Origin of the sequence: Streptococcus sp. 9.1, assembly GCF_016648815.1 — a bacterium.
GTDB lineage: Bacteria > Bacillota > Bacilli > Lactobacillales > Streptococcaceae > Streptococcus > Streptococcus salivarius_E.
The window spans coordinates 327,252-384,922 of the sequence record NZ_JACLQS010000001.1 but is presented as its reverse complement, the minus strand read 5'-3'; the positions used below and the strand labels follow the sequence as shown (position 1 = coordinate 384,922).

Here is a 57,671-nt window from a genome sequence, read left to right as displayed (position 1 = left end):
ACAGGGGGAGAAGACTTTGCGGCTTATCAAAAGGAAATACCAGGAGTCTTTGCCTTTATTGGCTCAAATGGTGAAGATAATGCACCAGACTGGCACCATGATGATTTCCTTGTGAAAGACGAGGCCTTGCCAGTAGCTGTGAATTACTATGTGGAAAACGCCCTCTTTCTACTTGACTATTTTAAGGAGCAAGAAAAATAACCATTCCCTTAATCGGTATTACCAGTAATGAAAAACCTGTCGAAGAAGGAAGTCCCATTTATAGGTGTTCAGTGGCATCCTGAGTTTCTCTTGGGCCATAAGCAATTAGCAGACCAAGGACTCTTTTATTATTTTGTTAAGAGTTTTAAATAAGGTTTTAGGACTTTAAATTGGTACCACTTTTGAAATCGAAAAGGAGGACGTGCCTAAGAAGAAATATTCTTTTGATCATTTAGTTTACACTTAAGAACCCAGCCGATTGGTTGGGTTCTTTTGTCGTATTTTCGAAGTAAGATTTCAGGACCTAAAAAGGGGTGAGAATTTTTTACTTGCTATTTTTGAGCTTTTTAGATAAAATGAAAGCGTTATCATTTCAAAAAATAGATAGGAAGTGGTTAAGTCATCTTTATGATGTTTTACCTTATAACTTCCGAATAAGGAGAAACGTATGTTAATTGGTATTCCAAAAGAAATCAAAAATAACGAGAACCGTGTGGCTCTAACGCCTGCTGGGGTGCAAAGTCTTGTAGCTAAAGGTCATGAAGTCCTTATTGAAACCAATGCGGGTCTTGGATCTGGCTTTACGGATGCAGACTACGAAAAACAAGGTGCTAAAATTGTTGCAACTGCTGCAGAAGCATGGGCAGCTGAGCTCGTGGTTAAGGTTAAGGAACCTCTTGCTGCAGAATATGGCTTCCTTCGTGAAGACCTTTTACTCTTTACCTACTTGCACATGGCAGCAGCTCCAGAATTGGCAGATGCTATGGTCAATGCTAAGACAACAGGTGTGGCCTATGAAACCGTACGTAGCCAAGAAGGTCACCTACCACTTTTGGTTCCAATGAGTGAAGTAGCAGGACGTATGGCCGTTCAAATCGGTGCACATTTCTTGACCAAACAAGAAGGTGGTTCAGGTGTTCTCCTAGGTGGTGTGCCTGGTGTTCCTAAAGGTAAAGTAACTATTATTGGGGGTGGTGTCGTAGGGACACATGCAGCTCGTATTGCCCTTGGACTTGGAGCTCAAGTGACTATCCTTGATATCAGTGCCAAACGTTTGTCTGTCCTTGAAGAGGTCTTTGGTAGCCAAATTCAAACACTGATGTCAAATCCGCTCAACATTGAAGCGAGTGTTCGTGAGGCTGACGTGGTTATCGGTGCAGTTCTTATCCCAGGGGCAAAAGCACCAAAACTCGTTACTGACCATATGGTTAAGCAAATGCGTCCAGGTTCAGTTATTGTTGACGTTGCCGTTGACCAAGGTGGGGTTGTTGAAACTGCAGATCGCGTGACTACTCATGATGAGCCTGTTTATGAAACACATGGTGTTCTTCACTATGCCGTTGCCAATATCCCAGGAGCTGTGGCACGTACATCAACCATTGCCCTTACTAATGTCACTTTGCCTTATATCGAAGCCCTTGCAGGAAAAGGATTCAGAAAGGCAATTAACGACGACGAAGGTCTTCGTCAAGGGGTTACAACCTACCAAGGTCATATCACTAGCAAACCAGTTGCAAAGGGGCTAGACAGAGAATATACATCAATTGACGAATTGGCTTAAACAGAGTAACTTATCAAACACAAAAAGGAGTCGCACCATGATAGAGGGTGACTCCTTTTTTGAGGTCTGAGCAAGAAGTGAACCATTTTTTGCGAGTTGATAGGTGACTGCTCGCAAAGCCTGAAACTGTTGGATTTTTCTAATTTCGGTCTTATTTTATGATATAATGAGTAGACATATTAAGGGTAGTAATGAGCACCTATAATGCTTTTTATTCATGCTTATCTTTAGGAGGTTTTATCGTGGCCAACCATATTCGTGTAATTACAGCAATTGTTTTTTCTCAGCTTGTCGTTCTTTATTTTGGTTTTCGTATGGATGTCTCTTTGACCGGACTGCTAACTACAGTAGCTGTGGCATCCCTGGTTGAGATTATTTATCATGTGAAGCTTGTTCGTAAGATAGGAGCCAATATTTCTTTTGAGACTTTTTGGAAAAACTGTGACCAACTTTTTAGAAAAAATGCTGTGCTGCTGGCTATTTTACTTTGTGACCTGCTTATTTTTAAAGGTGGGGATTTCATGGCCTTCATTCTTTGGCAAGTTACCTTTGTTGTCTTGGTAAGTATCATCATCATGGCATCAAATAATGCACCGGACGCATGATAATACTTAAATCTTGCAATGAAAGAGTTTAGATAATGTTTAGCATTCACAGAAATCATTTGTCAGACCAGGGCGTTGACTATGTCACATTTGGTCAAGGAGATAAGGTTCTCGTTATCATTACGGGATTAAGTTTGCAAGGCTTAAGTGATATATCTGACCTTGCCATTTACTCGCTATTTTATCGATTTGCTAAGGAGTATAAGGTCTATATTTTTGATAGAAAGGACCATATCGAAGAAGGTATTTCAATTGAGAATATGGCTGATGACCTCTACCATTCTTTACAAGAATTACATATTGCTAAGGCCTCTATCATAGGCATGTCACAAGGTGGTATGATTGCCCAGCTGTTTGCTATCAAGTATCCTCAAAAGGTGACTAGTCTGGTGTTAGCTCTGACATTCTCTCGAAATAATGATATCAGTAGAGACACCATCGAAGGTTGGATTGAGATGGCTAAAAATGGTGAGGTGGCTAAGCTCAATAAGGATTCAATGTGTAAAACATTTTCGTCTCCTATGTTAAAGAAATTATATGTGATTAATAAACTATTCATGAGGACTGTAAGTGTTGAAAAACAAGAACGATTTATCCGATTAGCTAAGTCTATTCTTGAGTTTGATTGCCATAAGTCCCTTGATAAAATCACCTGCCCGACTCTTGTCTTGGGAGCTAAAAAAGATTTGGTTCTGGGAGTGGATGGTGCAAGGGAACTTGCAAATAGCATTCCAAATGCTTCCTATTATGAATTTAGCAAACAGGGTCACGCAGCCTTTATTGAAAGTAAGCAATTTAATAAAATTATATTAGAATTTCTGCGAGAAAACACTTAGGTAGTGGACTTAGGGATATCTATTAAAAACAAATGAGAAAGGGGTTACAATAAAAGCTGTAGCCTCTTTTTATTTCCGGTTCAATTGTGTGCAGTCTGAAAAATTAAATGATAGAATAGCGGTAGATAGGAGGATACAGAAATGTTAAACTATGATTTGATTGTTATCGGTTTCGGTAAAGCCGGTAAAACTCTGGCTGCTAAGATGAATGCAGCTGGTAAGAAAGTTGCTGTCATCGAGCGCAGTAAAGCGATGTATGGTGGTACTTGCATTAATATTGCTTGTATCCCAACTAAGACTATGATTGTAGCGGCTGAGAAGGGCTGGTCATTTGACGATACCATGAAGGAACGTGGTGCAGTGACTGGTCGTCTTAATGCTAAGAATTATAAAATGTTGGCAGACAATGGCGTTGATGTCATTGATGCAGAGGCACATTTTGTGTCAAATAAGGTTATTGAAGTAGTGGCTGGTGATGACCGCCAAGAGCTAACAGCTGAGACTATTGTCATCAATACAGGTGCCGTGTCTAATGTCTTGCCTATTCCTGGCTTGACAACAACTAAGCATGTTTACGATTCAACTGGTATTCAAACCCTTGAAGCCTTGCCAAAACGTTTAGGTGTCTTAGGTGGTGGTAATATCGGCCTTGAATTTGCTGGCCTTTATAACCGTTTGGGAAGTCAAGTGACTGTCTTGGATGCAGCGACTAGCTTCTTGCCACGTGTGGAGCCATCTATTGCTAAGTTGGCCAAGGAATACATGGAAGAGGACGGCATTGTCTTTGAGCAAGGTGTTAAAACTTCCGAAGTGAAAAATGACGGTGATGAAGTTGTCGTTGTTACTGACAAAGGCGAGTTCCGTTTTGATGCACTCCTCTATGCGACAGGACGCAAGCCTAATATCGAACCTCTTCACTTGGAAAATACTGATATTGCCTTGACTGAACGTGGTGGTATCCAGGTCAATAAACATTTGGAAACAAGTGTTCCTGGTGTCTTTGCAGTGGGTGATGTTAATGGTGGCCTTCAATTTACCTACATCTCACTAGATGATTTCCGTATTGTCTTTAATTACCTAACTGGTGATGGCAGCTATAACCTTGAAACACGTGGAGCTGTTCCAACTGCTATGTTCCTCAACCCACCTTTAGCTCAAGTTGGTCTTACTGAAGACCAAGCCAGAGCAGCAGGTGGACCGGTTGCTGTCAAGGAACTTCCAGTTGCTGGCATGCCTCGTGGCCATGTTAACGGTGATTTGCGTGGTGCCTTCAAAGCTGTGGTAAATCCTGAAACTAAGGAAATCTTGGGTGTGACCCTCTTTGGTCAAGAATCTCATGAAATTATCAATATAATTACCCTAGCTATGAATCATCACATTCCATACACAGATTTAGCTAAACAAATCTTTACTCACCCAACTATGGCTGAGAACCTAAACGATTTGTTTGCGATTTAAAATGACAAGAGCCGATAGGCTCTTTTTTTGGAAACATATCTCTAATGCAAAGCGACACTCTAGGTTAGATGTCGCTTTTTTTACGCTTTGATGATAAGATAGAAGTGACATAGGAAAATACCTTAGATTGGTGTTCTCTGTCTTCTTCAGATGCTGGATAGACCTTGAGTCACCACTAGAAACTGTATGAAAAACATAGAAAGATACTCGTATGCCAACTGGTCTGTGAGTGTGTATAGCTTATGACTAAGAAAGTAGGAGTGGGCAAGGCCCACAGTAAGATTATTTTGATGGGGGAGCACTCGGTTGTCTATGGTCATCCTGCCCTTGCTCTTCCTCTTAAGGATATTGAGGTTGTCTGTCAGATTCAGGCGGCTGAGATTCCTTTAACTCTTAAGGCTCAAGATCCCTTGACGACGGCTGTTTTTTCAGCTCTTAACTATCTGAAAATCAAGAATCAGCCTATCAGTTATGATATTTCGTCTAGTGTCCCTGAAAAGCGTGGTATGGGGTCATCTGCTGCAGTGGCCATTGCGGCCATTCGTGCGGTTTTTGATTATTTCGACCAGGAACTCAGCCAGGAGACCTTGGAAATGCTGGTCCATCAGGCAGAGACTATTGCCCATAGTAAACCTAGCGGATTAGATGCCAAGACCTGCTTGAGTGACCAAGCCATTAGCTTTACGCGAAACATTGGTTTCAAGGAAATCGAGGTCAATCTAGGTGCCTATCTGGTCATTGCTGATACGGGCATCCATGGAAATACCCGTGAGGCCGTGGAAAAGGTTGAGGCTATAGGACTAGATGCCTTATCAGACCTGAACCGACTGGGCGAACTAAGTCAGCAGGCAGAAGAAGCCCTCAAAGCCAAGAATCAAAAGCTTCTCGGGCAACTCATGTCTCGAGCCCATAATCACCTTAAATCCTTAGGGGTGTCTTGTGATTTGTCGGACCTTCTAGTAGCAACTGCTCTGGAGCATGGTGCACTAGGTGCCAAGATGTCAGGCGGAGGACTGGGTGGCTGCATTATTGCCCTAACAAGTACCAAGGATCAAGCCCAAACGATTGCTAAAAAACTTCAAGAAAAAGGAGCCGTAAACACGTGGATAGAAAGCCTGTAAGCGTCAAATCGTACGCAAATATTGCTATTGTCAAATACTGGGGTAAGGCGGATGCGGAGCGTATGATTCCTTCAACCAGCAGTATCTCACTGACTTTGGAAAATATGTATACAGAAACCAAGTTATCTTTTCTGCCAGAGGATGCGACTGGTGATGTCATGTATATCGATGACGAGCTCCAAGGGGAAAAAGAAACAACCAAGGCCAGCAAGGTTTTAGATCTCTTCCGTACCAATCCCAACCACCATGTCAAGATTGAAACTTGGAACAACATGCCAACAGCTGCAGGCTTATCATCAAGTTCCTCTGGCCTTTCTGCCCTAGTTAAGGCAGCTAACGAGCTCTTCCAAGTCGGAAAAACGCAGTCTGAATTGGCTCAAATTGCCAAGTTTGCCTCAGGCTCCTCATCACGGTCTTTCTTTGGTCCATTGGCAGCTTGGGACAAGGATAGCGGTGAGGTTTACCAAGTTGAAACAGACCTCAAATTGGCCATGATTATGCTGGTTTTGACAGATCAAAAGAAACCCGTATCAAGCCGTGATGGTATGAAGTTGTGTACCGAAACATCGACATCCTTCCCAGAGTGGATTAAACAGTCCGAGCAGGATTACAAGGATATGTTAGGCTACCTCAAGGCTAATGATTTCCAAGCGGTCGGTGAGCTCACGGAAGCTAATGCCCTTCGTATGCACCAAACCACAAGTACGGCAAACCCTCCATTTTCATATCTGACGGATGCTTCCTATCAGGCTATGGACAAGGTTAAGTCCCTTCGTGCTTCTGGTGAGCAATGTTATTTCACAATGGATGCAGGACCAAATGTTAAGGTGCTTTGCCTGGAAGAAGACCTGGACCGCCTAGCTGACCACTTCCGTAAGGACTATCAGGTCATTGTTTCACGCACAAAGGAGTTGCCAGATGCCTAAGCAGTCGGTTAGTCGAGCCAGGGTAAAAACTGGCGGAAAACTCTACATTGCTGGAGAATATTCAGTTCTAACACCTGGTCAGACAGCCCTAATCCGGTTTATCCCTATCTTTATGTCAGCAGAGGTCAAGGAAGCACCAAGCACACAGCTATTTTCTGATATGTTTGACTATAGTGTTAGCCGTGAGCCAGACGCAAATTATGCCCTCATTCAAGAGGCCTTGAATACTTTTGAAGCCTATTGTGGTGAGAACTTGCCCGCTCTGGACCTTTCAATTACTGGAAAGTTGGAGCGAGATGGGGTTAAATTTGGTATTGGCTCATCTGGTTCAGTTGTGGTATTGACCCTCAAGGCCTTGGCAGCGGCTCTGCAGAAAGACTTATCCGAAGACATTCTCTTTAAATTAGCTAGTTACACCCTCCTCAAACAAGGAGACAACGGTTCTATGGGGGACCTAGCTTGTATCGTATACGAGGATCTGGTTTCCTATCGCTCTTTTGACCGTGCAAAAATAACAGAGCTTATAGACCAAATGACTCTATCAGAGCTTTTGGAGAAAGACTGGGGATATTGTATCAGACCTGTAGTGCCAGCTCTCAAAGCTCATTTTTTAGTGGGGTGGACCAAGCAAGCTGCTATCTCAAAAGACATGGTTAAGATGGCTAAATCTCGTATATCAAGCAAGTATCTAAGTGAAACTGAAGTAGCTGTTCAAGCTGCCATCAAGGCTCTGGAAACAGGAGATAAGACCTTGCTTAAGAGCAGCCTTCAAACTGTCAGTGACCGGTTGGAATCACTGAGTCCAGATATTTATGTGGACAAGCTGAAAAAACTCAAAGAAGCAGAGCAAGGACTCGATGCCATTGCTAAGTCCTCTGGAGCTGGAGGTGGCGACTGTGGTATCGCCTTTGCCTTTGACCAATCAAGCCGAGATGCTCTAGTTGAGCGTTGGCAAGAGGCAGGGATAGAGCTCTTGTATGAGGTATAGGAATCAGCTTAGTAGATAATAATCACGCAAGAAAGTAAAGAAATAACCTATGACAAATCGTAAAGACGATCACATCCGTTATGCCCTTAAGTACCAGTCGCCCTACAATAGTTTTGACGATATGGAACTTATCCACAAGTCTCTACCAACTTATGATTTAGATCAGATTGACTTGTCCACACATTTTGCAGGACGAGATTGGAACTTTCCCTTTTATATCAATGCCATGACAGGTGGTTCTGCCAAAGGTGGTGCAGTTAATCGAAAATTGGCTGAGGTGGCCAGTCGAACAGGTATTCTCATGGTGACGGGTTCCTACAGTGCTGCTCTAAAAGGAGAAGCACCAGAGTCCTTTGACTTTCGTCAAGAGTTTCCAGACTTAGATCTAGCGACTAATATCGGTGTGGATAAGTCTGTAGACCTGGGGATTAAGACGGTGGAAGCCATGAATCCAGTCTTTTTACAGCTCCATGTTAACCTTATGCAGGAGCTTCTCATGCCTGAGGGAGAGCGTATTTTCCACACTTGGAAGGAAAATGTGGCGGCTTATGCACAGAACATAGAGATTCCTCTTGTGCTTAAGGAGGTCGGCTTTGGTATGGATGTGGAAACCATTCGTTATGCCATGTCTCAAGGCGTCAAGACTGTGGATATCTCAGGTCGTGGTGGGACTAGCTTCGCCTATATTGAAAATAGTCGAGGCGGCAACCGTGATTACCTCAATGACTGGGGACAAAGCACCGTTCAGACCCTCTTGCAAGCCCAAGACCTTCGTGAGGATGTGGAAATCCTAGCCTCTGGTGGCGTGCGAAACCCACTCGATATGGTCAAATGTCTGGTCCTAGGAGCAAAAGGCGTTGGCCTCTCACGAACTGTCCTTGAATTGGTGGAACGTTACCCTGTGGATAAGGTTGTAGCTATCGTTAATGGCTGGAAGGACGACCTTCGTCTCATCATGTGTGCCCTTGATTGTCGGACTATTGATGAGCTCAAATCTGTTGATTATATTCTACATGGTAAGCTGCAAGGGACTTATATCAAGCAAGGAAAGTAGGAAAGAGCTAAGTGCTCTTTTTTTCTTGTCTTACGAAAACCACTAGCTGTGCTAGTGGTTCCGAAAAGCTTTTAGCGATGTATCAAAAAAGTCCCCCTAAAGTGTTATATTAGATAAGGTTTCCCGACCACTAACTAATATACAAAAGGAGGACCCCTGATGAGACAGTATAATAATAGTTTAGCACATACTACATGGAATTGTAAGTATCATATTGTTTTCGCTCCAAAATATAGACGTCAGATAATCTATGGGAAATACAAAGCAAGTATTGGTCAAATCTTACGGTTATTATGTGAAAGAAAAGGCGTTGAAATTCATGAAGCAGAAGCTTGCCCAGATCATATTCACATGTTAGTGAGTATACCACCGAAACTAAGTATTTCTTCATTTATGGGATATTTAAAAGGTAAAAGTAGCTTAATGATCTTCGACCGACACGCAAATTTAAAGTATAAATATGGGAATCGCAAATTTTGGTGTCGAGGCTTTTATGTTGATACGGTTGGGCGAAATCAGAAGCGAATTGAAGAATATATTCGTAATCAATTACAAGAAGACGTGATAGCAGATCAGCTCAGTCTTTTTGAGGAGTATGATCCGTTTACAGGTGAGAAGAATAAAAGAAAGTAATCTTAAAGAGACCCGCTAGACGGGTCAGCTAGCAAAGGTGGTGCTGAAGGGAAACCATTCGGTAGGCCTTTAGGCCTCGGCCGGAAGCAGAGGCTTTCAGCCGAAGAGCAAGCCACCCGTTCTCACGGGTGGTTTTGACTTTTCTTATTATGTTAAAATATTGTAATGTAAAACATTGTGTTTTTCAGTCAACACATGCCTGTTTTCAGAAAAATGCATGGAATGATAGGTGTTGGGTTAAAGAAATATTAAAGGAGTAACTATGTCTCAGCAGGTTATTAAAGCGGACAATTTAGGCAAAAGCTTTGGGTCTTTTAAGGCCATAAGTTCCCTCACTTTCGAGGTCAACAAGGGAGAAATTTTAGGTTTTCTTGGACCGTCTGGATCTGGTAAAACGACCACAATCAATATTCTCACAGGTCAATTGACACCAGACCAAGGGCAATCATCAATTCTAGGTAAGTCCTCTACCAATTTGAACGAGAAAGACCTTGCTAATATTGGTCTAATTACGGAAAATAGTGGCTATTATGAAAAGTTGAGCCTTTATGACAATCTCCTCTTTTTCGCAAAACTCTATGATGTTCCACAAGGGGACCTTGATGATTTGATGAAGCGTGTAGGTCTCTATGACAGACGTAAGACTCTGGCTGAAAAGTTATCAACAGGGATGAAGCAACGTATGTTACTCGTCCGTGCCATTATTAATAAGCCTCAAGTTCTCTTTTTGGATGAACCGACTTCAGGCTTGGATCCGTCAACTTCCAAGTCTATTCATGAACTTATTAAGGAGTTGCAAGCAGAAGGGACGACCATTTTTCTAACGACCCATGACATGCACGAGGCGACTATCCTCTGTGACAAGATTGTCCTTCTTAATAAGGGACAAATTGTGGAAGCGGGGACTCCAAGTGATCTGATTCAAAAGTACAATACAGCTAAACGTGTCAAAATTACCTATCAATCTGGTGAGGAGAACTACCTATCGTTTTCAGAGTTGGGACAGGTCGGCCAGACTGATGATATTCTAACCATCCATTCTTGTGAACCAACCTTGGAAGATGTCTTTATCCAACTAACAGGAGGTAAGCTCAATGCGTAAGCAGTTAAAATCACTCATGTGGCTCAGACGCCGAATTATCTTATCTAACAAAAGTCTTTTGCTTCAAGTCATGCTACCATTTGGCTTTCCCTATCTATACAAAAAGCACTATGAGGTTCAAGGAACATTAAATGAGGAGACAAAGTTCAATCTTCTAGCGAGTTGTTTGTCTATGGCTCTTTCCCTTGGTGTAGGAAATATAATTAGTACCATTGTGTCTGAGGAAAAGGAGAAAAAGACTCTCCGAACTCTCCTTCTGAGTGGTGTTAAGACGAAAAATTACATAATCTCTACCCTTGTTTTCCCATTCGCCATTAGTCTTGCTTCAGCTCTTTTCATTCCTAAAATTCTAGAGATTGATTTGGGTAAACAGTCAGATACTTATTACCTTATTGTTTTATTAACTGCGGTAGCTGTCATGCTTATTTATCTATTTATTGGTATGGTGTGTAAGACTCAAGTTTCTTCACAAATTGTTAGCCTACCAGTAACGATGATTAGCCTTTTCATTCCAACATTTTCAGGCATGAGTGATACTTTTGATACCGTTATAAAATATAGTCATATGGGACTTTTCACAAATGGACTCAGTGATTTGGACCACTTTAAGTGGCAGGACCAAAAAGCTAGTTTAATAGCTCTAATCATCTGGATCCTTGTCTTTGCATTGCTTGACTTCGTGCAGGCTAAGAAAATACGAAAGATTTCTTAATTCGTCTATTGATAAGATAAGTTCCTATTTTGACTACGACGTCCGTACTCACTTCAGGAAAGTCTCAAAAAAGATTATTTTACAAAAAGGAGCGGAAGCTCTTTTTTATTATCCAATCAAGCAAAAAGTCAACTTTCCCCTTGACAAGTCACTGCCTTAGGAGTAATATTTTCAGTGACATACGGTAGGTGAGGCTACCACAAGGATACGGATGACTACCGCAAAGCAGTGGAGACACTACTCGTTGGTCAACAGTCCTGATCGCCAAGGTCAAGACTAAGCTCATTTCATCGCCTTGCGGAGCTAAAGCTTGAACGGTCCATTTTTTGACAGAATCTATTAAAAAATCAACCTCGAGTTTATAGAGTCTTACCTGTATATGGGTAGGACTCTTTTCTTTTGTCTGAGGTCCACCCACTATGTAAAAAAATGAAAGGAGAAACCTATGAGACTAATCGACGATCACCCCGAACCGCACCTAACCAGTCAATCGCTGATTAGTGTCTTAGGGACTCCATAAGTGATTGGCTCCTGATTAAATAAGGAGATTCCAATGTCAACAAATAAAGAAAGACTTATTGCTGCTCTTCAAGAGCCACTTGAAACAACCCTTACTCGCTACAAGACTCATTTGGATGGCTTGAAGGAAGACCAAGTAGAAGAAAACCGTGACCTTTATGGGGAAAATGTCATAACCAAAGGACAAGAGGATTCTATCATCAAAAAGATTTATGAATCTATCATCAATCCCTTTACTGTTATTCTCTTAGTCATTGCTCTGGTTTCCTTTATCACCAATGTCTGGCTTGCTAAACCGGGTGAAGAAGACCCAACGACTTCTATCATCATTGTCACTCTAGTTTTGATATCTGGTGGTATCCGTTTTATTCAAGAACTTCGTAGCGACAAGGCTGCCAGTAATTTGTCTCGCATGATTGTCAATACAGCAACAGTACTTCGAGATGGCAGTGAGCAAGAAATCCCAATTGATGAAATTGTGGTTGGAGATGTGGTCAAACTAAGTGCGGGAGATATGATTCCGGCTGATGTGGTCTTACTAGATTCTCGTGATTTCTTTGTTCAACAGTCTGGCTTGACAGGTGAAAGCGATGCTGTGGAAAAAGCTTGTCTGGCTAAAGCAGATGGTCAAAATCTAGAGAGCCTGCTTGAAAGTGAGAGCCTTGCTTTCATGGGAACTAATGTTATCTCTGGTCGTGCAACAGCCTTGGTTTTAGTTGTTGGTGATGAAACCATGATGGGAGCAATTGAGCAGACCATCAATACTTATGACGAACCAACTTCATTTGAACGTGAGATGAATTCCATTTCTTGGCTCTTGATTCGACTCATGTTGGTTATGGTTCCTGTTGTTTTTGTGATTAACGGTTTAACAGATGGGGACTGGCTTGAAGCCGGCGTCTTTGCCCTTAGTGTGGGAGTCGGTTTGACCCCAGAAATGTTGCCGATGATTATCACAGCCAGTCTTGCCAAGGGTTCTATCATTATGGCCAAGGAAAAGGTGGTCATCAAAAAACTTAATGCTATTCAAGACCTAGGGGCTATCGACATCCTTTGTACGGATAAGACAGGAACCCTGACTCAGGATGAAATCGTTCTTGAGTACCCTCTTGATATCCATGGTGACCTTGACCTATCAGTACTTCGGAGAGCCTATCTTAATTCTTATTTCCAAACTGGCTTAAAAAATCTTATGGACCGTGCCATTATTAGCCGAACTGAAAGAGAAGCTAAGAAACATGACATCGTTCGTGACCTTGACCAGACCTTCCACAAGATTGATGAGCTACCTTTTGATTTTGAACGTCGTCGCATGAGTGTCATTGTTCAAGACACTGATGGATTTGTTAGCATGGTGACAAAAGGTGCCCTTGAAGAAATGCTCTCTGTTTCTAACTATGTGGAATACAAGGGAGACATTATCCCATTGACTGACGATGTTCGTGAGGAAGTCCTTGTGGAAGTTGCACAGTTGAATGAACAAGGTTTGCGTGTTCTCGGTGTTAGCTACAAATCACAACTTAATGAAAATGACGTCTTTAGTGTTGAAGATGAAAGTGATATGATTTTGACGGGATATCTTGCCTTTCTTGACCCACCAAAACCATCAGCAGCACCTGCTATCAAGGCTTTGGCGGAATATGGTGTGACCACAAAAATTTTGACTGGAGACAATGATAAGGTGACACAGGCTGTCTGTGAAAAAGTTGGTCTAGATGTGACGCACATTCTACTTGGAAGTGATCTTGATACCATGTCAAATCAAGATTTGGCTAAGGCTGTGGAAACGACAACAGTCTTTGCTAAGTTATCCCCAGACCAAAAGGCACGAATTATCCTAAGCCTTAAGGAAAATGGGCATAAGGTAGGCTATATGGGTGATGGTATCAACGATGCCCCATCCATGAAGGTGTCAGATGTGGGGATTTCTGTGGATACAGCTGTTGATATCGCCAAAGAAACTGCAGATGTTATCTTGCTTGATAAGGATTTAATGGTCTTGGAAAAAGGTTTGGTTGAAGGACGGAAGGTCTATGCTAATATGACCAAATATATCAAGATGACCGTTTCTTCAAATTTCGGGAATATCTTTTCTCTCCTCTTTGCCAGCATTTTCTTACCATTCCTACCAATGGCACCTGTGCATTTGATTGTCCTAAATCTTGTCTATGATATCTCTTGTATCGCCCTTCCATTTGACAATGTGGACAAGGAATTTCTTAAAGAGCCACATATCTGGGAAGCCAAATCAATCATGCGTTTCATGGCTTGGATAGGACCTATTTCGTCCGTATTTGATATTTTGACATATATCTTGCTCTATTTCATCATTGTGCCAATGATTTTGGGGCATGGCTATGTTCATGGTTCACCAGAAGCTGCAGCCTTTATCATTATTTTCCAAACAGGTTGGTTTATCGAATCTATGTGGTCTCAAACCATGGTTATCCACATGTTACGTTCACCAAAACTACCATTTATTCAAAGTCACCCAGCACTATCAGTTGTTGTGACAACCTTATTTGCTGCTTTCTTTGTGACTTCTCTTCCATACAGTCCATTGGCTAGTCTCTTAAAACTCAGCCATCTAAACGGTCTCTATTTCATTCTCTTGTTTATCATCATTACTTTGTATATGCTTAGTGTTACCTTTGTGAAGCATATCTATATTAAGAAATACAAAGAATGGTTATAGGATAACTATTCTTAGAAAAAGAGCGTCAGCTCTTTTTTCATTACCTTTCATTCTGCCAAAACCTTTTCATTTATGGTATAATAGGGCGATTATAGATAATCAGAGGCCCTAAAAAACGTCTGTTATGAGGACATCTTTTCTAAGAAATGAGAGACTATGTTTTCAAGGCCCCTTTCTTTCGTAGGCTATCCCAGTGGGAGGTTGAGGTCCTGAGATTTGGGGCTCAAGGCTAAGACCGCCTCGAAGGAAACCATCACAAATAAATCTTAAGAAGGAAAAAGAAAATGAGTAATTACGCTATTATCCTTGCTGCGGGTAAAGGAACTCGCATGAAATCAGATCTTCCAAAAGTATTGCACAAGGTTTCAGGCATCACTATGCTTGAGCATGTCTTCCGTGCAGTTTCAGCTATCGAACCAGCTAAAAACGTTACTGTTATTGGTCACAAGGCTGAGCTTGTTCGTGAGGTTTTGGACGGTCAATCTGCCTTCACTATGCAAACTGAGCAGTTGGGGACTGGTCACGCAGTAATGATGGCTGAAGAAGAGTTGGCTGGACTTGAAGGGCAAACGCTTGTTATCGCCGGTGACACGCCTTTGATTACCGGTGAAAGCCTTAAAAACCTTATTGATTTCCATGTTAATCACAAAAATGTTGCCACTATCTTGACTGCAACTGCGGACAATCCGTTTGGTTATGGTCGTATTATCCGTAACGAAAATGGCGAAGTGACTAAGATTGTTGAGCAAAAAGATGCCAACGAGTTTGAACAACAGGTTAAAGAAATCAATACAGGGACTTACGTTTTTGATAATAAACGCCTCTTCGAAGCACTTAAAAATATCAACACCAACAACGCTCAAGGGGAATACTATTTGACTGATGTTATTTCTATTTTCCGTGAGAATGGTGAAAAAGTAGGTGCCTTCACTCTTCGTGACTTTGAAGAAAGTCTCGGGGTTAACGACCGTGTTGCCTTGGCTACGGCAGAAGATGTTATGCGTCGTCGCATCAACCAAGCTCACATGGTTAATGGTGTTACTTTCCAAAATCCAAATGCTACTTATATCGATGTGGATGTGGAAATTGAGCCAGACGTTGTCATTGAAGCCAATGTTACGCTTAAAGGGCAAACTAAAGTCGGTGCAGAGTCAGTGCTTACCAATGGGACTTATATTGTTGATTCAACTATCGGTGCCAATACTGTTATCACTAACTCTATGATTGAGCACTCAGTGGTTGAAGAAGGTGTTACTGTTGGTCCATTTGCCCATGTTCGTCCAGATTCAACCCTCAAAAAAGATGTTCATATCGGTAACTTTGTTGAGGTTAAAGGTTCTACTATCGGTGAAAATACCAAGGCTGGACACTTGACTTACATTGGTAATGCGGAAGTTGGTTCTGACGTTAACTTTGGTGCTGGAACAATTACCGTTAACTATGATGGTCAACATAAATTCAAGACCCAAATTGCTAACAACGTCTTTATCGGAAGCAATTCAACCTTGATTGCACCGCTTGAAATTGGGGATAACGCCCTCACAGCAGCTGGTTCAACTATTACAGATGATGTGCCAGCGGACAGCGTAGCCATTGGACGTGGCCGTCAGGTCAATAAAGAAGGCTATGCCATTAAGAAACCTCACCACCCAAGCCAACAAAAGTAGGCTTAAGGCTATCTGAGCTTGGTTATTCTTATAAAACCAGCTTAGAATGAGGTCAGAAGTAAAAGGAGTCAATTCATGGAGTTTGAAGAAAAAACACTCAAACGTGAGTCAAAATTTAAGGGACATATTTTTGAAGTTGCAGTAGACGAGGTCCTCTTGCCAGACGGTAAGACGGCTGGTCGTGAGCTCATCTTCCACAAGGGAGCAGTAGCTGTTTTAGCGGTTACCCCAGAAGGAAAAATCATTATCGTCAAACAATACCGCAAGGCTATTGAGGCGGTTTCCTACGAGATTCCTGCGGGTAAACTGGAAGTTGGTGAGGCTGGTGAAGAGATGACTGCAGCAGCGCGTGAACTTGAAGAGGAGACTCAGTATAAGGGTGAACTTAAATTGATTCATGAGTTTTACACAGCCATTGGTTTCTGTAATGAAAAAATCAAGCTCTATGTGGCTACAAACCTCAAGCCTGTTGAAAATCCACGCCCACTTGACGAAGATGAGTTTCTTGAAATCTATGAGTTGACTTATGAGGAATGTATGGAACTCGTAGCTTCAGGTGCAATTCAAGATGCTAAAACCATCATCGCTCTCCAATACTATGCACTTCATTTTGGAGGAAAATAAGTTATGAGTAAGCCACTTTTGACTGACGATGTCATTGAGCAGGCTAAGCGTGGGGAAATCGATTTAGAGGAACATCCTTATTATGAGGACTATGATCAAGAGTTCTATGATGAGGACTATGAAGCTAATTATCAGCCCTCTGCTTACAAGAGCCGTCGGATTGAGAATGCTAAACGCAATCAATTCCAACACAAGCTTAATCGCATCCTCTTTTGGGTTGTCGTCCTCTTGATTATTCTCTTCATTGCTGTCTTTTATTTCTAATAAGTCTATGAGTCAGATAGCTCTGTCTACTGATTCAGACAAGATTACAAGCTGAAAAGGAACTATATGAAAATTGGAATTATCGCTGCCATGGAGCAGGAGTTAGTGCTTCTAGTGGAGCAATTGGAAAATAAGGTTGAAGAAACTGTTCTTGGCAATACCTACTACACAGGACGCTTGGGAAAACACGACGTCGTTTTGGTACAATCAGGTGTCGGTAAGGTTATGTCAGCCATGTCTGTGGCTGTTTTGGCAGACCACTTTGGCGTTGATGCCCTCATTAACACTGGTTCTGCAGGAGCAGTAGCACCTGGACTTAAAATTGGAGATGTCGTTGTGGCATCAAAATTGGCCTATCACGATGTTGACTTGACAGCATTTGGCTATGACTATGGGCAAATGTCTATGCAGCCACTCTACTTTGAAAGTGACCCTAGCTTTGTAGAGACTTTTGAAAAGGTTTTGGCTCAAGCCTCTATCGACTCTAAAATTGGTCTTATTGCGACTGGTGATAGCTTTATTGCAGGTCAGGATAAGATTGATGCTATTAAAGGGCACTTTCCAGAAGTCTTAGCCGTGGAAATGGAAGGAGCAGCCATTGCTCAAGCTGCACATAGTGTCAAGAAACCTTTCATCGTTGTTCGTGCTATGAGTGATACAGCAGCCCATGACGCTAATATTACTTTTGACGAATTCATTATTCAGGCGGGGAAACAATCAGCTGCTATCTTAGTGGAGTTTCTCAAAGAGCTTGCCTAAAATACTTTAAATGAGTGTTTATGCTCATTTTCTTAATTAATTTAAAGACGACTGTTATTCCTTTAAGAATGGTAGTTTTTTTCTTCCTTTAGACAAGATAATCCTCTCATTTTTCAAAGAGAAAATCTGAATTTTAGTATTTTTTAGACAAATTTTGAATTAAAATTATGGCAATAAAATGAGAAAGAAAAACAATATTAAAAGAGAGACTCCGAAAGAAAGCCTATAATATAAGGGTTTAAAAATTTCACTATCTATTGATATCTTAGAAATCTTTACAAAACCTCCAAAGGGGTAAATAATTTTCTTGCAAAGTTCTGAAAATAGTGTATAATTCTGGTTGAAAAGGGTTACAAAAATGTTAAGATTTGTAAAAATGGGAGGATAGAATCATGAATAACCTATTCGGTGATTCGAGGCAGCGTTTCTCCATCCGTAAGTTTACGGTGGGCGTTGCTTCGGTCTTACTTTCGTCTGCAGTTTTTGGTGTAAGTACCGCTAATGCAGAACAAGCTGAAGAGCCTACGGGACAGCCAGCTACGAGTGTACTTGAGGAAGCCAGTGAGTCTGATGGTGGAGGCCAAAGGACAAACACTAGTTCTTCAAGTCAAGAAGTGACAGCTGAACCTACTGTTCAGGCAGAAAGTACAAGTGCTATCTCAGTGACTGCTATTTCTAGTGAAGTTGCGCGTCAAGAGCAAACGGTTGCAAGCTCTGAACGAACTAGTTCATCGCAAGATAAGACTAGTGAAACTCTTAGTGAGAAACCTGTAACTGTTAGTGAAACACGAGAAGCTAGTGCTAGCGAACTTGCTGCAGCAAGTAATAGTAGTTCCACTTCATCTGATAATTTCGGACTTAAGGTTACCAATCTAAGTCGTCCAATTCCAGCGGATGTCAAGGTGACTAAGACAGGAACTGAAATTAATGTTCAAAATCCTGATGTGGAAATGGAATTTCCAAATGGAAATAGCAAGTACGCGACTAGCAAGGTAATCTACCACAATATTCCTTTCCCTGATGATATGACCATCAATGAAGGGGATCAGGTCATTTTTAATTTGCCTGAGCAGTTGCGTTTCCGTACTAGATACGATATTAATGTCTATAATCCAGACAATCAAATTGTAGGTCTGGCTCAAATTGATCCTGAGAAGAATCGTGTCACAACGACCTTTAATAATTATTTCCAAACACATCCCAACAATAAGCTCATGAGTTTGGAGTTGGATACCCTTTATTCTGAAGAAGTAGATGAAGGGGAACATCTTACTCTTGATTTTGAGGGACGTATCATTCATGTTTCAGTGGGTAAAGTGCAGTCACCTCCTCCAGGTCAAGAGGTTATTTCTAAGTGGGGTAGTCAAGACAAGAATGATCCGACGCTTTTGAATTGGCAGATGCGTCTTAACTACTCACGTCGTGTTCTTAACAACTTGAGATTGATTGACACTTGGTCTGACAATCAACGATTTGTGGACGGTTCTTTGCAACTCCGCTACATTGATTCAGCAAGTCCTTGGATTGACAAGGGATCGGCTATGGACCTGATTAAGAGTTTCTCTTATGACGACACCCATTTTGAGCTTAAACTCAATCAGTTGGACCGCATGGTTTATGTTTGGTATCAAACCCGTTTGACAAAACCTGTTGAAGAATCAACCAACCCTGTCAACCGTATTAAACTCCATGCGGATGTTGTTTCTGATTCTTACAAGTCAACCATTCGCTTAGTTGGAGGTCGTGGAGATGCCATCGGGGATAATCTCGCTCATTTCAATCTTGAACTTGAGAAGGACTTGGCAGGCAGAGACCTCAAGGACAAAGAATTCACCTTCAAACTAGTTGATGTGACGGATAGTGCCAATCCTGTTGACTTAGGGGAAACCACTAATGATGCCAAGGGTAAAATTGTCTTTTCAAATCTCTCACTTAGCAAGCCAGGCGTCTATCATTATCGTGTGACTGAGGTTCCGGGCAATGACGAAGATGTGGTATACGACAAGCTCGAAGCCAATATCACTATTCAGGTTGTTCGTGAAACTGTAGATAACCAAGTTAAATTGGTTGCCAAGGTTGCCTATCCAGAAGACGTTATCTTTAACAATAAATTAGTAACACCAGCCAAGGCCAAAATTGCATTTGGTAAGGAATTGACCAAGGCAGGTGTTAAGCAAGATCTAAAAGCAGATCAATTCCAATTTGTTCTCAAAGATCGCTTTGGAAAAGTCCTTGAGACTGTTGGAAATACAGCTGACGGTCAGGTTGCCTTTAGTGAGTTGACCTTTAACAAGGTTGGTACCTACAACTACACTGTTGAAGAACTTGCAGGTAAGGATGATGCAATTGTCTATGATACGATGAAAGCTGCTGTTTCTATCACGGTAACACGTGATGGTGATGCTCTTGTTTCAACCGTAGTTAATCCAAAAGACACCATCTTTAACAACAAGTTTGTGACTCCAGCTAAAGCTGCTATTCAGTTCAGTAAGGAATTGACTAAGGCAGGTGTTAACCAAACTTTGACTGCTAATGAGTTCCAATTTGTCCTCAAAGATAGTGCAGGCCATATTGTCGAAACTGTTGGAAATACAGCTGATGGTCGTGTTGCATTTAGTGAACTTCACTTTGATAAGGCAGGAACTTACACTTATACTGTTGAAGAAGTTAAGGGAACTAACGAAGATATCATCTATGATGGTATGAAAGCGACTGTCTGGATTACAGTGACCCGAGATGGGGATGCTTTGGTATCAACGGTCGCTAATCCAAAAGACACTGTCTTTAATAACTATGTTAAAGAAGTGCAACCAGCCAAGGCCAAATTCGAATTGACCAAGGTTCTTACGGGCCGTAACCTCAAAGATGGTGAATTTAGCTTCGTTCTTAAGGACGACAAGGGTAATGTTATCCAAACAGTGACCAATAATGCAAAAGGAAACATTAGTTTTGAAAACATTGTCTATGACAAACCAGGTGTTTACTACTACACTGTTGAAGAAGTCAAGGGTAATGAAGCCGATGTGGTTTATGATAACATGGTAGCTAAATTCCAGGTGACTGTTACCAAGACTGTGGGTGAAAAGGAAAATCTGCTTGTAGCAGCAGTTCTCCTTCCTTTGGATACAGAATTTAACAATAGTTACATTCCTCCAAAACCTCCTACACCGCCAACACCACCGACACCACCAAGTGTCCCACCGAAACCACCAGTGGTTCCGCCAACACCACCAACACCACCAACACCGCCTACTCCACCGGTGACGCCAAAACCAGCTAAGCCAGTTCAATCCTCTGAGAAATCAGGACCTCAACTTCCAGAGACTGGTCAAGCTAACGATACTGCCTTGCTTGCCCTCGGTGTGGCAGCAGAAATGGCAGCAGTCATGGGTGTAGCATATAGCCATCGTCGCCGTAAAGACGTTTAAGATGATGACCTAAAAGATCGAGAATGCTCGATCTTTTTTAGTGTTGGAATGCCTATCTCATTAAATGAGAAATCAAGATAAAGCCAACTGCAGGATGAAATTTCTACTAAATTAAGCTATAATGAGGAGTATGAAAGTTCTACTTTATCTTGAAGGAAAATCGGTTCTTGAAAAATCAGGAATCGGACGGGCTCTCCACCATCAGATGCATGCCTTGGACTTGGCGGGGATTCCCTATACAACGGACATCTTGGGTGATTACGATGTCGTTCATATTAATACTTATGGTCCACGTAGCTTGATGTTGTTGCATGCTGCAAAACGCCGTGGCAAGAAGGTCATCATGCATGGTCATTCGACACGTGAAGACTTTGAGAATTCATTCATCGGTTCTAACCTTTTAGCCCCACTTTTTGGGAAATATTTGGCCCACATGTATCAAAAGGCCGATTACGTGATTACACCATCTGAGTATTCCAAAAAATTGATTCAGTCTTACGGAGTTACCACACCAATCATTGCTGTTTCAAATGGGATTGATCTAAAAAAATACGGTAAGGATCCACGTAAGGAAAAAGTTTTCCGAGACTACTTTGGTATCGAGGAAGGACAGCCAGTGGTTATTTGTGCGGGTCTTTATTTCCAACGCAAGGGAATTGAAGATTTCGTCAAGGTTGCCGAAAAGATGCCTCATGTTCGTTTCATTTGGTTAGGTAGTATCAGCAAATGGCTGATTCCTAAGAAGATTCGAGACATTGTCAATGGTAAGCATCCTGATAATGTCAGCTTCCCAGGTTACTTCAAGGGAGCCGTCTTCCAGGGAGCTATGAGTGGTGCTAACGCCTTCTTTTTTCCGTCCTATGAGGAAACCGAAGGAATCGTAGTGCTAGAGGCCTTTGCCAGTCACCAACATGTGGTTTTGCGTGATATTCCTGTTTATGAGGGCTGGGTTGATGACAAATCTGCTTCATTCGGGCATAACGTGGACGAATTTGTAGTTGCCTTGCAAGATATTATCGATGGTAAAGTGGACAAACGTGAAGAAGGTTACAAGGTTGCGGAAAGTCGCTCGATTGATGATGTCGCCCAAAAACTTGTTGAAGCCTACAAAGAAGTATTGGAGATTTAAATGCGTATCGGATTGTTTACAGATACCTATTTTCCACAGGTATCAGGTGTTGCGACCAGTATTCGCACACTGAAGACGCAGTTGGAAAAAATGGGGCATACAGTCTTTATCTTTACCACGACTGATAGAGATGTTGACCGCTATGAAGACTGGCAGATTGTCCGTATTCCTAGTGTGCCTTTCTTTGCTTTTAAGGATCGCCGAGTGGCTTATCGTGGCTTTTCTAAGGCTCTAGAAATTGCAAAACAGTACAAGCTTGATATTATTCACACGCAGACAGAGTTCTCCTTGGGGCTTCTAGGGATTGCCATTGCGCGTGAACTTAGGATTCCTGTTGTGCACACCTATCATACTCAGTATGAAGACTATGTCCGCTATATTGCCAAAGGTATGGTCATCCGTCCAAGTATGGTTAAGTACATTGTTCGTGGCTTTATGAGCGATCTGGATGGGGTTATCTGTCCGAGCGAGATTGTTTATGACCTTTTACTCAAGTACAAGATTGCTGCTGAAAAACGGGTCATTCCAACAGGCATTGAACTTGAAAAATTCCAGCGTCCAGAGATTACCGAAGAAGATGTAGCGGACTTGAGAGCCAAGCTTGGTATTGCTTCGGATGAAACCATGTTGTTGAGCTTGTCTCGTGTCTCTTATGAGAAAAATATCCAAGCAGTTCTGGCGGCTCTACCTTCGGTTTTAGAGGAAGACGATAAGGTTCGGTTAGTTGTTGCTGGCGATGGCCCTTACCTACCAGACCTGAAGTCCCAAGCCAAGAAACTTGGTATTCTGGATAAGGTGGTTTTCACAGGTATGATTGCACCTGGCGAAACAGCTCTTTACTATAAGGCTGCTAATTTCTTCATCTCGGCATCAACCAGTGAGACTCAGGGCTTGACCTATCTGGAAGCCTTGGCTAGCGGTACTCCGATTATTGCTCATGGAAATCCTTATTTGGATAATGTGATTACGGACCAGATGTTTGGAACGCTTTATTATCATGATAATGATTTAGCTGGGGCAATTTTGGAAGCGGCTATAGCAACGCCGGAAAAAGATGAGACAAAGTGGGCTGAGAAGCTCTATGAAATTTCTGCCGAAAACTTTGGAAAACGTGTCTATGAGTATTACTTGGACCTCACGATTTCTAAGGATTTCCACAATGATTTGAATGGTGAAGATGGTACCATGAAACGCTTGACGCGTATGGTGACTTACTTGCCAACCAAGGCTATTACCTTGCCTGTTAATGGTTCTGTTCGTATCCTCAAAGGATCAGCCAAACAGGTCAAGAAAATCAAAAATATCACGAAACTTTTGGATTAGGAAAGCTATCAGATTTTCCTAGTCAGGTAAAATCTTAGAATTGATTAATAAAAGAGATAATTAGCTTGAAAAATTACAGTTTCATGCTATAATAACGCATAGAGACATATCAGTCATGGGAAATCTTTCAGAGAGCGTGTGTCGCTGGGAATCACGCAGAGGACATGATTGGGACTACTCGATAAATTTTTTATGCAAACATAAAACGGTGGCCACGTTAGAGCCAATCAGAGGTGTAGGACAGACGCATTTTTTGTCGTACACGAACTAAGGTGGAACCACGTTGCGACGTCCTTTTTGGATGTCGCAATTTTTTATGAGGAGATTAACTATGGAGTTGCAAGAATTAGTGGAGCGCAGTTGGGCAATCCGACAAGCTTATCACAATCTGGAAGTTAAGCATCATGGTTCCAAGTGGACGGTAGAAGAAGACCTCTTGGCTTTATCGAATGATATTGGAAATTTCCAACGATTAGTGATGACCAAGCAAGGACGCTACTATGATGAAACACCTTACACACTGGAACATAAACTTTCAGAAAATATCTGGTGGCTAGTAGAACTTTCTCAACGTTTGGATATAGACATCCTGACGGAAATGGAAAACTTCCTCTCTGATAAAGAAAAGCAGTTGAACATTCAGACTAGGAAGTAGTCTGCTAATAAAAAGTCAATGCTTAGAAACTATGAAATAATAAAAGGAGAAAATTATGATTAACATTACTTTTCCAGATGGCGCTGTTCGTGAATTCGAATCCGGCGTTACAACTTTTGAAATTGCACAATCTATCAGCAACTCTTTGGCTAAGAAAGCTCTTGCTGGTAAATTCAACGGTAAATTGATTGATACTACACGTGCTATCACTGAAGATGGAAGCATTGAAATCGTGACACCAGATCACGAAGATGCCCTTCCAATTTTGCGTCACTCAGCGGCTCACTTGTTTGCACAAGCAGCTCGTCGCCTCTTCCCAGACATCCACTTGGGTGTTGGTCCAGCTATCGAAGATGGTTTCTACTACGATACTGACAACCAAGCTGGTCAAATTTCTAACGAAGATCTTCCTCGTATCGAAGAAGAAATGAAGAAAATCGTTAAAGAAAACTTCCCATCAATCCGTGAAGAAGTGACAAAAGACGAGGCGCGTGAAATCTTCAAAAATGACCCATATAAATTGGAATTGATTGAAGAACACTCAGAAGACGAAGGTGGTTTGACTATCTACCGTCAAGGTGAATACGTTGATCTTTGCCGTGGCCCACACGTGCCATCAACTGGTCGTATCCAAGTTTTCCACCTTTTGAATGTTGCAGGTGCCTACTGGCGTGGAAATAGCGATAATGCTATGATGCAACGTATTTATGGTACAGCTTGGTTCGATAAAAAAGATCTCAAGGCTTACCTTAAACGCCTTGAAGAAGCTAAAGAACGTGACCACCGTAAACTTGGTAAAGAACTTGATTTGTTCATGATTTCTCAAGAGGTTGGTCAAGGTCTTCCATTCTGGTTACCAAACGGTGCGACAATTCGTCGTGTCTTGGAACGCTACATCGTGGACAAGGAAGTAGCAGCAGGCTACCAACACGTCTACACTCCACCAATTGCCTCAGTTGAACTTTATAAAACTTCAGGTCACTGGGATCATTACCGTGAAGATATGTTCCCAACAATGGATATGGGAGATGGTGAAGCCTTTGTCCTTCGTCCAATGAACTGTCCTCACCACATCGAAGTTTACAAACACCATGTCCACTCTTATCGTGAATTGCCTATCCGTATCGCTGAAATTGGTATGATGCACCGTTATGAAAAATCTGGTGCCCTTACAGGACTTCAACGTGTACGTGAAATGTCACTTAATGATGGTCATACTTTCGTAACACCTGAACAAATCAAAGATGAGTTCCAACGTACGCTTCAATTGATTATCGATGTTTACGAAGATTTCAACTTGACTGACTATCGTTTCCGTTTGTCATATCGTGACCCTAAAGATACTCACAAATATTTTGACAATGACGAAATGTGGGAAAATGCTCAAAGCATGTTGAAATCAGCTATGGATGACATGGAACTTGACTACTTTGAAGCAGAAGGTGAAGCTGCCTTCTACGGTCCAAAACTTGATATCCAAGTGAAGACTGCCCTTGGTAATGAAGAAACCCTTTCTACTATCCAATTGGACTTCTTGCTTCCAGAACGTTTTGACCTTAAATACATCGGAGCTGATGGAGAAGAACACCGTCCAGTTATGATTCACCGTGGGGTTATCTCAACAATGGAACGCTTTACAGCTATTCTTATTGAAAACTACAAAGGAGCCTTCCCAACTTGGTTGGCACCTCAACAAGTAACTGTTATCCCAGTTTCAAATGAAGCCCACACAGATTATGCTTGGGAAGTTGCTAAACAACTTCGTGACCGTGGTATCCGTGTTGAAGTGGATGAACGTAACGAGAAAATGCAATACAAGATTCGTGCGTCTCAAACACAAAAAATCCCTTATCAATTGATTGTTGGTGATAAGGAAATGGAAGACGGAACTGTTAACGTTCGTCGTTATGGACAAAAACAAACACATACAGAAGCTGTGTCAGAATTTGTAGAAAATATCCTTGCTGATATTGCTCGCAAATCACGCCCAGATGCCGAATAAAAAAGGGTCGGTTAGCTAAGCTAACTGACTTTTTAGTAGGATAAACCATGCATGTTTTTATGAAAAGACTTTTATTTCTGATGGGAGCAGTTCTAGTCTTGTTACTGGCTAGCTTTATCTATCATAGATTAGCCTTGCAAAGAGAAAAGGCTTCTCTCAACCCTATGGGGCAAATGGTGTCTGTGAATGGCCATGACATGAGCGTCTTTGTGAAGGGAAATGGTCCACAAACCTTAGTTTTTCTATCTGGTGCTGGAACGGCCTCTCCCATTCTAGATTTTAAAGACTTGTATGATGGGCTTTCTAAGCAGTATAAGATAGTCGTTGTAGAGAGAGCTGGCTATGGTTATAGTGAGGACACATCTAAGTCCAGAGATGTGTCTGAGGTTCTTTCTGAGACACGTCAAGCCCTAGCCAAGGCACAAGTATCAGGTCCTTATATTATTCTTTCTCATTCGATGGCCTCCTTAGAAACGCTTTTGTGGCAAGAAAAATATCCAAGTGAAATACAGGCAGTCATCGGCTTAGATTGGGCTCTACCAGAGAGTTATTCACAATTGAGAATGCATTCCCAGATTTTACGTATGGCTCGTTTGGGAAGTCAATTAGGTCTTTTAAGGTATATACCGAGTCGCTTATATGTGCCTAATGAAAATCTAAGTAGTAGTGATCGACGCCTCTATCAACGAATAGCTTATCGTCAAATACTGTCACAAGCTATGTTAAATGAGAGCCTATCTGTTAAGGAAAATGCTAAAAAGGTTGATGATAAGATAGATTCACAAATCCCCACCTTACTTTTGGTTTCTAATGGAGAAGGCACGAGTTTTAGCAAGGAGGAGTGGCGAAATTATGCGGCCAGATTTGCAAAGGACCAGAAAAATATCGCACTGACTTTTTATGATGCCCCACATTATCTTTATCACTATCAGACCAAAGAGGTAGTTGCTAAGATAGAGGACTTCATAAAAGGGACCACTGATTAAACTAACTTATGTTATTGAGGAGAGATGAGATGCTCATAGGCTCAAAAGCCTTTTCTAGCTTATGGAAGGAATGGCAAAAGGAATACCAGCCACTGCAGGTGCTGAAGTTATTGCTTGCTTATATAGAGATGCCAGAGGATCTATCTGGGGAGATAAAGGAAACTCAGCGTTTATTATCCTATTTTGACCCTGACTTGGCGCCTCATGATGCTTTCTGGAAGGATGTTGCCAGGTTAGTAGATTTGGCTTTTCCTGAGGACAGCTTATCTAAAAAATTCTCTATTGAGCGACAAATCCATCAGTTACGTTACCTGATTTCTAGTCAACAGGCCCAGTATGTGAGGACACATTATAAAAAAACAGGGATGACAGACAAAGAAGCTTTAGCTGTCTATCTCAGATGGAAACCTTTCACCATGTTTGATCAGGGGCGTCTGCACCAAAAGATTTCTTTCTGTGATGGCAAGGGGATTTATCCAGATGGAATTCCTAGTGTTAATTTAAAAATTCTTCTCTATAATCGGATTGAGTTTATTTTGGATAGTCAGGGAAATTTTCTCAATGAGGTCGATGCGGAGCAGGTGACTGAGAGTGGAGTGGTTAATGGTGCTAGTTTCAACTATGGCAATTTCAAGCGCCACTGGCAACTGGATGTGGAGCCGGTTCAACCACATGATCCTGCCTTTCGTAATCGGATGACCAAGGGTTTTCGATCACCCAACAAATTGAGAAAGAAGTGGGGCCGAAAAGAGCCTGAGCATTTTGACAGGTCTTTTTACAATCCAAATGGTATCTATGCTCAGTCACACAGATCTTTGGCTAATGATGTCAAACGTCAAGCCAGACTTTTTCTCGCCATGGTTTATGGCTTTAAACCAGTTCAGAAAAAGCAAATAAAGGAGGTTCATATGTCTAAACAACCACAAAACAATAAAGGAACAGCAGTTCTAGGATCACTAGTATTTATGGCCTTATACGCCCTAGGTATTTGGCACAATGCTGTCCGAGGAAATATTCCCTTTCTCATTCTTTGGAGTGTTTTACTCCTTGTTAATGTCAGCTATTTGATTTTCCGCTTGAGAAAATAAAAAAAGAAAGTGATATGGACCTAAATGGTAAGAAATTTAGGTCTGTATCACTTTTTTGTATATTCAATTACAGCTTACCACTTGCTTTCTTCTGGGATAATAATCCAGCAAATGATGTAGAAAAGAAAACCTGTTCCAAATAAGAAGATCGCTGCAGCCCAAATAAGGCGAATAATGACAGGGTCAGTGTCAAGATATTTAGCGATACCAGAACAAACACCGGCAATAATTTTGTTGTTTGGATCTCTTCTGAGTTCTTTTTTCATATGATTTACCTCCGTACTTCCTTATTATACCATAACACCTTGATGTCTAGTATTGGCTTTAAGGAAGCATAAAGTAGACAATCCCCATATATTGAAGAGCCGAAGCCAACATGATGAAGAGGTGCCAAATCATGTGGAAGTATGGTTTTTTCTTAGCATAGAAAGCTGCACCAACCGTGTATGACAATCCTCCAGCAAGCATGAGTCCCCAAAAGGCAGGTCCTGTCTTAGTGACGATAGCTGGAATAATGAAGATAACCAACCATCCCATCATCAGATAGAGGAAGAGGGAGAATTTTTCGTTGATTTTTTTAGCAAAGATTTTGTAAAGAATACCAAAAATTGTTGTTCCCCATTGGAGGACGATGATGCTGTAGCCTAGCCATCCGCCAACCAGTGAGAGGGCAACAGGGGTGTAGCTTCCAGCAATGGCGATATAAATCATGCTGTGGTCAATAATTCTTAGAACCATCTTGTGGGGTGAGTTATAATCCATAGCATGATAGATGGCTGAACTCAAAAACATGAGGAAGAGACTGATGACAAAAACGGACATCCCTACGGCAGCAGTCATGCCGTAGCCGTTGTTGGCATGAACAGCAGTAATTGGCAATAAGACTAGCATGGCCATAGCTCCGACGGCGTGAGTCACGCTGTTAGCCACTTCCTCACCAAAGCTAAGTTTTTTACTGAGTTTGAGGTTGGGAGAAGTATTAAAAGTAGCAGTATTAGACATTGTTTCCTCCTTCAAGGTCGTTCAAAAGTTGATGGGTAGCTCGGTAGCATTGAAGCGTCTGACAGGCTGAGAGTATGACTTGCGGAGCCTCTTGGGGAAACTGACCATTCATACAGGCTACAAAGTCATTGTAGTAACTCTTTTGACTTTCAGCATCTGTACGCAGGATTTCCAAGGTTTTAGCAATCTCAGAAATCTCAAAGACGGTCTTCAGACTAGTGATGACAATAAGTCTAGCTACCTGAGCAGCATTATATTTTTTCTTGATGGGTTTTGCGACATGGCCATGTTTGACATAATTATTGACCATAGAGGCGGTTAGCCCCTTGTCGTTTGGCCCCAAAGTACTTTGGGTGACCTGATTGACATAGAGCAAAACCTGATCCAAATAGAGTTCAATCTCTGGTAATTCTTCCCAGAGAGGGTATTGTTGTGTTGTCAAATTATAAAAACCTCTTTATCTAGTTTTCATAACCAGATTATAACATTATAGAAATTTAAGTCAAGTCAGAACTTACGGGAAATGAAAAAGATGTTGAGATAATATGTTCAACATCTTTATTTCTTATGTGATATGGCAGAGTTATTTTTTAAAACTGCTTCAATATCTCTTTTTATGGGGTTCTAAGTTTCTCCAAAATTGCTTGTGCAGTTTCTTGATTCATATGTTTGGCCTTGAGAAGTTCAGCCAAAACGTGAGGCATCTCTTCAGGGCTAGCACCGGCTAGTAGGGCTAGAGATTTGGCCTGAAGTTTCATATGTCCTGCTTGGATACCTGTTGAAGTCAGAGCTTTGAGAGCAGCCAGATTTTGTGCCAAACCAAGAGAAACGATGATACTAGCTAGGTTTTTAGCATCTGGATGGTTAAGTAAGTCATGGGCGATAGAAACACTAGGGTTAAGTCCGATTGAACCGCCACGGGTTGCAATTGGCATGGGGAGGGTTAATTCTCCCACCAATTCTTTAGCCTCCTGGTCATAAGTCCATGTGGACAGGCCACGGTAGCTACCATCCTTGCTAGCATAGGCATGGCTACCAGCCTCAACTGCTCGCCAATCATTGCCAGTCGCAATAACTAGGGCATCGATACCATTGAAAATTCCCTTGTTATGGGTAGCTGCTCGGTAAGGGTCCACCTGGGCCAACTGGCTAGCCATCTCCATTTTCTTAGCTAAATCATGAGCGTCTTCCTTGTTACGACTGAGGAAGCGTGTGCTAAGACGACAAGTTGCTGTCACTAGACTCTCGGTGGCAAGATTTGAGAGAATGGCCATGAGACTTTGACCTTCTGAGAGATTTTCCAGTTCTGGCACCAGTGCTTCCATCATGGTGTTGACCATATTGGCTCCCATGGCTTCTTGGGTATCAACGGCTAGATAGACAATGAGGAAGTCTCCCTTAGCCTCAGTCCAGAGCTTGCGAGGGCCACCCCCACGCTTAACAATAGAAGGATGAGCCTCTTTGGCAATCTCTATGAGGTCCTGATTAGCTGCTTGAATTTTACTTGAAGCAGCGGCTTTATCAGGAACGTCAAAAAGGGCAACTTGGCCAATCATTTGACGATTATGAATCGTAGTTGTGAAACCGCCAGAGCGCTTAATGAGCTTGCTAGCATAGGAAGCAGCGGCGACGACAGAAGGTTCCTCAGTAACCATGGGAACCTGGTAGGTTACACCGTCTACCAATACATCTGGGCAAACGGCAAAGGGAAGTGTAAATCGACCAATAACATTTTCAGCCATTTGGTTGGCTGTTTCAAGGGTGAGTTGTTGGTCCTTATCCAGAAGATCTTGATTTTCCTGAGACAAAAGAGCATTCTTTTTCAAATGCTCTTTACGTTCTTGCGGTGTCTTCTTGGAAAAACCAGTCCAAGAGAGTTTAGTCATATTAATTTCCTTTATAGATACGTTGGTGTTCAGAGATTTCAGTTAAACGGAAAGCTCCGGTTTGGTAATCAGCGAATTGAGTAGAGCCAGTGTCATCCAACTGCGCCTCTTCATAGAAAAGTTTTTCATAATCAGCAACGCTCAAGGGTTGACGTTTGGCAAAGGTATCTAGACGGTCTGAACGAAGCAGGTCTTTGTAGCCCTCAACCAGACGTCCTGAGAAAATTTCAGAGACAGCTCCAGAACCGTAAGAGAAGAAGCCAATCTTATCTCCTGCTTTAAGGTCTTGCGACTGTTCAAGCAATGAAAGAAGTCCAAGATAAAGTGACCCTGTATAGATATTTCCAATTTGGCGACTATAGGTAATTGAAGCATCAAAGTTGTTTGTTAAACGCTCTTTATTCTCGGGATTCAAATCTTTTGGAATGATTTTATTAAGTCCCTTAAGAGCTAGCTTAGGATAAGGAAGGTGGAGACAAAAAGCTGTAAAATCAGCAAAGTCAGCCTGATGACGCTCTTGGTAAGCTGCCCAAGTTGTCTTCAAACTGTCAAGGTACTGCTTGGTTGAATAGATGCCTTGAACATAAGGCGTTGAACTGTAGTTTGGGCGCCAGAAGTCCATGACATCACGAGTTTGTGCTACATTGTCATCAGTAAGCTCCAAAATACGTGGATTCTGACTGACTAGCATAGCTACAGCACCAGCTCCCTGGGTTGACTCACCAGAAGATCCGACACCATAACGGGCAATATCACTAGCGATAACCAGCACCTTGCTATCTGGGTGGGCTGCCACGTGCAATTTGGCATAGTTAAGTCCAGCAGTTGCAGCGTAGCAAGCTTCTTTCATCTCAAAAGAACGGGCAAAAGGTTGAATACCCAAAAGACTGTGAACATAGACAGCAGCAGCCTTTGACTGGTCAATGGAAGACTCAGTAGCCACGATGACCATATCGATAGCTTTTTTGTCATCGTCATTTAAAATATCAGCCGCCGCATCAGAGGCAAGCGTCACAATATCTTCTGTAATCGGCGTAATACTGGTTGCATCAAGCATCAGCCCCTTGCTGAATTTTTCAGGCTCCGCCCCACGGGCAAGAGCGAGATCAGCCATGTTTAGAACATATTGACTGGTCGCAAAACCAATCTTATCAATTCCAATAGACATATGATGTTTCCTTTTTTTCTTCATTGTAGAGTATCCAGAGAATACTAATCTATAGTGATTTTACCATAAAATAGCACTTTCTCCTTGAAAAAACTTTGATAGTTAGTTATATCTTCTGTTTCGATAGGAACTAGAGGATTTCACAAGACTTTCCTTTGGGGAACATGACCCTTTTGTTTCTCATTTCAAGCAGAATAGGGTAAAATTGAAATGGCACTCTACTAGTTTTTTAGCTATGTTAGAAAAGTAAAATTGTTGTTATATATTGAAATCATTGCGAGCGTTAAGTGAGACTTTCCGCTGTGAGATAAGTGTCTGTAAATAAAGTGTTTTGTTTACAGACACTCGGAATTTTTGAGACCATAGGCTCAAAAATTAGTCTTGGAACTTCGAAGAAGTTCGCAGACGTCCGTAATCATTTAAGGAAAGTCTCAAAAAATACTTTGTTTTCAATTGAATAAAGAGGAAAATCATGACAAAAGCAGACACTATATTTAAAGAAAATATCACTAAAATCATGGAAGAGGGTGTTTGGTCGGAGCAAGCACGTCCTAAATACAAGGATGGCACTACAGCCAATTCCAAATACATTACAGGGTCTTTTGCTGAATATGATTTGAGCAAGGGAGAGTTTCCTATTACCACTCTGCGTCCTATCGCTATCAAATCAGCCATCAAAGAAGTGCTTTGGATTTACCAAGACCAGTCAAATAGCCTAGATGTCCTTGAAGACAAGTATAATGTGTATTATTGGAATGACTGGGAAGTTGAAGGCGTACCTGCCAATAATGGGGACAAGCGTTCGATTGGTCAGCGTTATGGGGCGGTCGTTAAGAAGCACGATATTATTAACCGTTTGTTGGCTCAGTTGGAGGCTAATCCGTGGAATCGCCGTAATGTCATCTCCCTTTGGGATTACGAGGCCTTCGAGGAGACAGCAGGACTTCAGCCTTGTGCCTTCCAAACCATGTTTGACGTTCGTCGTGTGGGTGAGGACATTTATTTGGATGCTACTTTGACGCAACGTTCTAACGATATGTTGGTGGCTCATCATATTAATGCCATGCAGTATGTTGCCCTTCAGATGATGATTGCCAAGCACTTTGGTTGGGAAGTTGGTAAATTCTTTTATTTTATCAACAACCTCCATATTTATGACAATCAATTTGAGCAAGCCGAAGAACTGCTCAAACGTCAGCCCTCTGATTGCCAACCACGCTTGGTCCTCAATGTTCCTGATGGGACTAATTTCTTCGATATCAAACCAGAAGATTTTGAATTGGTTGACTATGACCCTGTTAAACCTCAACTCAAATTTGACTTAGCAATTTAATAAATGCTTATGATTTAAGCCCATAAAGAGCTGGCAAAGTTTTTTCCAAGCTCTTTTTCTCTTTTTTTGTTAGAATGGATTGTAAACTTAAAAAGAAAAGGAAATACTGTGTCTAAACAACTCATTGCTATTTGGGCGGAAGCTCATAACCATGTTATTGGGAAGAATCACACCATGCCTTGGCACTTGCCTGCTGAACTGGCACATTTCAAGAAAACGACCATGGGCTCAGCAATTCTCATGGGACGTGTGACCTTTGATGGCATGAACCGTCGTTGCCTACCAGGACGTGAAACCTTGATTTTGACACGAGATAAGGACTTCGACTGTGAGGGTGTAACGACTGTTACGAGTGTTGAGGAAGCTCTGGCTTGGTTCGAACAGCAAGATAAGGACCTCTATATTGCTGGTGGTGCTGGTGTCTACAAGGCTTTTGATGGATATTATGATGCACTCATCAAGACAACTATTGAGGCTGATTTAGAGGGAGACACGTATTTTCCACAACTAGACATGACGGCATTTAAAGAGGTATCACGTGACCACGTGGTCAAGGATGATAAAAATGCCTACGACTTTAGCATAAGTCGCTATGAAAAAGAAGGAGACTAGGTTCATGCAACGTAGTGTTTTTGGGTTATTTACTGCATTATTGGGGGTGCTTTGTGTACTCTCTGCCATTCCTGCCTTTCGCAAGAAACGTTATGGGTTAGCAGTTTTTCTCTTTTTAAATGCTTTTACTAACCTTGTCAATACTATTCACGCCTTCTATGGCACCCTATTTTAGAAAAGAGTGAGGAATAAATGGCTGGAAATCGTAATGAAGAAATGGTTTATTGTTCATTTTGTGGCAAAAACCAAGAAGAAGTAAAGAAAATTATCGCTGGGAATGGCGTCTTTATCTGTAACGAATGTGTGGCCTTGTCACAAGAAATCATTCGTGAGGAAATGGCAGAAGAAGTTTTGGCTGACTTGGCTGAAACTCCGAAGCCAAAAGAACTTTTAGATATTTTGAACAACTATGTCGTGGGGCAGGACCGTGCCAAACGTGCCTTGGCGGTAGCTGTTTACAATCACTATAAACGTATCAATTTCACAGAAAGTCGTGAAGACAATGATGTGGATTTGCAAAAATCAAATATTCTCATGATTGGACCAACTGGTTCAGGGAAGACTTTCTTGGCTCAGACCTTGGCTCGTAGCTTGAATGTTCCATTTGCGATTGCGGATGCAACATCATTGACAGAGGCAGGTTATGTGGGTGAGGACGTGGAAAATATCCTCCTCAAACTGATCCAAGCGGCAGACTTCAATATCGAACGTGCGGAACGTGGTATCATTTATGTTGACGAGATTGATAAGATTGCTAAAAAGGGTGAAAATGTATCAATCACTCGTGACGTTTCTGGTGAGGGGGTTCAACAAGCTCTCTTGAAGATTATCGAAGGAACAGTAGCTAGCGTTCCCCCTCAAGGTGGTCGTAAACACCCTAACCAAGAGATGATTCAAATTGATACTAAGAATATTCTCTTTATCGTTGGTGGTGCTTTTGATGGTATCGAAGATATCGTTAAGCAACGTCTTGGTGAGAAAATCATTGGTTTTGGTCAAAATAATAAGGCAATTGATGATGACTCATCATACATGCAAGAAATTGTGGCTGAAGATATTCAAAAATTCGGTCTTATCCCTGAGTTTATCGGACGTTTGCCAGTCCTTGCGGCCCTTGAACAGTTAACGGTTGACGACTTGGTTCGTATCTTGACAGAGCCTAGAAATGCCTTGGTTAAACAGTACCAAACCCTCTTGTCTTATGATGGGGTTGAACTGGAGTTTGACCAGGATGCTCTTGAAGCTATTGCAAGTAAGGCAATTGAACGTAAGACCGGTGCGCGTGGCCTTCGCTCTATCATTGAGGAAGTCATGATGGATGTCATGTTTGAAATTCCTAGCCAGGAAGATGTGACTAAGGTTCGTATTACAAAAGAAGCCGTTGACGGCACAGCTGCTCCAGTTTTGGAAACAGCATAAGGAGGTTCTATGGCTGAAGAACAAGTCCTAAATACGCACAATGCTGAGATTTTGCTTAGTGCGGCGAATAAGAGCCACTATCCCCAAGATGACCTCCCTGAGGTTGCCCTAGCAGGACGCTCGAATGTTGGTAAATCAAGCTTTATCAATACACTTCTTGGTCGTAAAAACCTAGCACGTACTTCTGGGAAACCAGGGAAAACTCAGTTGCTTAATTTCTACAATATTGACGATAAGCTTCGTTTTGTGGATGTGCCAGGTTACGGTTATGCCCGTGTGTCTAAAAAAGAACGTGCCAAATGGGGCAAAATGATTGAGGAGTACCTCGTGACTCGAGATAATCTTCGTGTCGTTGTTAGCTTGGTTGACCTCCGACATGAACCAACTCAAGACGATATCCAAATGTATGAATTTCTCAAGTATTATGAAATTCCGGTTATCGTTGTAGCGACTAAGGCTGACAAGATTCCTCGCGGAAAATGGAACAAGCACGAATCAATTATTAAGAAAAAACTCAATTTCGATAAAAATGACCATTTCATCGTCTTTTCATCTGTCACACGTGACGGTTATGATGAAGCATGGGATACGATTTTAGCAGAATTATAAAAAGAGCTCGGAGAAATCCGAGTTTTTTTCTTGCGATAGTTTTTGTCTATCTCTTTGATAGTTTCCACCTATTATCCAAAGGGTTTTTATTATGATAAGCTTATTTTATTACATCTATTGGAGGAATCTATGGAAAACCATAATTATGAAAATGAAGGTCAGTTTCAACGGAAGATGACCTCACGCCACCTCTTTATGCTCTCGCTAGGTGGTGTTATTGGTACCGGTCTATTCTTGAGTTCAGGCTATACGATTGCTCAAGCAGGCCCTCTTGGTGCGATACTATCTTATCTTGTGGGGGCTATCGTTGTTTACTTAGTCATGCTTTCATTAGGTGAGCTAGCTGTTGCTATGCCAGTAACGGGATCCTTTCACACCTATGCCACTAAATTTATCAGTCCGGGAACCGGCTTTACGGTAGCTTGGCTTTATTGGATTTGTTGGACGGTAGCCTTGGGAACAGAATTTCTGGGTGCGGCCATGTTGATGCAACGTTGGTTTCCATCAGTTCCGGCTTGGATGTTTGCGGCATTCTTTGCCTTGGTGATTTTTGGAATTAATGCTCTGAGCGTAAGGTCTTTTGCGGAAGCGGAATCTTTCTTCTCTTCTATAAAGGTTATTGCTATCTTGGTTTTTATCATCCTAGGTCTGGGGGCTATGTTTGGTTTGGTCAGCTTTGATGGTCATCGTGAAGCTATTATGTTCAAACATTTGACGGCTAATGGTCTCTTTCCAAATGGTGGTCTTGCCATTGTATCAGTCATGTTGGCGGTTAACTACGCCTTTTCGGGAACAGAGTTAATCGGTATCGCAGCTGGTGAGACAGATAATCCTAAAGAGGCTGTTCCACGTGCTATTAAAACGACAATTGGACGCTTGGTTATCTTCTTTGTCTTGACCATTGTGGTATTGGCTTCGCTTCTTCCCATGAAAGAAGCAGGGGTATCTTCAGCACCTTTCGTTGATGTCTTTGATAAGATGGGAATTCCATTTGCGGCGGACATCATGAACTTTGTTATCTTGACAGCTATCCTTTCTGCTGGAAATTCAGGACTTTATGCGTCAAGCCGTATGCTGTGGTCTTTGGCCAATGAGGGAATGCTCAATAAAAAGCTAGTGAAAATTAATAAGCATGGTGTTCCAATGACAGCTCTTTTGATTTCTATGGCAGGAGCAGTTTTATCGCTCTTTTCTAGTATCTATGCAGCAGATACAGTTTATCTAGCTTTGGTATCAATTGCTGGTTTTGCAGTTGTTGTTGTCTGGCTCTCTATTCCTATGGCACAAATCAACTTCCGTAAACAGTGGAATTTAGAGCATTCTGATGATGAGTTAGATTACAAGACACCGTTTAATCCAATCCTACCTTATATTACAATCATTCTGTTGGCTATCTCTGTTCTTGGTATTGCTTGGGATAGTTCGCAGCGTGCGGGACTCTACTTTGGTATTCCTTTCATGATTTTCTGCTACCTCTATCACTACCTTCGCTTTAAAAAACGGTAAGGAGGCCTTGTATGGCAATATTTAAAGACTATTTAGAGAATAAATCTCCCCTCATTCTTCATGGGGCTCTGGGAACAGAGATGGAGAGCTTGGGTTATGATATTTCTGGCAAACTCTGGTCAGCCAAGTACCTACTTGAAAAGCCAGAAGTTATTCAAAAAATCCACGAAACCTATGTAGCTGCTGGGGCTGATTTGATTACCACATCGTCTTATCAGGCAACCTTGCCAGGCTTGATAGACGCTGGACTCACTAAAGAAGAAGCAGAGCAGATTATTGCCTTGACAGTTCAGTTGGCAAAGGATGCACGCGATAAGGTCTGGGCAACTTTGGATGACAGTGAGAAGGCTAATCGTCCTTATCCATTGATCTCTGGTGATGTCGGTCCTTACGCAGCTTATTTGGCTAATGGTTCTGAGTATAGTGGTGATTATGGTCAAATTACTATCGAGGAGCTTAAGGAGTTTCATCGGCCTAGGATTCAAATTCTCCTAGATCAAGGTGTTGACTTGCTAGCTTTGGAAACTATTCCAAATCGTCTGGAAGCACAAGCCTTGATTGAACTCCTGGCTGAAGAATTTCCAGAAGCAGAAGCTTATCTCAGTTTTACAGTCCAAGAATCAGGCACTATCAGTGATGGGACTTCTTTAGATGAGATTGCCAAGCTTGTTTCCCAGTCAGATCAAATCTTGGCCCTAGGAATCAACTGTAGTTCGCCTCTTCTTTATGATCAGGCTCTTGCTATTCTTAAAAATGCTGGAAAAGCCCTCATTACTTACCCAAACTCAGGTGAGGTTTATGATGGCAGTACGCAGACTTGGAAACCTAAGGATAAGGATGCTCTAACCTTAGTTGAACATAGTAAAGATTGGCATGCTCAGTTTGGAGTTAAGATTTTAGGTGGCTGCTGCCGCACACGTCCAAATGACATTAAAGCCTTATATAAAGAGTTTAGAACCTAGTCAAATTTCTAATTATTTGTTATAATAGGAGACTGTAAGGCTATGAGCTCTACACATTATTAGTAGAAAATGAAGCCAGCGTTAAGCTGGTTTTTAAAATGAAGAGGAAAATATGACCTACGAACAAGAATTTCTAAAAGACTTCGAAGCCTGGGTTGTTACCCAAGTTAAAGTAAACGAAACGGCCTTGGCCGCTAGCAAGAAAATCTGGGAAGAAGACGGCGATGAACGTGCACGTGATGCAAGTTACCGCTATGAAGCTAAATTGGATGCTTACAATTTCCTAATTGGTAAGTTTGCCAACTATCGTGCTGGCAAAGGTTTCCATGATATGCCAGATGGCTTGTTCGGGGAACGTCACTATTAATAAAGGATGAAAAAGAAAATGGCGATACTACTTTATAGAAAGGTATCGTCTATCAAAATAGGAGAAAACTAAACATGGCTAAAGTAAAAAATAAAAAGAAAGCTTTTAAACACCGTTTGAAAAAACAAGGACTTTTCAATAATGTTAAAGCCCCTGTTCCACCCGTTGCGCCTGTTCCACCAGTAGCACCACAATCTGTTGCTGAAACTAAGACAGTTGCAAAGGAAGAAGTAGCAGACAAAGATCTTAGTCTTGAAGCCTTTGCAGAACTTCCAGAGGTTGAAGGCCTTCGTTCAAACCTTGTAGAAACTCTTTATAATGAAGGTTTGACTTCAGTAGAGGCTTTTGCTACTGTGACTGAAGAAGAAGTTCTTGCCCTCAAGGGTGTTGGACCTGCGACAGTTAAAAAATTGAAAGAAAATGGTGTCAGCTTTAAAGCTTAAGCCTAAAAAAGATCCGAGGTGTAGACTTCGGATCTTTATTCTTTGACTTGGAAAGCATTGTTTGATTAGGAGAACAAGAAAACCACTAGCTTTTTGCTAGTGGTTGATAGATCTGTATTATTTATTTGGATTTTGTTTGGTTAAATTAAGTCCAAAAGGTACCAAGTTTTCTTGATGCCTACGGATTCGCCCCATATTTTCAGTGTGGCGGAAGATGATAAGCAAAGCCATGATGGTAAGAACCCCAGTGAAAATAAGGTCGTAGCCATCTAGTAAGAAATGGATGGCTGGAAACACAGCTAAGGTAATAAGTCCAACAATTGCTGCAGTGACACTTGAAAATGAAATCATGCTGGTTAGATAGAGTGTTAGGACAAAGACCAAGAGTAGGAATACACAGTAGAGTGGGGCAAAGCCAAGAAGCACCCCTGCACTTGTCGCTACAGCCTTCCCGCCTTTAAATCCAGCAAAGATTGGAAAAACATGTCCGATAATAGCAAAGAAACCAATGATTAGAGGTGAAACCTCTGTAACACCAAGCCAGATAGGTAGAAGAACAGCCAAGGTACCCTTGAACATATCAACTAAAAATGTGATGGTACCAGCAGTCTTACCTAGAACACGAAAGGTATTGGTTGTTCCAGTATTTCCAGAGCCATGCTCACGAAGATTGGTATGGAAGAATAGTTTCCCAATCCAGAGGCCGGTCTGAATGGAACCTAACAAGTAGGCGATTAGGATTAACAATAAGATTTTCATGAGATAATTATAGCATACAGCCTAGTAATTGACAAAGTCAGTCAGCATTAAGATATCCTTTGAGCTTTCTTGATTTCCTTTGCAAATTCTTCTGAAAACTTATAAAATAATAAGGATGAAAATTTTGGAGGTCACTCTTGGCTAAAAAAGAAATAAATGTAAATAATTATAATGATGATGCCATTCAGGTACTAGAAGGGTTGGATGCGGTTCGCAAGCGCCCAGGAATGTACATTGGCTCAACGGATGGAACAGGACTTCACCACCTAGTTTGGGAGATTGTCGACAATGCGGTCGATGAAGCTCTTTCTGGTTTTGGTGATGTCATCGCTGTCACCCTAAATAAGGATGGTTCCGTTTCTGTTTCTGACTCTGGACGTGGGATGCCGACAGGTATGCATGCCATGGGTAAACCAACAGTTGAAGTTATTTTCACTGTTCTCCACGCTGGTGGTAAATTTGGACAGGGTGGTTATAAGACTTCTGGAGGTCTTCACGGTGTGGGTTCCTCAGTTGTTAATGCGCTGTCTAGTTGGCTTGAGGTAGAAATTACCCGTGACGGTAGTGTTTATCGCCAACGTTTTGAAAATGGTGGTCACCCTGTAACAGGGCTTGAAAAGATTGGTAAAGCGCCTAAGTCTAAGACAGGTACAAAAGTTACCTTTATGCCTGATGCGAGCATCTTTTCAACAACTGACTTTAAATTTAACACTATCTCAGAGCGTCTCAAAGAATCAGCCTTTCTTCTTAAGAATGTCACTATGACATTGACTGACTTGCGTGGCGAAGAAGAAGTTCGTGAAGAATTCCACTATGAAAATGGGGTTCAAGACTTTGTGTCTTACTTGAATGAGGACAAGGAAACGCTGACACCAGTCATCTATATTGATGGAGACCAGCAGGAATTTCACCTAGAAGTAGCCCTTCAGTACAATGACGGTTACTCTGATAATATCCTTTCCTTTGTCAATAATGTCCGTACTAAGGATGGCGGTACTCACGAGACAGGCTTTAAATCAGCTATTACCAAGGCCTTTAACGATTATGCCCGTAAGACAGGCCTTCTCAAAGAAAAAGATAAAAATCTTGAAGGCTCAGATTACCGTGAGGGATTGTCAGCAGTTATCTCGCTCTTGGTTCCTGAAGAACACCTTCAGTTTGAAGGACAAACCAAGGACAAACTTGGATCTCCTTTAGCTCGTCCTATTGTTGATGGTATCGTTTCAGAGCACTTGACTTATTTCCTTATGGAAAATGGAGATTTGGCTTCTAACTTGGTGCGTAAGGCTATCAAGGCCCGTGATGCCCGTGAAGCTGCCAGAAAAGCTCGTGATGCCAGTCGAAATGGCAAGAAAAATAAAAAAGACAAGGGGCTCTTGTCAGGAAAATTGACGCCAGCCCAGTCTAAAAATGCTAAGAAAAATGAGCTTTATCTGGTCGAAGGGGATTCTGCCGGCGGTTCAGCCAAACAAGGCCGTGATCGTAAATTCCAGGCCATTCTTCCTCTTCGAGGGAAGGTCCTCAACACTGAGAAAGCCAAAATGGCAGACATTCTCAAAAATGAAGAAATCAATACCATGATTTACACTATTGGTGCAGGTGTTGGAGCTGATTTTAACCTTGACGATATCAACTACGACAAGATTATCATCATGACCGATGCCGATACCGATGGGGCTCACATCCAGACCTTGTTGCTCACTTTCTTCTATCGTTATATGCGTCCACTGGTTGAAGCAGGACATGTTTATATCGCTTTGCCTCCTCTTTACAAGATGTCTAAAGGGAAAGGCAAGAAAGAAGTTGTCGAATACGCTTGGACAGATGGGGAACTTGAGGAACTTCGTCAAAAATTTGGTCGTGGAGCTATTCTCCAACGTTACAAGGGGCTTGGTGAGATGAATGCTGACCAGCTTTGGGAAACAACTATGGATCCAGAGACCAGAACGCTTATCCGAGTAACTATTGACGACCTAGCGCGTGCCGAACGTCGTGTCTCAGTTCTTATGGGAGATAAGGCTGCACCACGCCGTCAATGGATTGAAGATAACGTTAAATTTACGCTTGAGGAAAGTGGCGCATTTTAGGTTGCAGACCAGAAGGGAAAGTAATAAGATAGAGTCAGGGAGAGCGCTTACTATCAATAGCTACTAGGGTTTATAAAAATTAAGTTAATTATTTTTTACATAGTTTATTAACTATTTGCAGAGTCATTGACTAGAAATCAATGGAGGTAGATAAATGGATTTTAATGTTATCGATTACCTAGCTTACCATGCAGATGTAGCTGTTCCGGCTATTATTCTTATGGTTATTGTTTCTACCATATACTTAATTTTTTATGGCATACGACCTATAAAAACACGCTTTTTGATCCTTTTTCTCCTATCTATAGTTTCCCTCATAATCTTCGTGGTGGATAATCCTCTCTATTCTTATTTTGGTAGTCCATACTCAGGTTTATTATTTGTTTTTTACTATATGTTGGTCTTTTCAGTGTTTTATGTACCATTCTCGCTAATAGCTTTTATAAAAAGTCTTCTACATTTAATACGCTTTCAAACCAAATATTCAATTTTACTAGTTATTAATAGTTTCTTTGCTACATTACTGGCTTTCCTCAACCTGCTCTTTTTACAAGGGTCTTTGGGATTTCTCCCTGCTTCATCTATGTACCTTATTTTTCTTCTCCTAGCGATAATTGGTATTGTTCAAACTATAATAGGAGGAAAGGAAAATGAAAAAAATAAAGACTATATTGCTAAGTCAGGAAAAGACAGTATGAGGTAAACCTATGTTATCTAAGGTATTAAGTTTTTTACTTTACTATCCTCAAGTAGTCCTTCCTGTTTGTGGGGGAGCAATAGCTTATTTAAGCGTTTATAAAAAGAGGCCACTAAAAACACGCTTTTTAACCCTGCCTATACTAGTAGTGATAACCTTCCTTCTATCTTTGATAGACAACCCCTTCTCACAGAGGACCTACACGGGGTTGTTATTGGCTTTCTACTATGTCTATGTTTTTACTCCTTTAAGTGTTGTTTGTAGTATCACATCTCTTTTAAAAAGTATCTATCATTATAAGCTATTCCGTATGCCATTAGCTCTAGTTCTCGTGATCAATGGCTCCATAATGACCGGTCTAACAATTTTAAACCTTATTTTATTCTTTGGGGAACTTTCTACTTCATTGACACTATCTTGTGTATCTTTCATTTTAATTGCGATAAGCACAGTGGTTCAATTTGTGATTGGTGAAATAGAAACTAGGAAGGTGAAAACCATTCTTCTACAGTTACAAAGTCAAGGAACAACATTGTAATTAGAGGTGTTGCAGTGAGGTAGGGGAGCTACTATTTGTCTTTTATATTATTTCAAATCATTACTTAAACTAAAAAATAAAGAGAAATCTTATGTCTAATATTCAAAATATGTCCCTTGAGGACATCATGGGGGAGCGTTTTGGACGCTACTCCAAATACATTATTCAGGAGCGTGCGCTTCCTGACATTCGTGACGGTTTGAAACCCGTTCAACGTCGTATTCTTTATTCCATGAATAAGGATGGCAATACCCATGACAAGGGCTATCGTAAATCTGCCAAATCGGTGGGTAACATTATGGGTAATTTTCACCCACATGGCGATAGTTCCATTTATGATGCCATGGTGCGTATGTCTCAGGACTGGAAGAATCGTGAAATCTTAGTTGAAATGCATGGTAACAACGGTTCTATGGATGGTGATCCACCAGCGGCTATGCGTTATACAGAGGCGCGCTTGTCAGAGATTGCTGGCTACCTTCTTCAAGATATTGATAAAAACACCGTTCCTTGGGCTTGGAACTTTGATGATACAGAGAAGGAACCAACCGTTTTACCTGCAGCCTTTCCAAACCTCTTGGTTAATGGTGCTACAGGGATTTCTGCTGGTTATGCCACAGATATTCCACCGCATAATCTGTCAGAGGTCATCGATGCCGTTGTCTACATGATTGATCACCCATCTGCTAAACTGGATAAATTGATGGAATTCTTGCCTGGTCCAGATTTCCCAACAGGGGCTATTATTCAGGGCAAGGATGAGATTCGTAAGGCCTACGAAACTGGTAAGGGCCGCGTCGTTGTGCGCTCACGTACTGAAATTGAACAACTCAAAGGTGGCAAGGAACAAATCATCGTTACTGAAATTCCTTACGATGTTAATAAGGCAGTTCTTGTTAAAAAAATTGATGATGTTCGAGTCAATAACAAGGTTCCAGGTATTGCAGAAGTTCGTGACGAGTCTGACCGTACTGGTTTGCGAATTGCTATTGAACTTAAGAAGGATGCTGACAGTCAAACCATTCTTAACTACCTTTTGAAATATACGGATCTTCAGGTCAACTACAATTTCAACATGGTGGCTATCGACAATTTCACCCCACGTCAAGTGGGCTTGCAAAAGATTTTATCTAGCTACATTGCCCACCGTCGTGATATTATCGTTGCTCGTTCAAAATTTGACAAGGAAAAAGCTGAAAAACGTCTTCATATTGTCGAAGGTTTGATCCGTGTTATTTCTATTTTGGATGAGGTTATCGCTCTTATCCGAGCTTCTGAAAATAAGGCTGATGCTAAGGAAAATCTTAAGGTCAGCTATGATTTTTCAGAAGAACAAGCCGAAGCTATCGTGACCTTGCAACTTTATCGTTTGACCAATACGGATATCGTCACTCTCCAAAATGAGGAAGCTGATTTACGTGAGCAGATTGCGACCTTGGCTGCCATCATTGGAGACGAGCGTACCATGTTTAATGTCATGAAACGTGAACTCCGTGACATTAAGAAGAAATTTGGTAATGACCGTCGTTCAGAGCTGCAAGCGGAAACCAAGACTATTGAAATTGATACCGCAAGTTTGATTGTTGAGGAAGAAACCTATGTCAGCATCACTCGTGGTGGCTATGTCAAACGTACTAGCCCACGTTCTTTCAATGCTTCAACGATTGATGAAGTCGGAAAACGTGATGATGATGATTTGATTCTGGTTCAGCAGGCTAAGACGACACAGCATCTCTTGATGTTCACTAACCAGGCCAATGTGATTTATCGTCCAATCCATGAGTTGCCAGATATTCGTTGGAAGGATTTGGGAGAGCATTTATCACAAACCATCACTAATTTATCTAAGGATGAAGAAGTGCTTTACGCCGAAATCCTGGATGATTTTGAAGCTGGTACTTACCTAGCAGCTACCAAGCTGGGTCAGATTAAACGTTTCGAACGCAAGGAATTTACGCCATGGCGTACCTACAAGTCTAAGTCGGTTAAATACGCTAAACTCAAGGATGATAGTGATTTTATTGTCACAGTCACTCCAATTCAATTGGATGATATCATGATTATCACTCAAAGAGGTTATGCCCTTTGCTTTAACGCGGACGAAGTGCCAGTAGTTGGGGCCAAGGCAGCAGGTGTTAAGGCAATCAATCTTAAGGATGATGATAGCGTTCAGGCTGTTTTTGTGGCAAATACTCAAAGTTTCTACCTTTTAACACAAAGAGCCAGTCTCAAACGTGTGGCTACAGCTGATATCCCGCAGGCTAAGCGAGCTGGTCGAGGTCTCCAAGTTCTTCGTGAGCTTAAGACGAAACCACATCGCGTCTTTACGGCTGGTCCAGTCTTTACAGAAAATTCTGGTGGTGAGATAGATCTTCTAGCAACACCAGTAGAGGAGGCTCCTCAGACCTTGCTTGTGACAGCCACGACAGGTGAAACTGCAGAGGTTGATTTGTCCCTTCTAAATCTTTCAGATCGTACTAGCAATGGAAGTTTTATTGAAGGGTTGGCAGACAAAGAAGTCTTTTCTGCTAAAATTATTGAAAAATAATGATAAGAAAGCTTTGTTCTCTTACTAGAGAGCAGAGTTTTTTTCTTTAAGAGACTAAAGAACTGTTTTAAAAAGAATTGTCAGAATTTTGCAACACAACCTTGAAATTTTCAATGAAAAGGACTATACTAGGAAGCACATAGTAACAGAAAAGAGGACATACACATGACAGTTGATTTAGACTGGGAAAATCTAGGATTTAATTACCGTAAACTTCCATTCCGTTATATCTCATATTTCAAAGACGGTAAATGGGACGAGGGGCAATTGACTGAGGATGCAACTTTGCATATTTCAGAAGCATCTCCAGCCCTTCACTATGGTCAAGAAGCTTTCGAAGGACTCAAGGCTTACCGTACTAAAGATGGCTCTATTCAATTGTTCCGTCCAGATGAAAATGCCAAACGTTTGCAACGTACTGCTGATCGTCTTTTGATGCCACAAGTTTCTGTCGACAAATTTGTAGATGCATGTAAACAAGTTGTGCGTGCCAATGAAGAATACGTTCCACCATATGGTACAGGTGCTACACTTTATCTCCGTCCACTTTTGATTGGGGTTGGTGATATTATTGGTGTGCATCCAGCAGATGAGTATATCTTTACTATTTTTGCTATGCCAGTAGGTAACTACTTCAAGGGTGGTTTGGCTCCAACAAACTTCCTTATTCAAGATGATTATGACCGTGCTGCGCCACATGGTACAGGTGCTGCTAAGGTTGGTGGTAACTACGCAGCAAGTATGTTGCCAGGTAAGATTGCACATGACCGTAACTTCTCTGATGTTATCTACCTTGATCCAGCAACTCACACTAAGATTGAAGAAGTGGGTTCTGCAAACTTCTTTGGTATCACAGCTGATAACGAATTTATTACACCACTCAGCCCATCTATCTTGCCATCTATCACCAAGTTCTCATTGCTTCACTTGGCTGAAAATCGCTTCGGTATGAAAGCTATCCAAGGTGATGTTAAGATTTCTGAATTGGATAAATTTGTTGAAGCAGGTGCCTGCGGTACAGCTGCTGTTATCTCACCAATTGGTGGGGTACAACATGGTGATGACTTCCATGTCTTTTACTCAGAAACAGAAGTAGGTCCTGTAACACGTAAACTTTATGATGAGTTGACAGGTATCCAATTTGGTGATGTTGAAGCACCAGAAGGCTGGATTGTCAAAGTTGACTAATTCTTAATAGTAATTGATTATTTTAAGGCTTGCTCTTGCAAGCTTTTTTCTTTTTCGGTAGAATTAAGGAGATACATTAAGAAAGGATGGCTCGAGCCAAGTATCGGGTATAAATCTATGAGTAAAAAAGATAAAAAAATTGAAATCCAAATTAATGATGCCAAAGTAGTCGTCAACAAGGCAACCATCGAAGGTTTTGAACTTCTTGTTGGCAAGAAAGTGATTGGACAAATTGTGGAAATTGATAGTAAGTTTGCCGTTGTTGATAAGGAAAATGTTGCAGGTTTCCACAAAAAAATGGATGATGCAGTAGCTGCCATTATTGAATCGTACAATCTTAATCATTAAAATCCAAAGTAAAGGCTTGCTTTGGTCAAGAAACTGTGATATACTATTTCTTGTTCTTAAGGAGAGATAGCGAAGAGGCTAAACGCGGCGGACTGTAAATCCGCTCCTTCGGGTTCGGGGGTTCGAATCCCTCTCTCTCCATGTCTAAGAAACTGAATCGGGATAGTCGATGTCAAGTACTTAGATGTTTTTTTATAGCATTTTGCTATTGGGGTATAGCCAAGCGGTAAGGCAAGGGACTTTGACTCCCTCATGCGTTGGTTCGAATCCAGCTACCCCAGTAAAAGGTATCGGGTGCATTGGCACCGTCTATGTTAACCATTGTCTTTGCGGGTACCTTTAAAAATATATTGTTATCAAGGGTCAGAATTGGCTGGCTCTTGTTGGAGGATCTTTTTAGAATGAACGAATTTGAAGAATTGCTAAACAGTGTTAGCGAAGTTAACACAGGTGACGTTGTAACAGCTGAAGTTATCTCAGTAGATAATGATCAAGCAAATGTTGTTATCGAAGGAACTGGTATCGAAGGTGTTTTGACACGTCGTGAATTGACAAACGACCGTGACGCAAACGTTGCAGACCTTGTTAAAGTTGGTGAAACACTTGAAGTGCTTGTTCTTCGTCAAGTTGTTGGTAAAGATACTGATACTGTAACTTACCTTGTATCTAAAAAACGCTTGGAAGCTCGCAAAGCTTGGGATAAACTTGTTGGTCGTGAAGAAGAAGTTGTTACTGTTAAAGGAACACGCGCTGTTAAAGGCGGACTTTCAGTTGAATTTGAAGGTCTTCGTGGATTTATTCCAGCTTCAATGATCGATACTCGTTTTGTTCGTAACACTGAACAATTTGTAGGTCAAGAATTTGACGCTAAAATTAAAGAAGTTGATCCAGCTGAAAACCGTTTCATCCTTTCACGTCGTGAAGTTGTTGAAGCTGAAGCTGCAGAAGCTCGTAAAGAAGTCTTCTCTAAACTTGAAGTTGGTTCAATCGTAACTGGTAAAGTTGCTCGTTTGACAAGCTTCGGTGCTTTCATCGACCTTGGTGGTGTTGACGGACTTGTTCACGTGACTGAATTGTCTCACGAACGTAACGTTTCACCTAAATCAGTTGTATCTGTAGGTGATGAAGTTGAAGTAAAAGTTCTTGCTATCGACGAAGAAGCAGGACGTGTATCACTTTCACTTAAAGCAACAACACCTGGACCATGGGATGGCGTTGAACAAAAACTTGCTGCTGGTGATGTTATCGAAGGTAAAGTTAAACGCTTGACTGACTTCGGTGCTTTCGTTGAAGTATTGCCAGGTATCGATGGACTTGTTCACATCTCTCAAATTTCACACAAACGTGTTGAAAATCCAAAAGATGTTCTTTCAGTAGGTCAAGACGTTACTGTTAAAGTTCTTGAAGTAAACGCTGATGCAGAACGTGTATCACTTTCTATCAAAGCTCTTGAAGAACGTCCAGCTAACGCTGAAGGCGAAAACAACGAAAAACGTCAATCACGTCCACGTCGTCCAAAACGTCAAGAAAAACGTGACTACGAACTTCCAGAAACTCAATCTGGATTCTCAATGGCGGATCTTTTCGGAGATATCGAATTGTAAGATAAAAAAGAGGCATGGAAACATGTCTTTTTTTCTATTTTAGAGTATGCTATAATAGTATACTGTTAGCACCCTTAGTGTAATGGATATCACGTAAGATTCCGGTTCTTGAGATAGGGGTTCGATTCCCTTAGGGTGCAAAAAGAAAAACGTTGAATGATTTGTTCGCTCAACGTTTTTTTCTTGCTAAGTTTTAGTGAAATTATTATGTAAAATCTTTTAGTGTTGAAAGGAAAAAGGCAAACATACAGATGGATGGTTACTAGCTTATCCTAAAATCAAAGTTGACTACTGTATTAGCGTCTCTATAGTGGATTTATTGGGGGGAGACAGTTTGGCTAATCTTTTGCAATTTATTAAAGAATTTGATATAATACTCAGTATCTCATATTGGGGTCGTTACGGATTCGACAGGCATTATGAGGCATATTCTGCGACTCGTGTGGCGACGTAAACGCTCAGTTAAATATAACTGCAAAAAATACTAATTCTTACGCTGTAGCAGCCTAAACACCTGCTCGCGTGACTTCTAGCAGATTGCTTATGTTTGTTTAGAGGTTTTATTGATTTATAAGCTACGTTTGACCATTGCCTAGCTGGTTGAAAAGAGATTTATAGGCTCGCAGATAGAAGGCTTGAGTTATGTGTCGTCTATCTGTTAAATGAAAGACATAACCTATGGTTGTAGACGAATATGTTGGCAGGTGTTTGGACGTGGGTTCGACTCCCACCGGCTCCATAAATACTTGAGGCGTCAGCCTTTTATTTGTGTATATAGGAATTTATTATGAAAAAACTTTTGTCTTTGACCGTTTTAGGTCTCTCACTTTTTACTCTAGCTGCTTGTGGAAAATCTTCGTCTAAAACTGAGTCGAAGGGATCTCTGGATAATGAGGCTTCAAAGATTTTAACTGTTAAGCATGGGAATGTTCGCCAGAACTTTGATAAAATCACCATGGCAAATGCTTCTCAAGAATTCTCAGGAGGCTCAAATCTTGATAGCTTGAAGGGCTGGTTTGGTGAACCCTCATCAACTGGTCAAGAGCAAGCAGGAGATGCTAAGCTTGATGTTTATAATTGGCAGTATGACAATGTTGTGGTTACAGCGAAACTCTTTAACAATAGCACTGTCGTTAAGTCAATTTCAAACTTTTCTTACGTCCGTGATCCCAAAATCACACTGAAGATGTATGAAAACCTCAAAAATGGAACTAGCTATGATGATGCTGTCAAGACGCTTGGCACACCGGATGTTTATTCAATCGCTGTCTCTTCAGATGCAACAATGACACAGGCTCTTTGGTCATCAAACCTTGTCGCTAAGAAGGGTGAAACAGGTAGCCTTACCCTTAACTTTAAAAATGGTGCCTTGGAAAACAAGTCACAAGCAAATTTGATTAACAAGTAATCACAGTAAAAAATGCCTTTCTAAATCAATGAAGGCATTTTTTTGTTATAATAAAAGGAGTGATTAAAATTGTGGAGATGTAATGACCAAAAAAAGACTATTTTTTATAGGGATAGCAGGTTTAATACTGGTGTTCTTATGGCCTCTTTTAAATAACTTCATCCCCTTAATCAAGGAATGGATCAACGCTAAGCATGATCAAGCCTTTTTAAGAGAAGTTTTTAAGCAGGCTAATTTCCAAAATGCACTTATCCTTATTAGTCTTATGATTCTGTCATCAGCTATTCCTGGAGTTTCAAGTTCTATTTTTTGTATTTTTGTTGGGCTACTCTATGGCCCTTTGCTTGCGATTCCGATGAATATTATTGGTAATACTTTTGGAAATTTGACTAGTTTTGAAATTCTTAGAAGACTTGAAAAGCCAGAGAAGTCCAAACGTATGGAGAAATTCCTAAACTATATTGAAAACTTTAAGCATCGTTTTATTGGGATTTCTTTAGCCTTCTCTATTCCTTTTATACCATCAGCTCTGGTCAATTATGCTTGTGTTCAGATGAATTTACCCACAAGGACGAGGATTTTGGCAACCCTTATTGGAGTGACGCCAGTCTCGATTGTTTATGCAGTTAGTGGAGATTTGTTGTTTAATATCCGTCCGATTCGAATACCATTAGTGGTAGTACTTGCCATCTTGCTCTTTATCTCACTCGTCATTTACTTTATTTATTTTAGGAAGGAAAAAAATGAGCTTCATTCAAGTAACTAAAGAAGAATTTAACACACATGCGTTTGTCCATAGTCTTGGTTCATTGTAAAAAGAGATTAGAAATTAAGGAGGTAAGTTGATGAAACTTGCATTATTAGGGACAGGAATGATTGTGACAGAGGTTCTTCCTGTGTTAACAACTATTGAGGGCATCGAGCTTGAAGCTATCTTATCGACACCACGATCGCTCGATAAGGCAGAAGCCCTAGCTAAACAATATGGCTTATCTCAGGCGACTAGTGATTATGAGTTAATTTTGTCTAATCCAGAAGTTGATACGATTTATGTCGGAACGCCCAATCATACCCACTATGACTATGCTAAGAAAGCACTTTTGGCCGGAAAGTATGTTATCTGTGAGAAACCCTTCACCCTTCATTTAGAAGAGTTTGAAGAGCTAGCTAAGCTTGCTCAAGAAAAAAAGCTTCTCTTGATGGAGGCTATTACCAATCAATATCTGGCTAATTTTACAGCGATTAAGGAAGCCTTGTCTGATATTGGGGATATTAAGATTGTGAATATCAATTATTCCCAATATTCATCACGTTACGATGCCTTCAAACATGGGGAAATTGCTCCTGTCTTCAACTCTGAAATGGGTGGGGGAGCACTTAGAGATCTTAATATCTATAATATTCACCTTCTTGTTGGCCTTTTTGGTAAGCCTAATCGTGTGGAATATCTACCTAATGTGGAGCGAGGAGTGGATACGTCAGGAATTCTAGTTTTGGACTATGGTAACTTTAAGGCTGTTGCCATTGGAGCTAAAGACTGTAGTGCGGAGATTCGTTCAACTATTCAAGGGGATAAGGGAGCTATTACTATTTTTGGTGCAACCAACACTCTTCCTGAAATTGGAGTCACTCTTAATGGTCAGAAAGAGAGAGTTGTCAATCTTAATAGTCCACAACATCGTATGCATGATGAATTTGTGGCTTTTGAAAAGATGGTGGCGACCAAGGATTTTGACAGTGTTGCCAAGCAGTTGGAACATAGTCGTCAGGTTATGGAAGTTCTGGATCAAGCTTCGAAAGCTTTGTAACATACAAAAAAACAAGCAGTGGTATTAGCCATTGCTTGTTTTGTCTTATACAGTTGTTGGGAATGAGATCTCAATCAATTTGTCAGTGTGTACTGTTCTAAGTTTGTCCATCAAAACGATATCTTTGTCGATTTTTCGTTTGAGGAAGAATTCACGGATAACTTCTAATTCATTGTCTTTAACAGCACGGTGTTTATTTGAAATCAAGAGTTCATAATGCTTAGGTGCTTGTGTAAAGACAACATCAGTATTCCCAGCAGAGTAGGTCTCTACGAGAAAGGCATCCGTGTTGTCAAGTTGGTTTTGAACAAGTTCTTGGTGTGTACGGGTCGTATTAATGAGTTTCATAGTTTCCTCCTAGGATTTGCCAGTTGTTGTGTTAGTTTCTTTCCATTGTTCGATTCCCCATTTATGACTGCCACGTTTAAGTTTAGCAATGGCTTCGTCAATTGGAAACCAGGCCAGGTTATTGAAATCTTCGAGAGGTTTGCCAATTTTTGAAAAATCTACAACTTCATAAATATAGGCTGGATTGTAATAGTAAGTGTCACGGTGGCTTGAATAGAAGTATTCATCAGCCTGGCCATAGTACTGGCCTAAAGTGGCTGTAAACCCAAGTTCTTCAATTAACTCGCGTTCTAATGCGCTATAGTGATCCTCGCCTGCTTCGATCTCTCCACCTGGGAGAAACCAAGCTCCGTTAGGAGCCTGGACTAAAATAATCTTTGTCTTTTCTTGGTTAGGAATCACAGCATAAACACCGTAACGTGTTTGATAATGAGCTCCCTCAACCTTGTCACCAAATGTTGGATTCATGAGTTGCTCCTTACGTTTATTTGCCTATATTATACTAAAATTTTGCTCATTTTCCTATTGATTTAGGCAGAATTAGGGATAAATTTGAAAATAGGAAATGAAAAGATAAAGAAACCAAGCCATTGCGACTTGGTTTCTTTATTTAATCAGTTTCTTTTGCTGTCTCAGCTTTCTGAGCAGTTTTTTCGGCTTTTTTAGCAGACTTAATGGTGATGTGGCCTTTTGAAGTCATGACTGCCTTGAGATCTTTTTCGTTTGGATTTTCAAGGTAGAAGTCAGTAATAGCGTCTTCAATATGATCTTGGATGGTACGACGTAGTGGTCGAGCACCCATCTTAGGATCGTAACCAAGGTCAACCAATTTTTCCTTAACTTTCTCAGTTACACTGAGGTGGATACCGTTATTAGCCAAGCGTTGGTTGACATTATCAAGCATGAGGTCCACGATAGTGAGGAGATTTTCCTTGCTAAGGGCAGAGAATTCGATAATACCGTCAAAACGGTTCATGAATTCAGGGCTGAAGAAATCTCCAAGCTGGTTAAGCACAGAATTGGTACGATTTTCACGGGCAGCTCCAAAGCCAACGCTAGCTTCTACTTTACCTGTACCAGCATTTGAAGTCATGATGATGATGGTATCCTTGAAACTTACAGTTCGCCCTTGACCATCAGTCAAGCGACCGTCGTCAAGAACTTGGAGGAACATGTGAAGAACGTCTGGGTGAGCTTTTTCAACCTCATCTAGAAGAATGAGTGAATAAGGATTACGGCGGACTTTTTCAGTTAACTGACCAGCTTCGTCGTAACCGACATATCCTGGAGGGGCACCGACTAATTTGGCAACGGCGTGTTTTTCCATGTATTCTGACATGTCGAAACGAATCATACTGTCAGCTGAACCAAAGAGTTCAATCGCCAATTGTTTAGAGAGTTCAGTTTTACCGACTCCTGTAGGACCTACGAAGAGGAAGCTACCAATTGGGCGATTTGGTGCACCCAATCCAACACGATTACGACGGATGGCTTTGGCAATCTTATCAACTGCGGCATCTTGTCCGATAACATGTGATTTAAGATCATCAGCAAGACTAAGAAGTTGTGATTGTTCTTTTTCTTTCAAATCACCGACAGGAATATTGGTTTTTTGTTCCACAATGGCTTCGATATGTTTTTCTGTGATGACAGGCATATCTTGGTCTTTGATGGTTTGTTTTTGCATTTCCTTGTATTTGGCAATTTGATCACGGAAATAGGCAGCTTTTTCAAAGTCTTCGTCACGAGTAGCTTGAGCCTTGAGGTTTTCAGCCTCAATCAAACGTTTGTCGATATCTTTAGGATCAACAAAGTTGAGGGTCAAGTTCATCTTAGAACCTGCTTCATCGAGAAGGTCGATGGCCTTGTCTGGCAAGAAACGGTCTTGAATGTAGCGGTTGGACAATTCTGCAGCTGCAGTAATCGCTTCGTCCGTATATTTGACGTGGTGGTAGTCTTGATATTTAGGCTGAATCCCACGCAAAATAGTGATGGTTTCCTCAACCGTTGGTTCGTCAACCTTAACTGGTTGCATACGACGCTCTAGGGCAGCATCTTTTTCGATGATGCGGTATTCGTTGAGTGTTGTTGCTCCGACCAGTTGAAGTTCTCCACGAGCAAGGGCAGGTTTTAGGATGTTTCCAGCATCCATATTGCCATCACCAGCATTACCAGCTCCCACAATTTCATGGATTTCATCAATAAATAGGATAACATCCTGACGTTGACGAATTTCTTCCATGAGTTTTTGCATGCGTTCTTCAAATTGGCCACGGATACCAGTCCCTTGAACCAGACTGACCACATCAAGACGGATGACTTGTTTGCCTTGGAGTTTTTGTGGCACGCTACCGTCTACAATTTTTTGAGCTAGTCCTTCAACGACAGCAGTCTTACCGACACCGGGTTCACCGATGAGGACGGGATTGTTCTTGGTACGGCGGTTAAGAATTTCGATGACACGAATGATTTCCTCGTCACGACCAATGACTGGATCGATGTCTCCACGACGAGCGATGTCAGTGATGTTAATGCCGAACTCTTCAAGAAGACCTTGTGGCTGTTGAGGAGCTTGTTGGCGTGGTCCTCCTGGGCGGCCTGGCCCTTGTGTATTGCCACCGTTTCCTCGGTTACCACCTTCTTGTGTTGGAGGTGTATTGGGAAGATCACCGTTAGAAGAACGGAAGTTATTTAGGTCGCTGAAGAAATCATCGAAGAAGTTGGAACCTCCAGTTTGATTGAATTGATTAAGGGGGTTCTCTGGGTCAGATTTCATGATTTTATAACAATTTTGACAGAGGTCAACTTGTTGCTGATTACCATTTACATTGGTATACAAATGAATACTAGCTTCATTAAGGTTACAGTTTTGACAGAGCATATCAGTACCTCTTTTCTATCTGAATTGGGAAAGACCTTTTTTGAAAATATTCTTGGTCAAAAAAGGTCAAATCTATGACTCCATTATAGCATGCGGGAGATAGATTGCAAGTAAAAAGCATCTAGAATTGGCACTCTCTTGGCAGGAGTGCTAATGTTGAATTTTAATTCAAAATCACTTGTTTATAATGTATAAATATTATATAATGTTTTTATATTATTCAGAACGAAAGAGAGATACCTATGACACAAGCTAAATCCTTTTTGAAAGAAATCGACTTTACCAAGCAAGAACTCGAGGAGTTAATTGATTTATCTATAAAATTTAAACAGTTAAAAAAGGAAAAAATTCCGCATAAATATTTAGATGGTTTAAATATTGCCTTGATTTTTGAAAAAACATCTACCAGAACTCGCTCAGCTTTTACAGTGGCCGGTCAGGACCTAGGTATGAATGTGACCTACCTTGGTGCTGGAGACATTCAGTTAGGTAAGAAGGAATCTGTAGTTGATACAGCCAAGGTTCTGGGATCTATGTTTGATGGAATCGAGTACCGTGGTTTTAAACAAGAAGATGTTGAAGATTTGGCCAAGTACTCAGGAGTTCCGGTCTGGAATGGTTTGACGGATACCTGGCATCCAACTCAAATGATTGCGGATTTCATGACTTTGAAGGAACACTTCGGTAGTTTGGAAGACTTGACCATCGCCTATATTGGAGATGGTAGAAATAATATGGCCAACTCACTTTTGGTCACTTCGGCTATTTTAGGCGTTAATGTCAAGATTATTGCCCCAGAGGTGCTGCAACCCGAAGATGAGATTGTAGCCTTAGCTCAGAAACATAATAATGGTGCCGACTTAACCATTACAGATGATATTTCAGAGGTCGAGGGAGTGGATATGCTTTATACGGATGTCTGGGTATCTATGGGTGAAGAGGTAGATTTTAAATCTCGTATTGATTTACTCTTGCCTTATCAAATTAATGCAGACCTACTAGCCAAGACAGAAAATCCAGATGTTATCGTTATGCATTGTCTCCCAGCCTTTCATGATCTCGATACCCAAATTGGGAAAGAAATCTATGACAAATATGGTTTGGCAGAGTTAGAAATCACAGATCAAGTCTTCCAAAAATACAGTGATATCATCTTCCAAGAAGCTGAGAATCGTATGCATTCTATCAAGGCCATTATGTACAATTCCTTGAAAAATATTTAAAATTCCCCCATTTTTCCCATAAGTGTGATAAAATAAGTAAGAAATACACAATTAATAGGAGAAATAACATGGAATCACATTTGGTGAGAATCATTAACCGTCTTGAAATGATGGCGGCTGATGGTGGTAATTTGAAACGTAATTTTGAACGTGAAGGAGTGGTTGTTGCCGAAGTATCATTTAGCAACGATCCTGAAAATGGTCCAGTTTTCACATTGCGTGACGTTGAAGCACGTGAATCTTATTCATTTGATAGCATCGACTTGATTTCAATGGAAATCTACGATTTGCTTTACTAATAAATCATTTGGGGACTTTACAAGGTTCCAAAAATTCAAAATGCCTGAAACTCGATAGTTTCAGGCATTTTTATCAGGATGAAAGCATCGGGTAATGCTTGTATGGGTTACCAAAATAGGCAGTATTTGAAATCATTGACAAACCTTTTGGGAAGATGTCATCTTAGGAGGACTTGAGGTGTCTTGCTTGAGAGATTTGATAGCGATGTCTATAACTTAGTTTTTATACTGAAATATCGCATTTATAAGAAAATACTTTATTTTTATACAGTCTTCTGATATAATATTGAAG

54 protein-coding genes, 3 tRNA genes, 1 other RNA gene and 1 riboswitch (1 of these 59 only partly in view) are annotated in these 57,671 nt (G+C 41.2%); of the genes, 49 read left to right on the top strand and 9 right to left on the bottom strand.

Features of this window, described 5'->3' with window-relative positions:
• From H7T93_RS01820 to H7T93_RS01705, 24 genes are all read left to right on the top strand, one after another.
• Positions 1-201 carry the end of an amidohydrolase gene (locus tag H7T93_RS01820; RefSeq protein ID WP_175057456.1) on the top strand. It extends 945 nt beyond the left edge of the window, so 201 of the gene's 1,146 nt are visible here — the last part of the coding sequence; its start codon lies beyond the left edge, outside the window; its stop codon occupies positions 199-201.
• Positions 202-649: 448 nt separating this feature from the next.
• Complete coding sequence (gene ald / locus H7T93_RS01815; RefSeq protein ID WP_021144533.1) at positions 650-1,762, top strand: alanine dehydrogenase; 1,113 nt, start codon at positions 650-652, stop codon at positions 1,760-1,762.
• 242 nt (positions 1,763-2,004) lie between these two features.
• Positions 2,005-2,367 (top strand): hypothetical protein, encoded by a 363-nt coding sequence (locus H7T93_RS01810; RefSeq protein ID WP_014633448.1) that lies wholly within the window; start codon positions 2,005-2,007, stop codon positions 2,365-2,367.
• A 35-nt stretch (positions 2,368-2,402) separates the two neighbouring features.
• Positions 2,403-3,203, top strand: coding sequence for an alpha/beta fold hydrolase (locus H7T93_RS01805; RefSeq protein ID WP_175057457.1), 801 nt, complete (start codon positions 2,403-2,405; stop codon positions 3,201-3,203).
• A 141-nt stretch (positions 3,204-3,344) separates the two neighbouring features.
• The gene (locus H7T93_RS01800; protein ID WP_070476536.1) at positions 3,345-4,661 is read left to right on the top strand and encodes an FAD-containing oxidoreductase; all 1,317 of its coding nucleotides are present in this window, start codon (positions 3,345-3,347) and stop codon (positions 4,659-4,661) included.
• A gap of 242 nt (positions 4,662-4,903) precedes the next feature.
• Positions 4,904-5,782: a mevalonate kinase gene (mvk, locus tag H7T93_RS01795; protein ID WP_175057458.1), complete on the top strand. Its 879-nt coding sequence runs from the start codon at positions 4,904-4,906 to the stop codon at positions 5,780-5,782.
• Complete coding sequence (mvaD, locus tag H7T93_RS01790; protein WP_070476531.1) at positions 5,764-6,708, top strand: diphosphomevalonate decarboxylase; 945 nt, start codon at positions 5,764-5,766, stop codon at positions 6,706-6,708. The genes mvk and mvaD overlap by 19 nt, the downstream gene beginning before the upstream one ends.
• A complete protein-coding gene (locus tag H7T93_RS01785; RefSeq protein WP_175057459.1) occupies positions 6,701-7,696 on the top strand; it encodes a phosphomevalonate kinase in 996 nt (331 codons plus the stop codon). The genes mvaD and H7T93_RS01785 overlap by 8 nt, the downstream gene beginning before the upstream one ends.
• A 49-nt stretch (positions 7,697-7,745) precedes the next feature.
• Complete coding sequence (gene fni / locus H7T93_RS01780; protein ID WP_175057460.1) at positions 7,746-8,750, top strand: type 2 isopentenyl-diphosphate Delta-isomerase; 1,005 nt, start codon at positions 7,746-7,748, stop codon at positions 8,748-8,750.
• A gap of 159 nt (positions 8,751-8,909) precedes the next feature.
• The gene (gene tnpA / locus H7T93_RS01775; protein WP_048790626.1) at positions 8,910-9,383 is read left to right on the top strand and encodes an IS200/IS605 family transposase; all 474 of its coding nucleotides are present in this window, start codon (positions 8,910-8,912) and stop codon (positions 9,381-9,383) included.
• Positions 9,384-9,645: 262 nt separating this feature from the next.
• Positions 9,646-10,485: an ABC transporter ATP-binding protein gene (locus tag H7T93_RS01770; RefSeq protein ID WP_048790627.1), complete on the top strand. Its 840-nt coding sequence runs from the start codon at positions 9,646-9,648 to the stop codon at positions 10,483-10,485.
• Positions 10,478-11,197 (top strand): ABC transporter permease, encoded by a 720-nt coding sequence (locus tag H7T93_RS01765; RefSeq protein ID WP_201041600.1) that lies wholly within the window; start codon positions 10,478-10,480, stop codon positions 11,195-11,197. The genes H7T93_RS01770 and H7T93_RS01765 overlap by 8 nt, the downstream gene beginning before the upstream one ends.
• A gap of 173 nt (positions 11,198-11,370) precedes the next feature.
• Positions 11,371-11,524, top strand: a riboswitch (M-box (ykoK) riboswitch).
• A 226-nt stretch (positions 11,525-11,750) separates the two neighbouring features.
• A complete protein-coding gene (gene mgtA / locus H7T93_RS01760) occupies positions 11,751-14,411 on the top strand; it encodes a magnesium-translocating P-type ATPase (protein WP_175057462.1) in 2,661 nt (886 codons plus the stop codon).
• Positions 14,412-14,695: 284 nt separating this feature from the next.
• Positions 14,696-16,078, top strand: coding sequence for a bifunctional UDP-N-acetylglucosamine diphosphorylase/glucosamine-1-phosphate N-acetyltransferase GlmU (gene glmU / locus H7T93_RS01755; protein ID WP_073686456.1), 1,383 nt, complete (start codon positions 14,696-14,698; stop codon positions 16,076-16,078).
• A 75-nt stretch (positions 16,079-16,153) separates the two neighbouring features.
• Entirely contained in the window at positions 16,154-16,702 is a 549-nt protein-coding gene (locus H7T93_RS01750) for an NUDIX hydrolase (protein ID WP_073921966.1), read from the top strand.
• Positions 16,703-16,705: 3 nt separating this feature from the next.
• On the top strand, positions 16,706-16,966 hold the full coding sequence (macP, locus tag H7T93_RS01745) for a cell wall synthase accessory phosphoprotein MacP (protein WP_037602071.1): 261 nt from the start codon (positions 16,706-16,708) through the stop codon (positions 16,964-16,966).
• A gap of 66 nt (positions 16,967-17,032) precedes the next feature.
• Positions 17,033-17,725 (top strand): 5'-methylthioadenosine/adenosylhomocysteine nucleosidase, encoded by a 693-nt coding sequence (locus H7T93_RS01740; RefSeq protein WP_060972447.1) that lies wholly within the window; start codon positions 17,033-17,035, stop codon positions 17,723-17,725.
• A gap of 392 nt (positions 17,726-18,117) precedes the next feature.
• Positions 18,118-21,153, top strand: coding sequence for a Spy0128 family protein (locus H7T93_RS01735; protein ID WP_201041599.1), 3,036 nt, complete (start codon positions 18,118-18,120; stop codon positions 21,151-21,153).
• A gap of 130 nt (positions 21,154-21,283) precedes the next feature.
• Positions 21,284-22,282 (top strand): glycosyltransferase family 4 protein, encoded by a 999-nt coding sequence (locus H7T93_RS01730; RefSeq protein ID WP_107372731.1) that lies wholly within the window; start codon positions 21,284-21,286, stop codon positions 22,280-22,282.
• Positions 22,283-23,605, top strand: coding sequence for a glycosyltransferase family 4 protein (locus H7T93_RS01725; RefSeq protein ID WP_073686452.1), 1,323 nt, complete (start codon positions 22,283-22,285; stop codon positions 23,603-23,605).
• 331 nt (positions 23,606-23,936) lie between these two features.
• Entirely contained in the window at positions 23,937-24,260 is a 324-nt protein-coding gene (locus H7T93_RS01720) for a MazG-like protein (RefSeq protein ID WP_037601528.1), read from the top strand.
• A gap of 55 nt (positions 24,261-24,315) precedes the next feature.
• Positions 24,316-26,262, top strand: coding sequence for a threonine--tRNA ligase (thrS, locus tag H7T93_RS01715; protein ID WP_060971316.1), 1,947 nt, complete (start codon positions 24,316-24,318; stop codon positions 26,260-26,262).
• Between the two features lie 47 nt (positions 26,263-26,309).
• Positions 26,310-27,248: an alpha/beta fold hydrolase gene (locus H7T93_RS01710; protein ID WP_110980891.1), complete on the top strand. Its 939-nt coding sequence runs from the start codon at positions 26,310-26,312 to the stop codon at positions 27,246-27,248.
• Positions 27,249-27,277: 29 nt separating this feature from the next.
• The gene (locus H7T93_RS01705; RefSeq protein WP_110980890.1) at positions 27,278-28,336 is read left to right on the top strand and encodes a DUF3114 domain-containing protein; all 1,059 of its coding nucleotides are present in this window, start codon (positions 27,278-27,280) and stop codon (positions 28,334-28,336) included.
• Between the two features lie 74 nt (positions 28,337-28,410).
• On the opposite strand, the gene H7T93_RS01700 is transcribed toward H7T93_RS01705, so the two are convergent.
• From H7T93_RS01700 to H7T93_RS01680, 5 genes are all read right to left on the bottom strand, one after another.
• Complete coding sequence (locus H7T93_RS01700) at positions 28,411-28,602, bottom strand: PspC domain-containing protein (RefSeq protein WP_064523165.1); 192 nt, start codon at positions 28,600-28,602, stop codon at positions 28,411-28,413.
• 58 nt (positions 28,603-28,660) lie between these two features.
• Entirely contained in the window at positions 28,661-29,338 is a 678-nt protein-coding gene (trhA, locus tag H7T93_RS01695; RefSeq protein ID WP_037597545.1) for a PAQR family membrane homeostasis protein TrhA, read from the bottom strand.
• Complete coding sequence (locus tag H7T93_RS01690; RefSeq protein WP_002885964.1) at positions 29,331-29,780, bottom strand: DUF1836 domain-containing protein; 450 nt, start codon at positions 29,778-29,780, stop codon at positions 29,331-29,333. Before H7T93_RS01690 ends, trhA begins: the two co-directional genes overlap by 8 nt.
• 172 nt (positions 29,781-29,952) lie before the next feature.
• Positions 29,953-31,224, bottom strand: a complete 1,272-nt coding sequence (locus tag H7T93_RS01685) for a hydroxymethylglutaryl-CoA reductase, degradative (protein WP_110980889.1) — start codon at positions 31,222-31,224, stop codon at positions 29,953-29,955.
• A gap of 1 nt (position 31,225) precedes the next feature.
• Complete coding sequence (locus H7T93_RS01680; RefSeq protein ID WP_201041598.1) at positions 31,226-32,392, bottom strand: hydroxymethylglutaryl-CoA synthase; 1,167 nt, start codon at positions 32,390-32,392, stop codon at positions 31,226-31,228.
• Between the two features lie 472 nt (positions 32,393-32,864).
• On the opposite strand from H7T93_RS01680, the gene H7T93_RS01675 reads away from it, so the two are divergent.
• The 9 genes from H7T93_RS01675 to H7T93_RS01635 all read left to right on the top strand — a co-directional run bounded on the left by H7T93_RS01675 (position 32,865) and on the right by H7T93_RS01635 (position 39,643).
• Positions 32,865-33,725, top strand: a complete 861-nt coding sequence (locus H7T93_RS01675) for a thymidylate synthase (protein ID WP_201041597.1) — start codon at positions 32,865-32,867, stop codon at positions 33,723-33,725.
• A gap of 108 nt (positions 33,726-33,833) precedes the next feature.
• A complete protein-coding gene (locus H7T93_RS01670) occupies positions 33,834-34,337 on the top strand; it encodes a dihydrofolate reductase (RefSeq protein ID WP_201041596.1) in 504 nt (167 codons plus the stop codon).
• Between the two features lie 4 nt (positions 34,338-34,341).
• Positions 34,342-34,512 carry a hypothetical protein gene (locus H7T93_RS01665; protein WP_002886174.1) on the top strand — a complete coding sequence of 57 codons (171 nt, stop codon included), beginning with the start codon at positions 34,342-34,344 and terminating at the stop codon, positions 34,510-34,512.
• Positions 34,513-34,529: 17 nt separating this feature from the next.
• A complete protein-coding gene (gene clpX, locus H7T93_RS01660; RefSeq protein WP_002890340.1) occupies positions 34,530-35,756 on the top strand; it encodes an ATP-dependent Clp protease ATP-binding subunit ClpX in 1,227 nt (408 codons plus the stop codon).
• Between the two features lie 9 nt (positions 35,757-35,765).
• Positions 35,766-36,365: a ribosome biogenesis GTP-binding protein YihA/YsxC gene (gene yihA / locus H7T93_RS01655; protein ID WP_002885996.1), complete on the top strand. Its 600-nt coding sequence runs from the start codon at positions 35,766-35,768 to the stop codon at positions 36,363-36,365.
• A gap of 129 nt (positions 36,366-36,494) precedes the next feature.
• Entirely contained in the window at positions 36,495-37,871 is a 1,377-nt protein-coding gene (locus H7T93_RS01650) for an amino acid permease (RefSeq protein WP_129852107.1), read from the top strand.
• Positions 37,872-37,882: 11 nt separating this feature from the next.
• Positions 37,883-38,833 (top strand): homocysteine S-methyltransferase, encoded by a 951-nt coding sequence (mmuM, locus tag H7T93_RS01645; protein WP_129852106.1) that lies wholly within the window; start codon positions 37,883-37,885, stop codon positions 38,831-38,833.
• 112 nt (positions 38,834-38,945) lie between these two features.
• Positions 38,946-39,200: a DUF1912 family protein gene (locus H7T93_RS01640; protein ID WP_002886199.1), complete on the top strand. Its 255-nt coding sequence runs from the start codon at positions 38,946-38,948 to the stop codon at positions 39,198-39,200.
• Positions 39,201-39,274: 74 nt separating this feature from the next.
• Positions 39,275-39,643, top strand: a complete 369-nt coding sequence (locus H7T93_RS01635) for a helix-hairpin-helix domain-containing protein (RefSeq protein WP_129852105.1) — start codon at positions 39,275-39,277, stop codon at positions 39,641-39,643.
• Positions 39,644-39,760: 117 nt separating this feature from the next.
• Here H7T93_RS01635 and plsY read toward each other — a convergent pair whose 3' ends face one another.
• Positions 39,761-40,402 carry a glycerol-3-phosphate 1-O-acyltransferase PlsY gene (plsY, locus tag H7T93_RS01630; RefSeq protein ID WP_107372746.1) on the bottom strand — a complete coding sequence of 214 codons (642 nt, stop codon included), beginning with the start codon at positions 40,400-40,402 and terminating at the stop codon, positions 39,761-39,763.
• A gap of 137 nt (positions 40,403-40,539) precedes the next feature.
• On the opposite strand from plsY, the gene parE reads away from it, so the two are divergent.
• The 14 genes from parE (at position 40,540) to H7T93_RS01560 (ending at position 52,628) form a co-directional block, all read left to right on the top strand.
• Complete coding sequence (gene parE / locus H7T93_RS01625) at positions 40,540-42,489, top strand: DNA topoisomerase IV subunit B (RefSeq protein ID WP_060972432.1); 1,950 nt, start codon at positions 40,540-40,542, stop codon at positions 42,487-42,489.
• Positions 42,490-42,643: 154 nt separating this feature from the next.
• Positions 42,644-43,192 (top strand): hypothetical protein, encoded by a 549-nt coding sequence (locus H7T93_RS01620; RefSeq protein WP_175057466.1) that lies wholly within the window; start codon positions 42,644-42,646, stop codon positions 43,190-43,192.
• Between the two features lie 4 nt (positions 43,193-43,196).
• The gene (locus H7T93_RS01615; RefSeq protein ID WP_175057467.1) at positions 43,197-43,724 is read left to right on the top strand and encodes a hypothetical protein; all 528 of its coding nucleotides are present in this window, start codon (positions 43,197-43,199) and stop codon (positions 43,722-43,724) included.
• A gap of 91 nt (positions 43,725-43,815) precedes the next feature.
• Positions 43,816-46,272, top strand: a complete 2,457-nt coding sequence (gene parC / locus H7T93_RS01610; RefSeq protein ID WP_110980883.1) for a DNA topoisomerase IV subunit A — start codon at positions 43,816-43,818, stop codon at positions 46,270-46,272.
• A gap of 159 nt (positions 46,273-46,431) precedes the next feature.
• The gene (locus H7T93_RS01605) at positions 46,432-47,460 is read left to right on the top strand and encodes a branched-chain amino acid aminotransferase (protein WP_256263069.1); all 1,029 of its coding nucleotides are present in this window, start codon (positions 46,432-46,434) and stop codon (positions 47,458-47,460) included.
• Positions 47,461-47,577: 117 nt separating this feature from the next.
• Positions 47,578-47,808, top strand: a complete 231-nt coding sequence (locus H7T93_RS01600; RefSeq protein ID WP_060775851.1) for a DUF2969 domain-containing protein — start codon at positions 47,578-47,580, stop codon at positions 47,806-47,808.
• 60 nt (positions 47,809-47,868) lie between these two features.
• A tRNA-Tyr gene (locus H7T93_RS01595) sits at positions 47,869-47,949 on the top strand.
• A 68-nt stretch (positions 47,950-48,017) separates the two neighbouring features.
• A tRNA-Gln gene (locus H7T93_RS01590) sits at positions 48,018-48,089 on the top strand.
• A gap of 120 nt (positions 48,090-48,209) precedes the next feature.
• Positions 48,210-49,412, top strand: coding sequence for a 30S ribosomal protein S1 (gene rpsA, locus H7T93_RS01585; protein ID WP_003094841.1), 1,203 nt, complete (start codon positions 48,210-48,212; stop codon positions 49,410-49,412).
• A gap of 68 nt (positions 49,413-49,480) precedes the next feature.
• A tRNA-Arg gene (locus H7T93_RS01580) sits at positions 49,481-49,552 on the top strand.
• A gap of 252 nt (positions 49,553-49,804) precedes the next feature.
• Positions 49,805-50,154: a transfer-messenger RNA gene (gene ssrA, locus H7T93_RS01575) on the top strand.
• A gap of 45 nt (positions 50,155-50,199) precedes the next feature.
• Positions 50,200-50,820, top strand: a complete 621-nt coding sequence (locus H7T93_RS01570; protein ID WP_048675996.1) for a DUF3862 domain-containing protein — start codon at positions 50,200-50,202, stop codon at positions 50,818-50,820.
• A gap of 82 nt (positions 50,821-50,902) precedes the next feature.
• Entirely contained in the window at positions 50,903-51,586 is a 684-nt protein-coding gene (locus H7T93_RS01565; protein WP_175057468.1) for a TVP38/TMEM64 family protein, read from the top strand.
• A 79-nt stretch (positions 51,587-51,665) separates the two neighbouring features.
• Positions 51,666-52,628 carry a Gfo/Idh/MocA family protein gene (locus H7T93_RS01560; RefSeq protein ID WP_175057469.1) on the top strand — a complete coding sequence of 321 codons (963 nt, stop codon included), beginning with the start codon at positions 51,666-51,668 and terminating at the stop codon, positions 52,626-52,628.
• A 45-nt stretch (positions 52,629-52,673) separates the two neighbouring features.
• Here H7T93_RS01560 and H7T93_RS01555 read toward each other — a convergent pair whose 3' ends face one another.
• From H7T93_RS01555 to H7T93_RS01545, 3 genes are all read right to left on the bottom strand, one after another.
• A complete protein-coding gene (locus H7T93_RS01555) occupies positions 52,674-52,976 on the bottom strand; it encodes a DUF1827 family protein (RefSeq protein WP_002885967.1) in 303 nt (100 codons plus the stop codon).
• A 9-nt stretch (positions 52,977-52,985) separates the two neighbouring features.
• Positions 52,986-53,444 carry an NUDIX hydrolase gene (locus H7T93_RS01550; protein WP_002885978.1) on the bottom strand — a complete coding sequence of 153 codons (459 nt, stop codon included), beginning with the start codon at positions 53,442-53,444 and terminating at the stop codon, positions 52,986-52,988.
• Positions 53,445-53,586: 142 nt separating this feature from the next.
• Positions 53,587-55,857, bottom strand: coding sequence for an ATP-dependent Clp protease ATP-binding subunit (locus H7T93_RS01545; RefSeq protein ID WP_037620401.1), 2,271 nt, complete (start codon positions 55,855-55,857; stop codon positions 53,587-53,589).
• 242 nt (positions 55,858-56,099) lie between these two features.
• Here H7T93_RS01545 and argF point away from each other — a divergent pair, with 242 nt between their 5' ends.
• The gene (gene argF / locus H7T93_RS01540) at positions 56,100-57,080 is read left to right on the top strand and encodes an ornithine carbamoyltransferase (protein WP_175057470.1); all 981 of its coding nucleotides are present in this window, start codon (positions 56,100-56,102) and stop codon (positions 57,078-57,080) included.
• Positions 57,081-57,148: 68 nt separating this feature from the next.
• Entirely contained in the window at positions 57,149-57,379 is a 231-nt protein-coding gene (locus H7T93_RS01535) for a DUF1797 family protein (protein WP_201041595.1), read from the top strand.
• Positions 57,380-57,671: the final 292 nt, after the last annotated feature.

Excerpts from the sequence above, each read along its gene's own strand:
- ald (WP_021144533.1), top strand. The coding sequence starts at position 650 with ATGTTAATTGGTATTCCAAAAGAAATCAAAAATAACGAGAACCGTGTG.
- H7T93_RS01805 (WP_175057457.1), top strand. The coding sequence starts at position 2,403 with ATGTTTAGCATTCACAGAAATCATTTGTCAGACCAGGGCGTTGACTAT.
- H7T93_RS01800 (WP_070476536.1), top strand. The coding sequence starts at position 3,345 with ATGTTAAACTATGATTTGATTGTTATCGGTTTCGGTAAAGCCGGTAAA.
- mvk (WP_175057458.1), top strand. The coding sequence starts at position 4,904 with ATGACTAAGAAAGTAGGAGTGGGCAAGGCCCACAGTAAGATTATTTTG.
- H7T93_RS01785 (WP_175057459.1), top strand. The coding sequence starts at position 6,701 with ATGCCTAAGCAGTCGGTTAGTCGAGCCAGGGTAAAAACTGGCGGAAAA.
- fni (WP_175057460.1), top strand. The coding sequence starts at position 7,746 with ATGACAAATCGTAAAGACGATCACATCCGTTATGCCCTTAAGTACCAG.
- tnpA (WP_048790626.1), top strand. The coding sequence starts at position 8,910 with ATGAGACAGTATAATAATAGTTTAGCACATACTACATGGAATTGTAAG.
- H7T93_RS01770 (WP_048790627.1), top strand. The coding sequence starts at position 9,646 with ATGTCTCAGCAGGTTATTAAAGCGGACAATTTAGGCAAAAGCTTTGGG.
- H7T93_RS01765 (WP_201041600.1), top strand. The coding sequence starts at position 10,478 with ATGCGTAAGCAGTTAAAATCACTCATGTGGCTCAGACGCCGAATTATC.
- mgtA (WP_175057462.1), top strand. The coding sequence starts at position 11,751 with ATGTCAACAAATAAAGAAAGACTTATTGCTGCTCTTCAAGAGCCACTT.
- glmU (WP_073686456.1), top strand. The coding sequence starts at position 14,696 with ATGAGTAATTACGCTATTATCCTTGCTGCGGGTAAAGGAACTCGCATG.
- H7T93_RS01750 (WP_073921966.1), top strand. The coding sequence starts at position 16,154 with ATGGAGTTTGAAGAAAAAACACTCAAACGTGAGTCAAAATTTAAGGGA.
- macP (WP_037602071.1), top strand. The coding sequence starts at position 16,706 with ATGAGTAAGCCACTTTTGACTGACGATGTCATTGAGCAGGCTAAGCGT.
- H7T93_RS01740 (WP_060972447.1), top strand. The coding sequence starts at position 17,033 with ATGAAAATTGGAATTATCGCTGCCATGGAGCAGGAGTTAGTGCTTCTA.
- H7T93_RS01735 (WP_201041599.1), top strand. The coding sequence starts at position 18,118 with ATGAATAACCTATTCGGTGATTCGAGGCAGCGTTTCTCCATCCGTAAG.
- H7T93_RS01730 (WP_107372731.1), top strand. The coding sequence starts at position 21,284 with ATGAAAGTTCTACTTTATCTTGAAGGAAAATCGGTTCTTGAAAAATCA.
- H7T93_RS01725 (WP_073686452.1), top strand. The coding sequence starts at position 22,283 with ATGCGTATCGGATTGTTTACAGATACCTATTTTCCACAGGTATCAGGT.
- H7T93_RS01720 (WP_037601528.1), top strand. The coding sequence starts at position 23,937 with ATGGAGTTGCAAGAATTAGTGGAGCGCAGTTGGGCAATCCGACAAGCT.
- thrS (WP_060971316.1), top strand. The coding sequence starts at position 24,316 with ATGATTAACATTACTTTTCCAGATGGCGCTGTTCGTGAATTCGAATCC.
- H7T93_RS01710 (WP_110980891.1), top strand. The coding sequence starts at position 26,310 with ATGCATGTTTTTATGAAAAGACTTTTATTTCTGATGGGAGCAGTTCTA.
- H7T93_RS01705 (WP_110980890.1), top strand. The coding sequence starts at position 27,278 with ATGCTCATAGGCTCAAAAGCCTTTTCTAGCTTATGGAAGGAATGGCAA.
- H7T93_RS01700 (WP_064523165.1), bottom strand. The coding sequence starts at position 28,602 with ATGAAAAAAGAACTCAGAAGAGATCCAAACAACAAAATTATTGCCGGT.
- trhA (WP_037597545.1), bottom strand. The coding sequence starts at position 29,338 with ATGTCTAATACTGCTACTTTTAATACTTCTCCCAACCTCAAACTCAGT.
- H7T93_RS01685 (WP_110980889.1), bottom strand. The coding sequence starts at position 31,224 with ATGACTAAACTCTCTTGGACTGGTTTTTCCAAGAAGACACCGCAAGAA.
- H7T93_RS01680 (WP_201041598.1), bottom strand. The coding sequence starts at position 32,392 with ATGTCTATTGGAATTGATAAGATTGGTTTTGCGACCAGTCAATATGTT.
- H7T93_RS01675 (WP_201041597.1), top strand. The coding sequence starts at position 32,865 with ATGACAAAAGCAGACACTATATTTAAAGAAAATATCACTAAAATCATG.
- H7T93_RS01665 (WP_002886174.1), top strand. The coding sequence starts at position 34,342 with ATGCAACGTAGTGTTTTTGGGTTATTTACTGCATTATTGGGGGTGCTT.
- clpX (WP_002890340.1), top strand. The coding sequence starts at position 34,530 with ATGGCTGGAAATCGTAATGAAGAAATGGTTTATTGTTCATTTTGTGGC.
- yihA (WP_002885996.1), top strand. The coding sequence starts at position 35,766 with ATGGCTGAAGAACAAGTCCTAAATACGCACAATGCTGAGATTTTGCTT.
- H7T93_RS01650 (WP_129852107.1), top strand. The coding sequence starts at position 36,495 with ATGGAAAACCATAATTATGAAAATGAAGGTCAGTTTCAACGGAAGATG.
- mmuM (WP_129852106.1), top strand. The coding sequence starts at position 37,883 with ATGGCAATATTTAAAGACTATTTAGAGAATAAATCTCCCCTCATTCTT.
- H7T93_RS01640 (WP_002886199.1), top strand. The coding sequence starts at position 38,946 with ATGACCTACGAACAAGAATTTCTAAAAGACTTCGAAGCCTGGGTTGTT.
- H7T93_RS01635 (WP_129852105.1), top strand. The coding sequence starts at position 39,275 with ATGGCTAAAGTAAAAAATAAAAAGAAAGCTTTTAAACACCGTTTGAAA.
- plsY (WP_107372746.1), bottom strand. The coding sequence starts at position 40,402 with ATGAAAATCTTATTGTTAATCCTAATCGCCTACTTGTTAGGTTCCATT.
- H7T93_RS01620 (WP_175057466.1), top strand. The coding sequence starts at position 42,644 with ATGGATTTTAATGTTATCGATTACCTAGCTTACCATGCAGATGTAGCT.
- H7T93_RS01615 (WP_175057467.1), top strand. The coding sequence starts at position 43,197 with ATGTTATCTAAGGTATTAAGTTTTTTACTTTACTATCCTCAAGTAGTC.
- parC (WP_110980883.1), top strand. The coding sequence starts at position 43,816 with ATGTCTAATATTCAAAATATGTCCCTTGAGGACATCATGGGGGAGCGT.
- H7T93_RS01600 (WP_060775851.1), top strand. The coding sequence starts at position 47,578 with ATGAGTAAAAAAGATAAAAAAATTGAAATCCAAATTAATGATGCCAAA.
- rpsA (WP_003094841.1), top strand. The coding sequence starts at position 48,210 with ATGAACGAATTTGAAGAATTGCTAAACAGTGTTAGCGAAGTTAACACA.
- H7T93_RS01570 (WP_048675996.1), top strand. The coding sequence starts at position 50,200 with ATGAAAAAACTTTTGTCTTTGACCGTTTTAGGTCTCTCACTTTTTACT.
- H7T93_RS01565 (WP_175057468.1), top strand. The coding sequence starts at position 50,903 with ATGACCAAAAAAAGACTATTTTTTATAGGGATAGCAGGTTTAATACTG.
- H7T93_RS01560 (WP_175057469.1), top strand. The coding sequence starts at position 51,666 with ATGAAACTTGCATTATTAGGGACAGGAATGATTGTGACAGAGGTTCTT.
- H7T93_RS01555 (WP_002885967.1), bottom strand. The coding sequence starts at position 52,976 with ATGAAACTCATTAATACGACCCGTACACACCAAGAACTTGTTCAAAAC.
- H7T93_RS01550 (WP_002885978.1), bottom strand. The coding sequence starts at position 53,444 with ATGAATCCAACATTTGGTGACAAGGTTGAGGGAGCTCATTATCAAACA.
- H7T93_RS01545 (WP_037620401.1), bottom strand. The coding sequence starts at position 55,857 with ATGCTCTGTCAAAACTGTAACCTTAATGAAGCTAGTATTCATTTGTAT.
- argF (WP_175057470.1), top strand. The coding sequence starts at position 56,100 with ATGACACAAGCTAAATCCTTTTTGAAAGAAATCGACTTTACCAAGCAA.
- H7T93_RS01535 (WP_201041595.1), top strand. The coding sequence starts at position 57,149 with ATGGAATCACATTTGGTGAGAATCATTAACCGTCTTGAAATGATGGCG.